At 49.4% G+C, this 48,548-nt stretch carries 45 protein-coding genes and 1 pseudogene; 19 read left to right on the forward strand and 27 right to left on the reverse strand.

Features of this window, described 5'->3' with window-relative positions; genetic code table 11:
• Nucleotides 1-37 precede the first annotated feature (37 nt).
• Both A8707_RS29820 and A8707_RS30675 read right to left on the reverse strand, forming a co-directional pair.
• On the reverse strand, nucleotides 38-202 hold the full coding sequence (locus A8707_RS29820) for a hypothetical protein (protein WP_156518686.1): 165 nt from the start codon (nucleotides 200-202) through the stop codon (nucleotides 38-40).
• On the reverse strand, nucleotides 145-342 hold the full coding sequence (locus A8707_RS30675) for a transposase family protein (protein WP_082906420.1): 198 nt from the start codon (nucleotides 340-342) through the stop codon (nucleotides 145-147). The genes A8707_RS29820 and A8707_RS30675 overlap by 58 nt, the downstream gene beginning before the upstream one ends.
• A 253-nt stretch (nucleotides 343-595) precedes the next feature.
• Here A8707_RS30675 and A8707_RS17920 point away from each other — a divergent pair, with 253 nt between their 5' ends.
• From A8707_RS17920 to A8707_RS17935, 4 genes are all read left to right on the forward strand, one after another.
• Nucleotides 596-1,225 (forward strand): TetR/AcrR family transcriptional regulator, encoded by a 630-nt coding sequence (locus tag A8707_RS17920; protein ID WP_068818574.1) that lies wholly within the window; start codon nucleotides 596-598, stop codon nucleotides 1,223-1,225.
• 21 nt (nucleotides 1,226-1,246) lie between these two features.
• On the forward strand, nucleotides 1,247-2,848 hold the full coding sequence (locus tag A8707_RS17925) for a DHA2 family efflux MFS transporter permease subunit (RefSeq protein WP_068818575.1): 1,602 nt from the start codon (nucleotides 1,247-1,249) through the stop codon (nucleotides 2,846-2,848).
• Nucleotides 2,849-3,004: 156 nt separating this feature from the next.
• The gene (locus A8707_RS17930; protein ID WP_068818576.1) at nucleotides 3,005-4,369 is read left to right on the forward strand and encodes a glycoside hydrolase 100 family protein; all 1,365 of its coding nucleotides are present in this window, start codon (nucleotides 3,005-3,007) and stop codon (nucleotides 4,367-4,369) included.
• 140 nt (nucleotides 4,370-4,509) lie between these two features.
• Complete coding sequence (locus tag A8707_RS17935) at nucleotides 4,510-4,974, forward strand: DUF4383 domain-containing protein (RefSeq protein WP_068818610.1); 465 nt, start codon at nucleotides 4,510-4,512, stop codon at nucleotides 4,972-4,974.
• Nucleotides 4,975-4,985: 11 nt separating this feature from the next.
• Here A8707_RS17935 and A8707_RS17940 read toward each other — a convergent pair whose 3' ends face one another.
• From A8707_RS17940 to A8707_RS17950, 3 genes are all read right to left on the reverse strand, one after another.
• Nucleotides 4,986-5,585 (reverse strand): hypothetical protein, encoded by a 600-nt coding sequence (locus A8707_RS17940; protein WP_068818577.1) that lies wholly within the window; start codon nucleotides 5,583-5,585, stop codon nucleotides 4,986-4,988.
• 47 nt (nucleotides 5,586-5,632) lie between these two features.
• The gene (locus A8707_RS17945; protein WP_068818578.1) at nucleotides 5,633-5,872 is read right to left on the reverse strand and encodes a DUF4351 domain-containing protein; all 240 of its coding nucleotides are present in this window, start codon (nucleotides 5,870-5,872) and stop codon (nucleotides 5,633-5,635) included.
• A 95-nt stretch (nucleotides 5,873-5,967) separates the two neighbouring features.
• Nucleotides 5,968-6,198, reverse strand: coding sequence for a hypothetical protein (locus A8707_RS17950; protein ID WP_068818579.1), 231 nt, complete (start codon nucleotides 6,196-6,198; stop codon nucleotides 5,968-5,970).
• 104 nt (nucleotides 6,199-6,302) lie between these two features.
• Between A8707_RS17950 and A8707_RS17955 the strand changes: the two genes are divergently transcribed.
• The gene (locus tag A8707_RS17955; RefSeq protein WP_068818580.1) at nucleotides 6,303-7,655 is read left to right on the forward strand and encodes a cytochrome P450; all 1,353 of its coding nucleotides are present in this window, start codon (nucleotides 6,303-6,305) and stop codon (nucleotides 7,653-7,655) included.
• Between the two features lie 53 nt (nucleotides 7,656-7,708).
• Nucleotides 7,709-8,707: a hypothetical protein gene (locus A8707_RS17960; protein ID WP_068818611.1), complete on the forward strand. Its 999-nt coding sequence runs from the start codon at nucleotides 7,709-7,711 to the stop codon at nucleotides 8,705-8,707.
• 45 nt (nucleotides 8,708-8,752) lie between these two features.
• On the opposite strand, the gene A8707_RS17965 is transcribed toward A8707_RS17960, so the two are convergent.
• From A8707_RS17965 to A8707_RS18010, 9 genes are all read right to left on the reverse strand, one after another.
• On the reverse strand, nucleotides 8,753-9,517 hold the full coding sequence (locus A8707_RS17965; RefSeq protein WP_068818581.1) for an amidohydrolase family protein: 765 nt from the start codon (nucleotides 9,515-9,517) through the stop codon (nucleotides 8,753-8,755).
• 171 nt (nucleotides 9,518-9,688) lie between these two features.
• Nucleotides 9,689-10,873: a peptidoglycan-binding domain-containing protein gene (locus tag A8707_RS17970; RefSeq protein WP_082906421.1), complete on the reverse strand. Its 1,185-nt coding sequence runs from the start codon at nucleotides 10,871-10,873 to the stop codon at nucleotides 9,689-9,691.
• A gap of 263 nt (nucleotides 10,874-11,136) precedes the next feature.
• A complete protein-coding gene (locus A8707_RS17980) occupies nucleotides 11,137-12,297 on the reverse strand; it encodes a hypothetical protein (RefSeq protein WP_068818584.1) in 1,161 nt (386 codons plus the stop codon).
• A gap of 63 nt (nucleotides 12,298-12,360) precedes the next feature.
• On the reverse strand, nucleotides 12,361-13,770 hold the full coding sequence (locus tag A8707_RS17985; RefSeq protein ID WP_068818585.1) for a hypothetical protein: 1,410 nt from the start codon (nucleotides 13,768-13,770) through the stop codon (nucleotides 12,361-12,363).
• A 118-nt stretch (nucleotides 13,771-13,888) separates the two neighbouring features.
• Nucleotides 13,889-15,286, reverse strand: coding sequence for a hypothetical protein (locus A8707_RS17990; RefSeq protein WP_156518688.1), 1,398 nt, complete (start codon nucleotides 15,284-15,286; stop codon nucleotides 13,889-13,891).
• Nucleotides 15,287-15,341: 55 nt separating this feature from the next.
• Nucleotides 15,342-16,433 carry a hypothetical protein gene (locus A8707_RS17995; RefSeq protein WP_068818587.1) on the reverse strand — a complete coding sequence of 364 codons (1,092 nt, stop codon included), beginning with the start codon at nucleotides 16,431-16,433 and terminating at the stop codon, nucleotides 15,342-15,344.
• A gap of 93 nt (nucleotides 16,434-16,526) precedes the next feature.
• Nucleotides 16,527-16,835, reverse strand: a complete 309-nt coding sequence (locus A8707_RS18000) for a hypothetical protein (RefSeq protein WP_156518690.1) — start codon at nucleotides 16,833-16,835, stop codon at nucleotides 16,527-16,529.
• Between the two features lie 295 nt (nucleotides 16,836-17,130).
• Nucleotides 17,131-17,871 (reverse strand): response regulator transcription factor, encoded by a 741-nt coding sequence (locus A8707_RS18005; protein ID WP_068818589.1) that lies wholly within the window; start codon nucleotides 17,869-17,871, stop codon nucleotides 17,131-17,133.
• A 619-nt stretch (nucleotides 17,872-18,490) separates the two neighbouring features.
• Nucleotides 18,491-20,704: a SulP family inorganic anion transporter gene (locus A8707_RS18010; protein WP_231948132.1), complete on the reverse strand. Its 2,214-nt coding sequence runs from the start codon at nucleotides 20,702-20,704 to the stop codon at nucleotides 18,491-18,493.
• A gap of 177 nt (nucleotides 20,705-20,881) precedes the next feature.
• Here A8707_RS18010 and A8707_RS18015 point away from each other — a divergent pair, with 177 nt between their 5' ends.
• The 11 genes from A8707_RS18015 (at nucleotide 20,882) to A8707_RS18065 (ending at nucleotide 37,018) form a co-directional block, all read left to right on the forward strand.
• The gene (locus tag A8707_RS18015) at nucleotides 20,882-22,336 is read left to right on the forward strand and encodes a mechanosensitive ion channel domain-containing protein (RefSeq protein WP_068818591.1); all 1,455 of its coding nucleotides are present in this window, start codon (nucleotides 20,882-20,884) and stop codon (nucleotides 22,334-22,336) included.
• 254 nt (nucleotides 22,337-22,590) lie between these two features.
• Nucleotides 22,591-23,070, forward strand: a complete 480-nt coding sequence (locus tag A8707_RS18020) for a chemotaxis protein CheW (protein ID WP_068818592.1) — start codon at nucleotides 22,591-22,593, stop codon at nucleotides 23,068-23,070.
• On the forward strand, nucleotides 23,006-24,232 hold the full coding sequence (locus tag A8707_RS18025) for a CheR family methyltransferase (RefSeq protein WP_231948133.1): 1,227 nt from the start codon (nucleotides 23,006-23,008) through the stop codon (nucleotides 24,230-24,232). The genes A8707_RS18020 and A8707_RS18025 overlap by 65 nt, the downstream gene beginning before the upstream one ends.
• A 90-nt stretch (nucleotides 24,233-24,322) precedes the next feature.
• The gene (locus A8707_RS18030; protein ID WP_068818594.1) at nucleotides 24,323-25,939 is read left to right on the forward strand and encodes a methyl-accepting chemotaxis protein; all 1,617 of its coding nucleotides are present in this window, start codon (nucleotides 24,323-24,325) and stop codon (nucleotides 25,937-25,939) included.
• Nucleotides 25,940-25,946: 7 nt separating this feature from the next.
• Nucleotides 25,947-26,636 (forward strand): chemotaxis protein CheW, encoded by a 690-nt coding sequence (locus A8707_RS18035; RefSeq protein WP_068818595.1) that lies wholly within the window; start codon nucleotides 25,947-25,949, stop codon nucleotides 26,634-26,636.
• Nucleotides 26,637-26,653: 17 nt separating this feature from the next.
• Nucleotides 26,654-29,440: a hybrid sensor histidine kinase/response regulator gene (locus A8707_RS18040; RefSeq protein WP_068818612.1), complete on the forward strand. Its 2,787-nt coding sequence runs from the start codon at nucleotides 26,654-26,656 to the stop codon at nucleotides 29,438-29,440.
• A 3-nt stretch (nucleotides 29,441-29,443) separates the two neighbouring features.
• Nucleotides 29,444-30,469: a chemotaxis response regulator protein-glutamate methylesterase gene (gene cheB / locus A8707_RS18045; RefSeq protein ID WP_068818596.1), complete on the forward strand. Its 1,026-nt coding sequence runs from the start codon at nucleotides 29,444-29,446 to the stop codon at nucleotides 30,467-30,469.
• Nucleotides 30,470-30,484: 15 nt separating this feature from the next.
• On the forward strand, nucleotides 30,485-31,975 hold the full coding sequence (locus tag A8707_RS30285; protein WP_068818597.1) for a response regulator: 1,491 nt from the start codon (nucleotides 30,485-30,487) through the stop codon (nucleotides 31,973-31,975).
• Between the two features lie 520 nt (nucleotides 31,976-32,495).
• Nucleotides 32,496-34,994, forward strand: coding sequence for a phosphoketolase family protein (locus tag A8707_RS18055; RefSeq protein WP_082906422.1), 2,499 nt, complete (start codon nucleotides 32,496-32,498; stop codon nucleotides 34,992-34,994).
• A 168-nt stretch (nucleotides 34,995-35,162) separates the two neighbouring features.
• Nucleotides 35,163-35,801 carry a histidine phosphatase family protein gene (locus A8707_RS18060; protein ID WP_068818598.1) on the forward strand — a complete coding sequence of 213 codons (639 nt, stop codon included), beginning with the start codon at nucleotides 35,163-35,165 and terminating at the stop codon, nucleotides 35,799-35,801.
• Nucleotides 35,798-37,018: an acetate kinase gene (locus A8707_RS18065; RefSeq protein ID WP_068818599.1), complete on the forward strand. Its 1,221-nt coding sequence runs from the start codon at nucleotides 35,798-35,800 to the stop codon at nucleotides 37,016-37,018. The genes A8707_RS18060 and A8707_RS18065 overlap by 4 nt, the downstream gene beginning before the upstream one ends.
• Before the next feature lie 223 nt (nucleotides 37,019-37,241).
• On the opposite strand, the gene A8707_RS30290 is transcribed toward A8707_RS18065, so the two are convergent.
• The 3 genes from A8707_RS30290 to A8707_RS18080 all read right to left on the reverse strand — a co-directional run bounded on the left by A8707_RS30290 (nucleotide 37,242) and on the right by A8707_RS18080 (nucleotide 38,256).
• On the reverse strand, nucleotides 37,242-37,514 hold the full coding sequence (locus tag A8707_RS30290; RefSeq protein WP_269452742.1) for a type II toxin-antitoxin system HicA family toxin: 273 nt from the start codon (nucleotides 37,512-37,514) through the stop codon (nucleotides 37,242-37,244).
• Nucleotides 37,469-37,678 (reverse strand): type II toxin-antitoxin system HicB family antitoxin, encoded by a 210-nt coding sequence (locus A8707_RS18075; protein ID WP_068818613.1) that lies wholly within the window; start codon nucleotides 37,676-37,678, stop codon nucleotides 37,469-37,471. The genes A8707_RS30290 and A8707_RS18075 overlap by 46 nt, the downstream gene beginning before the upstream one ends.
• A 179-nt stretch (nucleotides 37,679-37,857) precedes the next feature.
• Nucleotides 37,858-38,256 carry a hypothetical protein gene (locus A8707_RS18080; RefSeq protein ID WP_068818600.1) on the reverse strand — a complete coding sequence of 133 codons (399 nt, stop codon included), beginning with the start codon at nucleotides 38,254-38,256 and terminating at the stop codon, nucleotides 37,858-37,860.
• Nucleotides 38,257-38,735: 479 nt separating this feature from the next.
• Here A8707_RS18080 and A8707_RS18085 point away from each other — a divergent pair, with 479 nt between their 5' ends.
• Both A8707_RS18085 and A8707_RS18090 read left to right on the forward strand, forming a co-directional pair.
• On the forward strand, nucleotides 38,736-39,074 hold the full coding sequence (locus tag A8707_RS18085; RefSeq protein ID WP_068818601.1) for a hypothetical protein: 339 nt from the start codon (nucleotides 38,736-38,738) through the stop codon (nucleotides 39,072-39,074).
• Nucleotides 39,075-39,140: 66 nt separating this feature from the next.
• Nucleotides 39,141-39,923, forward strand: coding sequence for an MOSC domain-containing protein (locus A8707_RS18090; RefSeq protein WP_068818602.1), 783 nt, complete (start codon nucleotides 39,141-39,143; stop codon nucleotides 39,921-39,923).
• Between the two features lie 449 nt (nucleotides 39,924-40,372).
• Here the strand turns inward: A8707_RS18090 and A8707_RS27640 are convergent.
• The 10 genes and pseudogenes from A8707_RS27640 to A8707_RS18140 form a co-directional block, all read right to left on the reverse strand.
• Nucleotides 40,373-41,283 (reverse strand): annotated as a pseudogene (locus A8707_RS27640) (IS5 family transposase).
• Between the two features lie 228 nt (nucleotides 41,284-41,511).
• Nucleotides 41,512-41,799, reverse strand: a complete 288-nt coding sequence (locus A8707_RS18100) for an MSMEG_0570 family nitrogen starvation response protein (protein ID WP_068818603.1) — start codon at nucleotides 41,797-41,799, stop codon at nucleotides 41,512-41,514.
• 14 nt (nucleotides 41,800-41,813) lie between these two features.
• Nucleotides 41,814-42,977 carry an MSMEG_0565 family glycosyltransferase gene (locus tag A8707_RS18105; protein ID WP_068818604.1) on the reverse strand — a complete coding sequence of 388 codons (1,164 nt, stop codon included), beginning with the start codon at nucleotides 42,975-42,977 and terminating at the stop codon, nucleotides 41,814-41,816.
• Nucleotides 42,974-43,729: a hypothetical protein gene (locus A8707_RS29195; RefSeq protein ID WP_197484868.1), complete on the reverse strand. Its 756-nt coding sequence runs from the start codon at nucleotides 43,727-43,729 to the stop codon at nucleotides 42,974-42,976. The genes A8707_RS18105 and A8707_RS29195 overlap by 4 nt, the downstream gene beginning before the upstream one ends.
• Before the next feature lie 147 nt (nucleotides 43,730-43,876).
• On the reverse strand, nucleotides 43,877-44,842 hold the full coding sequence (locus A8707_RS18115) for a sll0787 family AIR synthase-like protein (protein ID WP_068818605.1): 966 nt from the start codon (nucleotides 44,840-44,842) through the stop codon (nucleotides 43,877-43,879).
• The gene (locus A8707_RS18120) at nucleotides 44,839-45,330 is read right to left on the reverse strand and encodes an MSMEG_0567/Sll0786 family nitrogen starvation N-acetyltransferase (RefSeq protein WP_068818606.1); all 492 of its coding nucleotides are present in this window, start codon (nucleotides 45,328-45,330) and stop codon (nucleotides 44,839-44,841) included. The genes A8707_RS18115 and A8707_RS18120 overlap by 4 nt, the downstream gene beginning before the upstream one ends.
• A 3-nt stretch (nucleotides 45,331-45,333) precedes the next feature.
• Entirely contained in the window at nucleotides 45,334-46,419 is a 1,086-nt protein-coding gene (locus A8707_RS18125) for an MSMEG_0568 family radical SAM protein (RefSeq protein ID WP_068818607.1), read from the reverse strand.
• Nucleotides 46,416-46,850, reverse strand: a complete 435-nt coding sequence (locus A8707_RS18130; RefSeq protein ID WP_068818608.1) for a nuclear transport factor 2 family protein — start codon at nucleotides 46,848-46,850, stop codon at nucleotides 46,416-46,418. Before A8707_RS18130 ends, A8707_RS18125 begins: the two co-directional genes overlap by 4 nt.
• A gap of 77 nt (nucleotides 46,851-46,927) precedes the next feature.
• Entirely contained in the window at nucleotides 46,928-47,932 is a 1,005-nt protein-coding gene (locus A8707_RS18135; protein ID WP_068818609.1) for a Nit6803 family nitrilase, read from the reverse strand.
• A 48-nt stretch (nucleotides 47,933-47,980) separates the two neighbouring features.
• On the reverse strand, nucleotides 47,981-48,460 hold the full coding sequence (locus A8707_RS18140; protein ID WP_068818615.1) for an MSMEG_0572/Sll0783 family nitrogen starvation response protein: 480 nt from the start codon (nucleotides 48,458-48,460) through the stop codon (nucleotides 47,981-47,983).
• Nucleotides 48,461-48,548 lie beyond the last annotated feature (88 nt).

A 48,548-nucleotide genomic window follows, 5' to 3' on the forward strand; every position in this document is an offset into this window, starting at 1 on the left:
GATTTGAGTGCCAGAAGATAGTCCTGTTCGATGGCATTCACCTCGTTTCGGGCAAGGTTGCCAGTGCCCACTGATTAAACGTCTCAATCCATCCCTGAGGCTCGACTTGCAGAAAACTGTGCCGAAAGGTCGAATAGGACGGCATCACTTGCCTATTGGGTAAGTCCAGCAGATGACCAAACTCGATTGATGCTGGCAGCAAAAGTCTGCCAAGGGGCGATACCCGCGGTAGCCGCACAGAAACCCCAGGAGGCTGAGAAATAGAATCATCCACCAGGGATGTCGGCGACCTTTGATCTTTCGAGGGTCGGGAATTTGCTTTAATTGCTCCATGAGGGTCATGGACTGAATCGATGAATCACTACTCAGTCCATCCTCATTTTCCTACGACTGAGCAGTATCTATTCAGTTCATTCTCATTTCCTTGCTCTTATATGAAACCACCCTGCTTCTCTTTGGGGAGAAGGGTTGGCGAGGGCAATCCACATCTATCTTGAGTCACCGTCACTTCTCGTAACCGACATCCTCCTAAAGAAAAGTTGACATCACTAGCTCTGCCCTTCAAAATGTAAGTATGCGCTTGCATTATATAAAAATGACTCATTCTAATCGAGGGGCAAAGACACGAGAACGATTACTCAAAGCCGCGATCGAGGTGTTTTCGATTGCCGGAGTCGTTGGTGCAACCACCCGCGAGATTGCTCGCGTTGCTGAAGTCAACGAAGTCACCTTATTTCGTCACTTTCAAAGCAAAGAGCAGCTTTTGGCAGCCGTTGCTCAACACATTGCAGCGTTAAAAGCAGAGGCGCTCGATCGCCAAGATGAATGGACGCAAGACCTCCAGTGTGATCTGCTGCATTATGCACAGATTCACAACGCGATGCTAGAAGAAAACGAAGCCTTGATTCGGATGTTTATCGGCGAAGCAAAACGCCATCCAGACGCAGCGCTTCAGGTTTTACAGCAAGCGTTTTTACCCCTGCGAGACAAGCTAATTAACTATCTCCGTCACGGTGTTGACCAAGGAAATGTCCGTCCTGATGTGGATTTATCCATCGCCGTTGATCAACTAACGGGGCTGCTGCTTGCAGGGATGTTGCGCCGTCACGTCATGCCTGTAGAACGAGGCTATTCCTCCGATCGCTATGTTAAAAGTTGCGTAGATTTGATGGTGCAAAGCCTCAGCCCAATCTCGCAGTCTTCTATCTATCCTCCTAACTCTTAATTAATTCTGATTTAACTACAAATGGCGACTACTCACGATCGTTCTAATCCACAGTCTGATAACCCTCAATCAGGCTACGTGCAAGGCTCTTTGAAATGGGCAATTGCATTTACGGCATCGCTGGGGGCAATTCTTGAAGTCATTGACACGAGCATTGTAAATGTCGCGCTCACCGATATTCAAGCGACGCTAGGAGCAACCATTAGTGAAGTTGGTTGGGTCGTGACGGGCTACGCGATCGCCAACGTGGTTCTGATTCCTCTCTCGGCTTGGTTGGGAGATGTTTTTGGCAAAAAGACTTACTTTGTGTTTTCAATGGCTGGCTTTACGCTGGCTTCGGTGCTGTGTGGGTTTGCGACTAATCTGCCGATGTTGGTGATTGCCCGCATTCTTCAGGGTTTGTTTGGCGGCGGGCTGCTTGCCAAAGCTCAGGCAATTTTGTTTGAGACGTTTCCCCCGTCTGAGCAAGGACTGGCGCAAGCCGTGTTTGGAGTTGGCGTGATTGCAGGTCCGGCGATCGGTCCCACTCTGGGCGGCTATCTCACCGATACCTTAGGCTGGCGTTGGATCTTTTTTATCAACCTGCCGATCGGCATCGCGGCAGTGGTCATGGCGCTATTATTCTTGCCGTCCGATGCCGTCAAACGCAAAACAAAGCGTCAAAAAGTAGACTGGACTGGCATCGCATTATTGATCGTAGCTGTGGGCAGCTTGCAGACCTTTCTTGAAGAAGGGGAGAAAAACGACTGGTTTAACTCCGGCTTCATTACTATCCTGGCTGTCTCTGCCGTGATCGGACTCGCACTATTCATATGGCGCGAACTCAGCATTGAAAATCCGGCAGTAGATCTGCGCGTGTTGCGGCACCGATCGCTAGCAGCAGGCAGTGTCTATTCTGGCATTTTGGGCATGGGACTCTATGGCGCACTGTTTGCCGTGCCCTTGTTTGCGCAAGGAGTGCTGAAATTTACTGCGACGCAAACGGGCTGGCTGTTGGCTCCGGGTGCATTGGCATCGGCGATCGTCATGATTCTCCTCGGCAAGATTTCCTCAAAAGTCGATGCGCGAATTTTGATCGCGATGGGCGCAGTCGGAACCACCCTAGTTATGTTTCAACTGGCGACTATCACCCCTCAAACGGGCACCAATGATCTGTTTCTGCCGCTCCTCTGGCGGGGAGCCGCAACGGTCTTGATGTTCTTACCGCTGAGTCTAGCAACGCTCGGTTCATTGCCCAAACAAGACATTTCTGCCGGGTCGGGGTTCTATAATCTGACTCGTCAACTGGGGGGCAGCATCGGCATTGCCATTTTAACGACGCTATTGGCTCAACGAGAAGCCTTCCACAGAGACATTTTGTTGTCCAATCTCACCTCTTACGATCCGCAGACCAATGAACGCCTCAATGCGTTGACCGGGGCATTTCAAAGTCGTGGCGTTGATGCAGCAACGGCTCACCAGCAAGCACTCACCTCGCTGTCTCAATTAGTAAGTCAGCAAGCCGCAGTTTTGTCTTACGCAGATATCTTTCGATTCGTCGGCATTGTCTTCCTCTGTTCGCTGCCGTTACTCTTGTTTTTAGACAAGGGCGGCGCAAAAGCCAAGGCTCCGATCGCTCACTAATGATTCGAGATTAACGCGGCAGCCATTCCTATTGCTTCATACTTTGAAGCTGACGCTGGTTATCGTGAAGTTGTTCAAAAGTGGGTAGTGGTTTATAAACGATTGCCTTAACATAGAACCTTGTGAACTGCAACTAGCAATAGAGAGGGTTAGAGATTGGGTAGTCAAGCGATCGAAGACGAAGCGTGGAGCGCTCTTGAGAAATCTATTATTTATTATCGAGGAGAACCGATCGGCACGATCGCTGCCCTCGATCCAGAGATTGCAGCACTTAACTACGATCAGTGCTTTATTCGAGATTTTGTTTCTTCAGCCTTGCTTTTTTTAATCAAAGGCAGGTCTGAGATTGTTCGCAACTTTTTAGAAGTGACTCTGGTTTTACAGCCCAAAACAGGTCAGCTAGACTGCTCAAAACCGAGTCGTGGTTTAATGCCAGCCAGCTTTAAGATTCAGTCTTTTAATGGGCATGAATATTTAAAGGCTGACTTTGGCGACCACGCGATCGGGCGAGTAGCTCCGGCTGATGCGTGTTTGTGGTGGGTGATTTTGTTGCGCGCTTATGCGATCTCCACTCAAGACACCGATTTGTTTGAGCGCAGTGATTTTCAAGAAGGCATCCGCTTAGTGTTAGAGCTTTGTCTTGTCACTCGCTTTGATATGTATCCAATGGTGCTGGTGCCCGATGCGGCAAGTATGATCGATCGGCGGATGGGGCTTTATGGGCACCCACTTGATATTCAATCGCTGTTTTATGCAGCGCTCAAAGCGAGTCTTGAGCTGTTGGTTCCCAATGAGGCAAATCAATTTATGATTCGAGCGGTGCAAAATCGCCTTGAGCCGCTAACTAAACAGATTCGAGAAAATTATTGGCTAGACCCCGATCGCTTAAATGTGATTTATCGCTTTCAGGTTGAAGAATATGGAGAAGAAGCCCTTAATCAGTTCAATATTTATTCAGACTCGATTCCGTTTTATCGATTAGCCAAGTGGTTGCCCGAAGCAGGAGGCTATCTCGCAGGTAATTTAGGTCCGTCACAGCTCGATTGTCGCTTCTTTTCGTTGGGGAACTTGATGGCGGTGATCTCTTCTTTGACTGACGAACAGCAGTCTCACAAAATTCTCAACTTGATCGAGTTGCGCTGGCACGACTTGGTAGGGCATATGCCGATGAAGTTGTGCTATCCCGCATTAGAAGACAGCGATTGGAGAACCGTGACAGGCGCAGACCCTAAAAATCGTCCGTGGTCTTATCACAACGGCGGAAGCTGGCCCGTCTTGCTGTGGATGTTAGCCGCCGCCGCTAAAAAAATGGATCGGGGAGAACTGGCACACCACGCGATCGCCGTTGCCGAACGCCGTCTAATGCAGGATCATTGGCCCGAATATTATGATGGTCCTGATGGTCGCTTGATCGGCAAAGAGGCGCGCAAATATCAAACCTGGACGATTACAGGTTATTTACTAGCAAAAGAATTGATTGCGAATCCTGCTCATCTTAAACTAATGATCTTCGATAGTTAGAACATTGACAACGCATTTGACATCACTGTAGATAAAAAATATTCCGCTGTAGTGAGGGAAGTGATGATAGCTAATGCCTAACCTGAACAATGAGACCAGAAGCTAATCAATGGCTTAAATTTTATGCAGGAAGCAACACAATGAAAACAGGACAGTATTTCGCTCTAATCACAGGTATTTTCTTTCTCTCGTTTGGAATTTTGGGATTTATTCCAGGATTGCAGCACCCGATTAACGTCATCGAAAACCACGGGGGCGTTGAGGTGCAGCTAGGCTATCTCTTCGGACTGTTTCCGATCAACGCCGCTGAGAATGGAGTCTATATTATTGTTGGAATTCTCGGACTTGTAGCCGCGATCGGGCTAGGCGGATCACGAATCTATGGTCGCGGACTTGCCCTCTTTTTTGGTCTGATCGCTGCCTTTGGATTGCTGCCAGGGTTTGACACCACGTTTGGGTTAATTCCTGTGTTTGGCAATGATGTTTGGCTACACGCGATCGTCGCGGCGATCTCATTCTATTTTGGGTTTATCGATTCACCAGGGCTGCTAGAAATCGCCAGCAAGCCGCCAGCGGGTGCATTACCCGTCGATGTTCGTTCGTAAGGAATTAAGGGTCAGGGGTTAAGCCTGACCCAAATTGCCAATCCGCCGCCTCGACCTCTAGCAGCGATTAAGTCGTCAGTGATCAAGAAGAACGCAAAGAAGGGGAGTTTGGCGATCGACTGCTCTGTGAATGGTGCTGATTTTGTTTTTCCTGATCGAAACCCTCCTGAGTAGAGGGCACGATCGAACACGCTAATCTGCATGTGCGTAAAGTCAAACGCCAGCAGATTTTTTTTGCCTAAATATCTCGCAGGACCTGTCAGCTTAAGGTTCAATCCACTCACCTGAATCTGATTGGTGATCTCTAGCGGATTAGATGCTAAATCACTGACACGAAAGCCGATCGATGCGGGAGTCAATCGAGGCAGATAAAAGCCTTTGCCTAATGCAATTCCGCCTCTTTGTTTAAGTTTGCGAGTTCCCGTTGAAAAGCAGAGCCGCCACTCTCCCAGCAGGCTCTCTAATGGGTAAGATAATCGCTGCTGTTTGGCGACTTTCTCAGCTTTCAGCAAAGCATCCACCACTGCCTGAGGCTGAGGACGATCGCCGATCGCAACTTGTTTCAACACATCCTGATAGTCGGGCACGATCGTCGTTAATTCAACCGTCATTCAGGCATCTCCTCATTTTGGTTCCACCGCATAATTGGAGCGATCGCTTATTTCTGCTCGGCTAACCACGCTTCTAAATCAGCCAAATTAGAGAAATCCAGCAAGGCTTCGCCCAGCGATTCTAGTTGAATCAGAGGTAGAGCATCGATCTGAGATCGGGCTGCCTCTGGCACTTCTCCCACTCGTCGAGCTAGCAGTCGAAGAATCAGCGATCGTTGTCCCTGTTCTATGCCTTTGGTTTCAGCCCGCTGTTGCGTTGCCTGCTCCCACTCTAAAAAGGCTTCCATAGTGCCATGAGTGCCTCCTGTCCGCTAAAGTCTTCAATTCCACCCACATCTATTCTAACTTTCCAACTCGTCAGCAATCGTAGAATTCCATTCCGTCAAGGATGGTTAGTGGGCAACGCTAACACTTCTCGAATGGTTCTTTCTTGCGTCTGATCTCGCCCCAAAATTCTCAGCCATAACGTTTCCTCGGTTTCAGGAAGTTGGTCGATCTCGACGATCACCGTCTTGAAAATGTCTGCCGTGAAATAGACTCCTGGCATCCAATCAGATTTGAGAACATCGCCTGCATTGTCTATCAGAGGCTTGGAAAAGGAGTTTTGAGCCATTGTAGAAATTTGAGACGTGCGATCGGACTATAGTCATGCGCCTTGCGGTGTCGCCAAGAATCGTTGATGATCGAGAGACAGACACACGCGGGATTTAGGCACTTATGCAATTACCCAACGGACCCAAAACTCCTCCCTGGCTGCAAACCCTACAGTGGATTTTTCGCCCCCTTGAAAGTCTAGATGCTCGCGCTCGTGATTATGGCGACACCTATCGAGCATTAGGGCGACAGATGCCACCGTTGCTCTATTTCAGCAGCCCTGACGCGCTAGAAGCGATTTTCACCGCCAAGCTTGATCAGGTTAGCTCGGCAGAAGGCAATCAGATTTTAGAGCCACTGCTCGGCGAGAATGCGCTGATTTTGCTAGATGGCAAGCGCCACCAGCGTCAGAGACAGCTTTTGATGCCTCCGTTTCATGGCGATCGGATGCGATCGTATGGGTCGTTGATTCAAGATATCACGCAGCAAGTCAGCCGTCAGTGGGTTCCCGGTCAGCCATTTGTTGTGCGTTCTGCAATGCAGGAGATCTCGCTGCGGGTGATTCTCAGCACCGTGTTTGGTTTACACGAAGGGAAACGCTATGAGCAACTGCGGCAAGTATTAGTCGAAATGCTAGAAGCATTCGGGTCGGCAACGGGTTTTATGTTGCTCTATTATCGAATTTTGCAAAAAGATTGGGGCGCTTGGAGTCCGTGGGGACGGTTTTTGCGTCAAAAGCAGCAAATCAAGCAGTTGCTAACCGAAGAGATTGACGATCGCCGCGCTCACCCCGACCCCGATCGTACGGATATTTTGGCGTTGCTCCTCGCGGCACGAGACGAAACCGGAGAGCCGATGAGCGATGCCGAACTGCGAGATGAGCTGATGACCCTGCTGTTTGCGGGTCATGAAACCACCGCGTCTGCCCTGGCTTGGGCACTTTATTGGATCGCTCAACTGCCAGACGTTCGCAGCAAACTGAGGGCAGAACTCGATCGTCTCAGCCCTGATGCTGACCCCATGACGATCGCGCGTCTCCCTTATTTGAGCGCTATTTGTCAGGAGACCCTGAGACTCTACCCGATCGCCATCAACGCCTTTCCGCGCATCGTCAAGCAACCGATGACTTTAATGGGCTACTCACTCGAACCGGGAACGATTTTGCTGCCGTCAATTTATCTGGCTCATCAGCGTCCTGATGTTTACCCAAACCCCAAGCAGTTTAGACCCGAGCGATTTTTAGAGCAGCAGTTTTCACCCTATGAATATCTGCCGTTTGGCGGCGGCGATCGACGCTGTATCGGGTCAGCCTTTGCGCTGTTTGAGATGAAGTTGGTTTTGGTCACGCTGTCACAGTTCGATTTAGCGTTAGTCAGTCGCAAGCCAATTAAACCTGTGCGTCGAGGGTTGACGATCGCGCCTCCGAGTCACCTAAAAATGGTTGTCAAGCGCTCAATTAGAGAGCAGCAAAATTAACGAGCTCTGACTCCTGAGAAAAGGCTATGATCACACAAGCATTATTTGCATCTATGAATCGAGACTCTTCACAATCGTCTTTTCGTTATTTATACGACTCGTCAAATCTACCCCAGAGCATCGACGAGAGCATTGCTCAAATTAAAGCGTTTGCGTTGCAAGAGTTCGATCGAGAAGTCGTTGAGAAGCAGCTTTATTATCACAATCGGGAGCATCTAGAGAACGTTCGGCGGCGGTCAACCCTGATTTTGCAAGCGATCGTTCCGACCTGGGAGGTATGGCTACAGCAGCAGGAACCCTCGATTGACCTGTCTCGAATCGAGTTACTGCTTGATTTATCGATCGCTGCTCACGACATGGTTCAAGTGTTCATTAGCCAATCTGATCTCCATGCAACGCGACGACGAGAACCCGGTGTCAGCGAACGGGCAAGCTTTGAGCGATTAGTGGAATACATCAACGCATTAAACCAGCAGTTGCAAAGACACGATCCTGACAGCCCAGCCCGATTAACCGATCGCGATATCGCGATTATTCGGGCAGCGATCGGGGCAACGATCTGCACCTACGCTCCAACCGAGCAGGCGATCTACCAGGCTGATTTATATGATGTGCAGAATCCTCCCTCGATCGTGGCGCGCATTCTTGCCCTAGCAGACATCGGCGCACTGGGAATCGACGGCACCGAAGTCTATAGTCAGGAAGGAAGCCTTCTGTTTTTAGAAGAAAATTTAGACGTGATTCCGCTGCTTTTGGACGAAACTATTGATCGGTTAGAATCGGATAATTTGGCACTCTATCAAAATATTCAGCAGCGTTTATTAAAGCGTTGTCGGTTTCAGGTGAACTTTGCTAAAAGTCGGGCTGCACGGCTTAAGTCTGAGTTAGTGGGGTTTCCAGAAAGTACGATCGACACGCTGACTCATGACGTATTTCGATATTTGAATCCGGCTACCATACAAGCGATCGAAGCCACCACACCCACGGCTGAAACCGCTTCGCTAAAGTCACTGCTTGAGTTTTTTGAGCTTGAACGATATCTCGATCGTTAAGGTCGGTTCAGAATTGAAGACGAGATGCGTCAAAGTCTACACTGCTCAGTGCACCAAAGATGATCTGCTTTTAGAGGCTGTCTTGACTCCTTGAATCAGCCGCAGCAAATTTTTGCCTAAGATCAAAGCTTCCTGCTGGGGTGGTAAACCCAACAACCGAACTTTGTGTAGCTCAACTCCTGGATGCAGCCAAGGACCATCCGTGCCAAACAAAACTTTGTGGGCACCCCCGCGCTTTACTGCCTGCACGAGGTAATCAAACCGACGCACCCCAGAGGTGTCAGCATAGACATTGGGGTAGCGATCGATTTGGTCGATAACTCGCAAATGAGCACGCCAGTCATCGGCAAAGCTGCCCAAGTGGGGAATGATGAAGTTGACATCGGGATATTGGGATGCCAACAGTTCAATTAAGTCGGTTTGACCTACTGGATCGTAGAGTAGCGGTATACCAAACGTCCGGGCAGCATCACATATTTCACGGGTTGCGGGTGCATCTATGCGATGCACTTTGATGCCGCAAAACTTCCAGCGGGTGACAGCCTCTCCGATGATTTGCTCAATGCGCCCTTTGTCTCGCTGGGCATGGACAAAGGCAAACCCAATCAAGCGATCGGGTTCACGGGCAACAATCTTCGCCGTGTTGGCATTCGCCTGCTGGTAGTTGCTGTGAAAGGGCGAAAAGATGACAGTCTTGTTAATTCCCGCCGCTTTTGCTCGTCGGAGATAGGTGCCCATAGGTGCATCAGTATCCCAGGGACCTGTGAGCAAGTCACCTTTCCCAGCGTGGCAATGGCAGTCGATGATCATGCTTTGTATCCTCTACGATGGAAGCATTCGGTTGGTGGCGAATGATGGCTGAACCTCACGAAAGACCCCATACTCGATCCCTTAGTGGACAGAGATCGAACTGTTGTTCAGCTTTCAGTAGATTTCTGCGTGAATACCACAATAAAGACTTTAAACTGAAGACTCTCGCCATTATCTGATCTGTGCAAAAGGTCTAGTCTTCAAAGTCCTTGTGGTTGTGACAGAAGCCCTGCTACTTATCAGGCTACAGTCAAAAACTACCTTTCCAGAGACAGGAGTGCTAGCTCCACCCAGTAAATTCACAACTGTATTTCCGGGAGGAGGAGGCAACCTAAATAGGGGTTTTGTAGTTCCGTTAAGACTTGCATACATCTCAAATGCTGGAAAACTATCAACTTTTCCGTTAAACCCTACTTCGATAGTGCCACGGCTGGGTGAACAAAGTATCTCGATATTTCCCTCGTAGTCAATATCTGCCGCCAAATTGACACAAGGATCACTCGCTGCTGCTTTGAGCGATAATTTGATTAGGAAGTCTCCAGATGGAAATGGAGGAGACGACGCAAAATTCTGAAACTTACATCTCTTCATATCTGCTAAAGCGTTACAGGTTACGGCTCCTGTACTTTTGTTGATTTCCGTTGTCCCTGATGTTTGGTGGTTGGCACGAAGAAGCTTAGGCGATACTAACTGAATTTCGGCGATCGATCTCATCCGCACACTCGCTGTAGGTCTATTGTCGAAGGTGCGCTGATCGGTCAGATAACCTAGCCGGAAGCAGTTGGGGTTGGTGGGGGTAGCCACTAAGGGACACGGGACTGCTGTTTTTCCTGCATGGGGTCCAGCCGGAACTGTAAATGTGTATCCCAAAACATCTCGTGGAATGAACGCGTTGATCCAGATCAGAAGGTTGCCGCAAGAACTTGCGGGTGGTGGAGTTGGCGGAGTTGAAGGAGCGGAGATGAATAGTTGATCGAGCCGACTCATCGTATTTCTGCCAACAATACCATCCACCTTCAAACCATACTTCTGCTGAAATTTGCGAACAGTGGCAGCCGTTTCAGCACTATAGATGCCATCGGGACTACTACGCCGTCGGGTCGAAACTGGCATCGGAAAGCCTAAATCAATGAAGGCTTGCTGAAGTTTTTGTACCGCAAGCCCTTGCTCTCCTTGCCGCATGGGTGGACGATCGTTGGCGGCGGCTTGAAGGCGTGAATCATTCCGAAATCGCGGCGATCGCAGCACAACAGTCAATGCCTCTAGGTCAGGCATTGACTCAAAGCTTCTGTCGGCGCTAGATGCAGCATCTGAGGCGAAAGGAATTTCAAATAACCACTGGGTTTGCCTGTTCATTACTGGTTCCTCAGGTTAAAGGACTGACTGCTTTGTGTTTGAACCTCAATCAAGAGGCTCTGAACTCGACGAATGGAGTTCTGAACTCGACGAATGGAGTTCTGAGCCTGAACGACGAAGCTTTGAGCTTGAAACTTGGAGTTCAGACCCTAGACGATGGAGTGTGGAAGTCCATTCATGAGCTTCAGAACTCGGATGAGGTAGCTCTGAACTCAAACATTGGGCTTCTGAGCTTGAAGCGTGACATTCAGAACTCGATCGCCCTATCCCACGACTCTTTGTGACGGCATTATCCCGTTCGATCGCCCAAACACTGGATCGCGTCCCGCACCACTGGGAGGAGGACCCTGCATATAAACCTGGCGCGGCGGTGGGGTGGGACGATTCATCTGCATCCCTTCGGTGCTAGAGAGCCACTCTTCCGAGTATTCGGCAATGCGATAGAGCAAGGTTTCAAAGTCGGTGCGGTTCTTTTGCAAGACGAAGGGTTCTGCCAGCCAGCGGATGATCTCGCGTCCGCTAACTGCCATACGATTCAGGGTGCTGGCGTGAACGGGTTCGTGGAAGTATTGCCACAGCACCAGTTCAATCATTTCCCAGGCGTTGTCTGCCCCAAACTGAGCCTTTAAGTCTTGAGATTCCAGCACTTTGAAGGCTTCTGCTAGTGCTTGACTGGTTTCTACTCGCAGCACGTTGATGTAGCCGTAGGAGGCATTTTTCATGTTGTTGCGGAGGTCAAGTCCGGCACGACGGACGATCGCCATCGACCCAAACGTTGGATCGTTTGCCCGTTCTCGAATCACATCGCTGATTCGCTTATCTCGCCAATATTTGGCAACTTCGCCAATAAAGTGGCTAAACAACCCGTGAAACTGGGGATTGGGACGGGCACCTGCACCCGGATTGACCGTAGTGTAGCCGAAGACGCGGCGATATGCCTGCATTCTGTCGCGCTGGTGATAGCGCAGAATGTTGTGCTTATCAAAGCGGTAGAGTCCATAGGCTCCTTCGCCACTAGAGATCCGTAGGGTGCCAGCGCGGAACAGCTCTTGCAGCTTGTTGATGACGCGAAAGACACCGAGGCGCTCGTGGATGTAGAGGTAGTAGAGGTCGGCAGTCGCCAGAATACGATCGCTGGTGACCGTATCGTCATAATCCACTACGCCGCTCGATACCTGAGTATCGCCCAACTCTTTTGGCGAATCCTTACCCAACCCAATCAGGTCTGAGAGTCCGCCATCAGCGGGCATTCCCTTGCCGTTTTGGGATGCGTCGAACTTGCGGAGCTGGTCATCCACCATGCGGTTGAGCACCTCTGCCATTTGCGGATTGGCAGCCAGTTCGGGTCCCAGTTGCTCGATGGTGTTTTGCAGGAGGGAGGCAACGCGATCGTTACGCTGGTCATAGTCACGAGTCTTAGGCATGGGTTACTTCCTACTGTTTGAAGTTCGGGTTTGTAATGTTTCGACGCAAAGAGCAGATGGTGTTTAGATAAATCGGCTAGAGTCTGGAACACTCAGATCTGCTAAAGCATTGAGTTGAAAGACCAGTTCGCTGAGGCTTTGCTCGACGCGATCGAACGCCAAAATTCTGCTGAGATAACGCCCCTTAACCTGGTTTGCTGGATTCTTGAGATAGTCGAGCACGATCGCAATCACCCAGAACAGGGTATCTGCTTGATCGGTGACAAAATCTAAGCCAAACCGCCCGGATGCTGCCAGAATTGACGGAGCTTCAAGGCTGGTAAACCGCTCAACCCATTCACTAAAATCATTGACGGTGATGTCTGGAAGAGTAACTGCAATTTGTGTGGGATTGATTTGAAATTCACTCAGCACTGAATCTGGAATACGGAGGCGAGGGGAGTTAGTTCCCAAAGTTGAGAATAGAGCGGCATCAGAACGCCGTTCACTTTCGGTAAAGCCAACAGAGTCCATTGCTGCCATTAGGCTTGCATTGCTGTCAGAAATGACCGGAAGCATCACGCCCACGCGAGACAGGCGTTCGCTGTAGCCTGTTGAAATTATTTCTGCCTCACTGACGAGAGTGAAACTCAGCCAAATGTCTTTTAAGGTCTTGACATAGTTTTTGACTAATTCATAAGCCGCAACTTGAGCTTCGTCTTCAATTGTGACCAGGTTATTAAACGATCTTCGCTCATTCTGGTCGCCAAGCTGAGCAGCATCGCCAAGCTGGTTCAAGCTCCGCTCTAACGTGCTGAAGTAGATGTTGACGCGAGCCGATCGCGGTTCATCCAGTCGCCCAAATTCTTCGACTAAACTGTTGAGTTGCGCCTGTACTAAGGAGCGCAGTGCTTCAACAGCATCGACATCAGCCACGGGATCGAAGGACTCAAACCCTTCTAAAACTCGCAGGGCATCGGCGACTAAAATGCTGGCTTGGCGGTAAAGATTTGCTTGCTCGACAGAAAGCTGCCCGGTGAGTGTGCCGTTCGTCGATGAGGGACTATCAGAGCTGCCGTTTGAAACAATGCTGCGACTCGGAGTGATAGCAATCTTGCCGCTTGTCACCACTGGAAAGGCTGAATTTAATGCCTTGACGAAGCTATCAGACCCGCGTCCGGGCGATCGCCCCAACACTTGAGTTAAAGCTCGCTCTACTTGTCGGGTCAAAGTGCTCTGAACGCTGGTTGCACTCGTATTACTTGAACCATTTTCGTAGGCAGTTGGCTCGTTGCTGGCTGTACGGCTCAAGGTTTGAGCAATTTTGTCGAGTTGACGAGCAGTGATGGTATTCGGATCGTTACCATCCCCGATCGGTGATTCGTTGAACAATACATCAATCAACGCTTTACGCAAAGCTCGGAGCGTTGTGGGTTGAGTACTCCACCGGATATCAGATTCTTTGGGGAGCGTTGTGGGAAGCGGAAAAGCCATAGTTGCTAACCTCTAATTGACCGATCGGTTGATAGGGTTGAAAAATGAGTGTTGGTAGCAAGTCCAGCAAATGGGTCAGCTACTTGTAGTCAGTACCTTTAACAAACCTGCCTGTCCGTTACCGTCGTCCGAGCGTTCGATAAAAATTGTCGGTAATGGTTTGGGGTTTGGCGAGGCGAGAATCGAGAGCATGGCGGGCAGCGCTGATCATTAGCCGAACTGGGATAGTACCCGGATCTTCACCTTTGGCGAGGCGTTGTCCGGCTTGCTGAATTAAATCCAACTGGGTAGGACCAAAATCCACGACTTGCGCCATTGATTTATTGCCAAACTGGGGATGAGGCTGGAAGACCATCGTATCTACTGCTAGTTCAGCCGATCGATAGAAGGTTTTCATAAACTGGGGAGGAATGTCGGTTGCGCTGATGTTGGGGTAGAGGCGTTGCCAAACCCGCGTTAGATTAGATGCCATCTGGTCAAAACCAAGCCGTTTTAGCAGGATCAGGTTGATCAGCGTTCGCAGATAGGGTGTCGGATGGGCAGACAGAGGACTGAACAGCACCGTACTGGCAGGCGATCGCCCCACAACATCCATTAACGATTCGATCGCCGCCGGACCTCCCAGCACCAAGGCAAACATATCCGCCATCATTTCCTTGTGCCACTGTGCCCAAACTCGTGCCACTTCAGGAGGAATATGCCCGTCAGTGGTGAGCCGCTGATAGATCAGGGCGGGCATCACTTCCCACAAACCCAAGTCTGCCTGAAGATTGTGGGACACCTCGTGGAGCACACTTGACAGCGCCCACACGTTATCGAGCCGATGCTGAGGGATGACAATCAGCGGAAACAAGTTGGGGTTGTGCTGCAGTTTTTGCATCGGAACGCCCCGACGAATGGTATAGGGGCTGAAGCCGCTACTGGCATAGCTAAACGGTAACAGGCTCGGAGTGGGCTGTGCCGTGCCTAAACCCACATAGACCTTTTCATAGCAACCGATCGCGATGCGGTCGATCGCCCGCAATCGTTCGCCAAACGCCGACAATCGCTGCACAAACATATCAAAGTAGAAGTCCCAAATGCCCTCTAGGTAGAGCACTTGATCACCCACTTTTTGCTTACGCTCCAACAGCAGACGGAGACGATCGCTGTTGGGTTCTCGGCGGGCTGCCTGCGCGGCTGCATCCACCCAACGGGCTTTCTCAATCAACTGAGTCCGAAACTTATCAATCAGTCGATTTACCGCTTCAATATGCCCTTCACTAGGAGCCATCGGTGCCCTGCCAAACTCATCTTTGGCGAAAGGACGCAGCGACTTGGTATGACGACATAAGTTGATTGCTTGAATATTCAGCCAGTTGTCTAACAGTTGCTGTTCGTGACGGGTTACTGCCCCTTGCAGATTGCTAGATGCACGGGTGACAGTGGGTTGATTAGTGACAGGCTGGGATGCGGGACTGGCTGCCGCTTTTTGCCCGTTTTGATTGGCGATCGGTGACGCTAAACTTGTCATCATTCTGCTTCCTTTGCTTTCTCAGCCCCTACAGCTAACTCCACACTCCTTGCACCTCCTAACGTCTTGCTGCACACTTCGGGCAGGGTGCTGTAGCGGCGTTAGCTCCGGCGCGGCGAGGATAGGGTGGGGCAGTGCGCTGGCGCAGCACAGCATTGCGGACGACCGCTCTCTGAACCGTTTGGGGATTGCTGAGAACTTTGTTTGTTGCGGCTGCCAAAGCTTTTATAGCGGTGGCGCTGTTAATCGGCTGACCCGATCGAGCGACCGCTTTGAGGGTGGCAACCGCTTGGCGCTGAATCGTGGGCACGGTCCGCAACAGTTGTTTCCCGGCAGGTCCTTGCTGACGCAGCATTTTGGTCAACTGCCCGGTGGCTTGAGTGAGCGCAGGCATGACCGGACGCAGTGCCCGTTTGCCGCCCATAATCGTGATGGTAATGGGTAAAGTTGCTGCGATCGCCGCTTCCGCTTCCCCTTCCATCGTCGATTCTGCTGCCTGCGCCGCCAAAAATTCTGTTAATGCTGCTTCGTGGGCAACCTCACTGTTCGACACTTCGGCTTCCATTTCGTTGTTGCCAAAAAACTCCATTTCCATCTGCTCGGCTTCCATTTCGCCTTCCTTCAGCAGTTGACCCATTAGCTGTCCGGCGAGGGGACCGACTATGGGTCCAACGCCGGGAATGAAGGTCAAAAGTTTGCTGCCTAACATGGGTGCGAGTCGCTTTGCTAAAGGACCCAGCACTTTTGCTGCTGATTTGATGCCCCGTCCAATACTGCGAAACGCCTTTTTAAAGAAAAACTCTCCTTCCTGGGCTGACTCTGGATTGCTGTAATGATTCGTCTCCCACTCGTTTTCAAGCTCTGGGTTGCCGTAGTGATTCGTCTCCCACTCATTTTCAAGCTCTAGATTGCTGGAGTGACTAGGAGCTTCCCACTCGTTCTGTAATTCTGGATTGCTGTATTGGTTCGTCTCCCACTCGTTCTGTAATTCTGGGTTGCTGTAGTGATTAGAGCTTTCCCACTCATTTTCAAGCTCTGGATTGCTGTAGTGATTAGGGCTTTCCCACTCGTTTTCAAGCTCTGGGTTGCTATAGTGAGAGGCTTCATGGGAAGCAGGGGCTTCAAACAGTGCTTCGTATTGCAGTGCCATATTAAGTGATCTCCTGGGTTGTTGAACTAAGAGTGTTGCTGAAAAAACTTGTCACCTGTCTCAATGGGCAAGGGCGACCGAGCAAGTCGTCCGTTATGGAGACAGCGAATAAATGTGTCGAATCGATTCAATTAAAGACTGAGATGAAGTGACTTGCGTTTGATGACAGTGCAATGCTCGCCAGTAAGCGATCGCCTCATTGCCCGTGGTTGTCAGCAGCAAAATTTTTAGATTGGGATAGCTGCTGAGGAATCGAAAGCAGTCTTCTGGTGGAGAATAGACATCATCAACCCCTAAGACTAAAACATCTGTTTCGGCGATCGCGGCATCAATCTCTTCCCATTCTTTAATGTCGCCGAGCAGTTTGACATCAGGCTGCTGTTGAAGGGTTTGTTGTACCATTTCTGCAACCATCCCTGTAAGATTGGCGATTAGTACATGAATGACAGATGTTGTTCCATACCTGCTCCTATAAGAGTCCATACTGCACTCCTTTCGGTGACAAACGTTGACTTTTTGCAGTAGTCAATATTGGCTTAAGTTAAGCCTCCAAGCGTTGTTGGCTTTCATTCAAAATGCTGATTTGAATACTCGTTATTCTGTCATAAGCAAAAGCTGATAGGCTATGGATCGAAGGACGAAGTTTTATTTCCTGTAATGATCCATTAGTTTGATCGATCTTAGATCGATCCTGCAATCAAGAAGTCAGATTTAGCCAACCGTTGTTGAATGCCAGTTGAGCCGCGTCCCTGCGATATTTAACATTGAGCTTTCGCAAAATATTATGGACATGATGTTTCACAGTACGGACTTCGATAACTAACTCAGTTGCAATGTCGCGATCGCTCCGATCCTTTGCAACATAGTGCAACACTTCTAACTCACGGTGAGTCAGCGCAGGCTTTTCTTTCAATTGCTGTATCGCTTTTGATTGTGTGAGCCGATCGAACAGTTTAGCCGTGATTTCTGGTGAACAGTGAGCCACTCCGCGATACACCTGCTCAATCACCTGTATCACTTCTGCACTCGAAGCACTCTGCAACGTATAACCGTGAGTTCCTGCCTCAATGCAGTCTAAAATCAAATCAGGGTCGTTTTGCAACTCAATCACCACGATGTAAGGAGAGGGCTGACGCGATCGCCACTCCTGAATCTGCGCGATTACCGCGCTGTGCCCCATCCCACTATCCAGCAGAACCAGATGGTTTGAGGAAGTTGTGACAGTGGAAACAAGATCGACATCAACAGCACTGCTCTTGACTCCATCCATCGATCGATGTTGCAGCATCAGAGTAAGGGCTTCACGCAGCAAATGACTATTACTGACGATACTAATATAGCTATCAGGTTGACTGAATAAATTTTGGGAAAATCGATGATCTGTGGAAATGGGTGCGGAGTTTTCGGCATACAAAAGGGGCAAGCTGACATTTTCCATGACTTTTCCTTCAAGAATGTAGCGAGGTTCAGGGAATTAAGCAGTCTTTCTGTAGCAACAATCGTTCTCAGGCAAGGAACTGTTCATCACCTCAAGCGTCAAGAGTAGACTTCACACCCAGAACTAGTGTCATTCATGGCACCCAGCAATACTTTAGACGTGAACTGTGGACACAACTTGCTCGATCGCAAGCATTACGATCGCCTCCTAACCACACCCATGAGGGTGATCTAGTCGGGAGTGCCACCACTATAGCAATCCTGTTCACGTCCCTATTCGTGAGCAAGATGCTCACATTACTTCTTATGGCTGTAGCCAACTAGATTAGGACATTGCTGCACGTAAAATACCCGCCATTTGAACAAGGAGCTTAAGCTGAGATCTCGCCCCTAATTAAAACGCCCTCGTCTCTGATGTTCACCACAAAAGTAGCCCTCCTTGAATCTGGGCAGCCCTCCTCACAAAGTGGGGCAAGTCCTCGCCAACCCTTCTCCCCAAGGAGAAGGGAGCTAGAACCTCTTGTTCCCTCTCCTTGGGGAGAGGGCTAGGGTGAGGGCGAAGGATTCGTGCAGGAGTTCTAGTGAAATAGAGTTGCCATAGTCGCCGCTGGTCTGGGTCGTTAAGACGACTGCAACAGATTCTTCAATTCTTGTTCACGATGTTGAAGACGCTCTGCTAATAGGTTCACCACAAATCGATGAATGTTTGAGGCTAACAGCGGGTCAGACGCTTCGATCTGCTCAAACGACTCAGTCGGCAGAAAATAAACCATGCTGGGCTTATCAGCAACCACCGATGCCATACGCAACGTCTTGCGATAGAGACCCATTTCCCCGATCGTGTTCCCCACTGTGTAGGTACGAATGCGTTTTGTTTGCCCTTCACTCAAATCGAGCACCACACTTACCTGCCCAGAACCCACAAAATATAGACCATCAAACGGGTCTCCCTGATGAAACAAATAGTCTCCTTCAGCAAAGAGACGCGACTCAAGCCGACTCATCAAACGATCGACCTGAACCGGATCTGAGAACCCTGACTTGAGATGCTCAGGGAGCGATCGGGCTTCTAGCTCACTCACATTGCTCTCCATGAGAATCTGCTGTTCACACCATTCAAGCCCCCGATCTAAATCGGCGAAGACGTGACAATAGGGGTCATCCGCTTCGAGACAGTCTCCTTGCTTGAGTCGCTGCATCGCGTCGTCAGACAGATTGGTAAACAGTAGATGCACCCCTTTTGAGGAAGCGACTTGCTTGAGTTTGGCAAAACTGAGCACAGCGGAGGCATCTAAACCGCTCACGAGCCGAAAGTCTAAAATCACAAACCGAACTTCGGTCGCGTTGGGATGATCGAGGCGATCGCGGATCTCAGTCAGCAGTTTGTTGGCGGTGCCAAAAAAGATCAGTCCCTGCAGTTCTAGAACATAAATCTGTTCGCCTTGGGTGTCTAAGATGTCGAGTTCTTCAGAGTTTCGCAACACATTGCTGTGCTGAAATGCGCCTGACCCAACTCGCTTTGTCACCGACAATCGACTGTAGTTGACCACAAACAGCACGATCGCGGCAAGCAACCCTACACTAATACCCTGCAGATAGCCGATGCTGCCCGTCACTACCACAATCAGCACGATGATCGCATAGTCCGATCTCGAAAATTTGAACCACGCTTGATAGAGCCATTCATAAAAGAATTCCAGTCCGAGCAGCAGTGGAATGCCCACTAGAACAAATTTGGGAACGAGCGAAAGCAGGGATGCGCCTCCGAGCAACGTGGCTAAACAAATTCCGGTAATCGTCCAGCCCACAATGCGTCGAGTGCCTCCTAGATGATGAGCCAGCGTGTTTTCTCCCGAACTGGCGAACCCGCCAATGCCACCCCCCAAACCAGATGCGATCGAGGCAGCCCCTGCCACTTTTAGCTCATAGTTGAGATCGAGATCGCGAGAGGCAGCAAGCTCGATGCCGTTTGCGTTGAGCAGCAGCGCCATCGATTCTATGAGCCAGAGTGCAGCTAAACTCGGCACCTGCTGCAAAACAACGCCCCAATTTGCCTGAGTCAACGCTGGAATCGTCGTAAAACGATAAAGACTGCCAGGGGGAAGGGTGCCTAACAGCAAACCGTTCTCGGTAGCTTGCTCGATCGAGGTGCCCGTCATCGCTAAGGCAATATAAAACAGCACAAACGCGATCGCGATAATACTAGGGATGACTAAAAAGTGGTCGATCATCTGAGGAATCGCAAACATCGCGACTGCAAAGATCAGCGCTGGCACCCACTGAAGCAACACGTTAGGCTGCACGAACGCTGACAGGGTTAAGTGGTGAAAGTCAAGCCCTTCGATCGAGTGCATTGCCCCTTGAACTAATAGCACGCCTGTTCCTGCAAGAAAGCCGCCCACGATTGGGTAGGGAATATAGCGAACAAAGCCGCCTAGCTTGAACCGACCTAGCAGGGTAAAAATAATGCCACCCACCACGGCGTACACCACAATTGTCGCCGTGAGCGTTAATAATTTATCTTCAACCGAGGCATTGGGCATCTGGTCAAGAATTTGTCGGGCAACCAAACTTAAGACTGGGATGCTCGGCTCTGAAACGGTTCCCACAATGGCAGGATAAGCGCTGAACGCCGTCACGATCGCGCTGACGACGGTTGAGCTAAACAGCAGTAGCCCTGTGCCAAACGGGACTGCATTTGAGAAGGCTCCAGAGAAGATGACAGAGGCAAATGAGACGCTTGTAATCACGGTCAAAAGCCCCATCGTGCCGCCTGTCGTGAGATTCAAGAGAAGAGGATTAACAGTGGGTTTAGAATGCGCTTTGGTAGCCACTTTTTACAACTATAAAATTACAAATTGTGATAGCATTTTTGCATGACTTACTAATATTACAATCACTCGCAAGTAGACATTTCTAACTAAATTTTGCATCCATCTCAGGACATAAGAATTAGACTATCTTTAAATGGTTAACGGGTTGACAAAAGCGATCGATAGGAGCGCTTAATCATGGAGTTGCAGTCTGCCTTCACATGGACGATTCTGCAAATTAAACGGTTTCTTCAAGACTTGTTAAGTGCTTTTAACAGCAGTTTGTTTACGTTTGCAGGAGAAAAATTTTCACTCGGCTTAGTCGTTGAGCTGATTGTTCAAGTGATCATTGTCGTGATCTTGGCAAATGCGGTTAAGCAATTGCTAAGACAACGGATCTTACCGCGCTTTAAGCTAGAAATTGGCACACGAGAGTCATTATCAGCGATTACTGGTTACATTGTTACAGTGATTGGCTTTTTTATAGTGCTAGAGACGGCTGGCATCAATCTAAGTTCGCTTGCAGTGTTTGCGGGTGCGATTGGCATCGGGGTTGGCATTGGGCTGCAAAACTTGTCGAGCCAGTTTATCAGCGGCTTAACGCTTCTGTTTGAGCAACCCATCAAAGTGGGCGACTATATTGAGGTCGATAATCTTGCCGGAACAGTCGAAGGAATTGCGATTCGTGCAACCACTATTCGCACGATTAACGGCGTGTTTGTGATTGTGCCCAACAGTCGGTTTCTCGACACCAAAGTCGTCAACTGGAGCTATCGCGACCCCAACTGTCGAATTGAGATTCCGGTGCGGGTGGCTGAAGAAAATGACTCGCTGACGGTGCTAGAGGCGTTGCTGTCAGCCGCTCGTCAAGAGCCGAGAGTTTTACCGTCTCCATCACCAGAGGTTTACTTTAAAGGAATTGAAGACGGTGCGTTGAAGTTTGATCTCACGGTGTGGATTGGCAACCCGATCGAGATGGATTCGATTAAAAGTGCCCTGCGATTTTTGATTGAGGCAGAATTTCGCGATCGTGCCATTAATCCAAAAATGGTAACGGGTCTGACGATCGAGAATCTGCCCTCACTGGCAGCCCTACTGCAAACTCCTCACCAAGTCAATGGATTGGCAAAACAGGTCGAAGTAGAAGCCCCAATCGCAGGACGGATGCTGCGCGATTTGCTGCAAAAAGTCAGCTATTTTCAGCAATGTGGCGAGGTTGAGCTGCGGCAGGTGATCGAGAAAGGCTATCGTAAAAAACTGACGATCGGAGAAACCATTTGTCGAGAATCTGATCCCGGTGACTCGTTTTATATCATCTTGTCAGGCTCGGTTGAGGTGTTTGTCGAATCGATTTCAAAACAGGTCGCCGTTCGTCGATCGGGTGAGTTTATCGGTGAGATGTCATTGCTGATGGGCACCCCGCGCACTGCTACGCTACGAACTTTAGAAGAAACGATTTTGTTTGTGGTTGACCACAATAACCTGCAAAGTTTGTTAAAAAATCATCAAGGGTTAGCCGATAAAATTGCAGAAGAGCTATCTCATCGCCAAGAAGCTTTAGAAAGTTTAGGAATCACGATCGAAGCCGCTCCAAAAGAAGATACCTCATTTCACCAAATTCGCAAACGAATCCAATCCATCTTTGGAATCTAAACTTCGGCGTTGCTAATAAATTTTGCCCTCATCCCCAACCCTTCTCCTTGGGGAGAAGGGAGCTAGAACTCTTGTCCCCTCTCCTTTGGGGAGAGGGCTAGGGTGAGGGTAAAATTGGGGTCTCATCAATAGATTCAGCACTGCCTAAATTTCCAGCTTTGGGGCGATGTCAAGCAAGATTTACTAGGGGATGATTGTAGAGTCCTTGTTGATGACACTCAAAACGAGATGCGCTGTTCTCGATCGCCTAACTCATGCTAATGCTCCTGTTCCAAGCTGGCGATAACTTCTATGCCATCGATAGCGCTCAAGTGGTCGAGGTGATTCCGATCGTAACGCTCAGACCTCTCAATCACGTTCCCGAATATATTGCGGGCGTGTTCAATTATCGAGGCAACTTAGTTCCGGTTGTTGATTTGTGTCGGTTGCTTCATCACACCGATTGCCGTTCCCGTTTTAGTACCCGCATTATGATGGTTTACTATCCCACCAGTGACGGCACTCGGCAGTGGTTAGGACTCATGGCAGAACGCGTCACCGAAACCCTCAACCGACCCGACCTAGATGCAAAAAACACGGCTCAAGTGAGCGATGTGCCCTACTTAGGCAACCTATTTATGGACGAGAAAGGCATGATCCAGCAGATTCACTGGCAGCATTTAGTGTCAGATGACCGCTCTGCATCTCTGTTTATTCAAGAAAGCGTTGAGGCAAATGGTGCAAGACGCGATTGAGGCTCTGCTAAAGCAGAAAATCGGGCTAGATGCCGAGAGCATTGGGTCGAGAACGATCGCTCACGCAGTCGAACAGCGGCGGTTAACGTGTGGGTTGCCCGATCGAGCCGCTTATCTCTTACACTTACAAACCTCACCCCAAGAGTTGGAAAACCTGATCGAAACGGTCGTTGTGCCCGAAACCTGGTTTTTTCGCGATCGAGAGCCGTTTGTCTATCTCAGTCAATTTGTCACTCAATGGCGATCTGCCCATCCCGCCAGCGTATTTCGGGTTCTCAGTGCACCTTGCTCAACCGGAGAGGAGCCTTACTCGATCGCCATCACGCTGCTCAAGGCTGGGTTGACTCCGGCTCAGTTTCACATCGACGCGGTGGATGTCAGCAAACGGGCGCTTCTCAAGGCAACGCAGGGCATTTATCGGCAAATATCGTTTCGAGGAGGCGGGTTGCCTGAGCAGTCACGCTACTTTCAGTCGGTCGCCAATGGGCAAGAGATTCGCCCCTTCGTGCGGGATACTGTGAGCTTTCGATCGGAGAATCTCCTCAATCCCGGTTTTTTGTCTCAAGAGGCTTATCACACAATTTTCTGTCGCAATCTTCTGATTTACCTCGATCGTGACTCCCGAATTCAGCTAGTTCAGAGGTTGGATTACGCTCTAGCTCCATCGGGTTTACTGTTTGTGGGATCGCCCGAAATGCCGCAGGTCAACGCCGATCACTTCACGCCGATTCGCCACCCCTTTGCATTTGGCTACCACAAACAAAATCGCGTCGTCGATCGTCCGCTGCCCCCGATCGCTCATCCTCCGCAAACGATTTCGGTTCCGGTTCCTGCGTCTGCTCCTATCTCTGAGCCTACCGAGTTGGCAACCGCCCAGCAGCTTGCCAACCGAGGACACCTTATAGAAGCGATCGCCGTGTGCCAATCCCATTTGAGAGCGCATCCGACAGACGCTCAAGCCCATGTGCTGTTAGGCGAAATTCATCAAGGTCTCAATCAATCTGAGCAAGCCGAACAAGCGTTTCAGAAAGCGATTTACCTCAACCCCAGTGCCTATGAAGCGATGACTCATTTGGCGTTGTTAAAAGAACAAAAGGGCGATCGAGCGGGGGCAACTCTTTTAAAGCAGCGCATTCAGCGATTGCTCAACACTCAACGTTAGAAAGTTCGAGTATCGTGGATATCGAGCGAAGGGGAGGCAGTGACCACAGCTACGCTACTCTAGAAATGGGTATTGGTAGGCTGGTCTTAGATGTTAAATCGCTGGAAAATTAGCACTCAAATCGCTGCGGGGTTTGCCCTGGGCTTAACCGTCTTCTCGATCATTGGCATTGTCTCTTATCGGGGCACACAGCAACTCGTTTCAGCCGCTCGTCAAGAAAAGTACACCTATCAAGTGTTGGGTGAGTTAGAAGAGATTCTTTCGCTGATCAAAGATGTCGAAACGGGGCAACGGGGCTATTTGCTGACCAATGGCACTCGCTATCTCGCTCCCTACAATCAAGCACGAACTGCGATTCAATCGAGAATTGGAGAGTTGAGACAGACCGTTAGAGACAATCCAACTCAGCAAAATTATGTTCAGACTTTAGAACCGCTCGTCAATCAAAAGCTCGCCGAACTCGATTCGACCATTCGCCTCAAGCAAAATGGACAATCGGCGGCTGCACTCAAAGTCGTGAAAACAGACGAGGGCAAGCGGTTGATGGATCAGATTCGAGACGTGATAGCTCGGATGGAATCCGGAGAGCGCGATCTATTGCAGACCCGATCGCAGATTGCTGACAGGTCTGCCCAACGCACTCTTAACAGCATTCTCTATGGGATGCCGTTTGCGATTTTGCTGCTGGCTCTGATCGGCGTGATTCTCAATCGTCAGATTGCCCGTCCGCTCAATCTAGCTTCAAAAGTGGCTCAACAGGTTGCAGATGGCGATTTGACTCAAGCGATCGCTGCTACCAGAGACACCACCGAAGTGGGGCAATTGATGACCGCGTTTCAACGAATGACCAAGAGTTTGAATGCTTTGATTGCACAGGCACAAAAATCTGGCATTCAAATCAGCACGTCTACGACTCAGATCGCAGCGGCAGGCAGACAGCTTGAAGCAACGGTGAATGAGCAAGTTGCATCCATGCACGAAGTCAATGCCACCTCTCGACAAATTGCGTCAACCGCAGGCGAGTTAGCAAAATCGATGGATGGAGTGGCTGAGACAGCGCGCACCACGACTGAAGCAGCTACTAGCAGCCAAATGAATCTAGAAAGAATGCAGCTTGCAATGCAAAATTTAGTGCTGGCGACTAGCTCGATTTCGTCAAAGTTAACTGTGATGGATGAGAAAGCGAATAATATTAATACGGTCGTGACTACGATTACTAAAGTCGCCGATCAAACCAATTTACTATCGCTGAATGCCGCGATCGAAGCCGAAAAAGCCGGAGAGTATGGAGCCGGATTTGCGGTTGTGGCACGAGAAATTCGTCGTCTTGCCGATCAGTCGGCGGTCGCCACCCTTGAGATTGAGCAAATGGTGAAAGGAATGCAATCGTCGGTGTCTCAGGGCGTGATGGAGGTCGATAAATTTAGCAGAGAAGTCAGGCAATATGTTGATGATGTCGGAGATATCAGCGGACAAATTGCCGGATTCATCCAAAATGTGCAGGGGTTAACGCCGCAGTTTGGGGCAGTCAGTCAACGCATGGATGAACAATATCGCGGGGCAGAACAGATTAGTTTAGCGATCGGGCAACTCAGCGATGCGTCTTATCAAACGGTGCAATCGCTGCAGGAAACCAACAATGCGCTGACTCAGTTAAATGACGCGGCTCAAGGCTTGCAGCGAGAAATTTCTCAATTCAAGGTGTAGTCACGGTATGGATTCTATTGATGATTGCTGGAATCAGATTGGCGTTTGGGGCGATCGCTCTTGCCCTCAGCTAGAGACGGTGATTCACTGTCGCAACTGCCCGGTGTATGCGACAGCGGGGCGCAATTTGCTAGAGCGAGACGTTCCGATCGAGTATCTTGACGAGTGGACAGCCACGATCGCCACTCCTTTAGACGAAGCGGTAAAAACGCTGAATTTCGCAGAGGGCGATCGCGATTCTGCAACCGGAAGCAACACCCTATCTGTGATTCTATTTCGGCTCGGAGATGAGCAGTTTGCCTTATCGGTTGGAGTGCTCCACGAAGTTACGCATCCGGGTGCGGTTCACAGGCTGCCTCATCGCACTAACGACTCGTTTTTGGGACTGATTAACATTCGAGGCGAGATTTTGATGACCCTATCGTTGAGTCATTTTCTCGGTCTAAAGACGGTGGAGAATTCTTCGTCTCTCAGTCGGCTTTTGGTGGTGGGACACCACGATCGCAAGTGGGTGTTTCCGGTGGATGAAGTGCATCGAATCCATCGTGTTGAGGCAAGTGAGCTAAAAGCGGTGCCTGTCGTCGTCTCTCAATCGAGTGAATCTTACACCCAAGGGATTATTGACTGGCAGAGCAAAAAGGTGAATTATTTGGACGCTGACCTGTTGTTTTACACGCTTGAGCGCAGGATTTTGTGATGAGCAATGGAGACTCTATGCGCGATTACTCCATGCTGGGTCTGTTTTGTCAAGAAGTGGAGACTCAGGTCAAATCTCTGAAGCAAAGTCTGTCAATTTTAAAGCAGCAGCCTTCTCAGGAGGGCGAATTAGATACGGCGATGCGATCGCTCCACGCGATCGCCGGGTCTGCTCAACTCATCGAAATCGATGTCGCCGCCACGCTGTCTGAGCAGATGAGAGTTTGCTTAATCGCCGTGCAGAGTGGCTCAACGCCCTTGGCTGATGCGCTGGTCGATCGCCTCCTCCACGCTGGGGATCTGCTGATTGAAATCAGTGCCGCGACTAGCGATGGAACGTTAGAGAATTGGTTGTCACAACACTCGGAGGATTTGGCACAGACGCAGACAGCGATCGCGGAGGGTGACAAAGCGGCTATTCCCCCCGCCCTCCCACAAAGGGCGACGGAGCCAGAACATTCGATTTCATCTGATCACCCAAAACCAAATCCGCCTTCGCTGCTTTTAGATAGCTCGATGATGGAGTTATTTCGGCTCGAAGTCGAAGCACAGGCGACGCTCTTAAACAATGGGCTGCTGGCGCTAGAATCTCAGTCTCACTCTGCTCAAGAATTAGAGGCATTGATGCGGGCGGCTCACTCGGTCAAAGGTGCCGCTCGCATTGTGGGATTGGATGCCGCCGTTCAGCTTGCCCATGTAATGGAAGACTGCTTTGTTGCGGCTCAAGCTCACACCATCACGTTGAACAGCGATCGCGCCGATGTGCTGCTGCGGGGCGTTGATTTGCTTCAGAGTCTCAGTCAGGTGAGCGACGCTGATTTACCCAACTGGTTGACAAACCATGACTCAGAGTTTCAAACAGTGCGATCGACGATCGAGGCAATTCGCAATGCAGAAGGAACGGCGGCGATTCAAACTTTAAAGGCTGATTTCGTTCCAGCGCTCGCTCCTGCTGAATCGACTCCCACTGCTCACGAGCCTGAAAATCCGCTGAGTCCGGCTTCTGGAGAGATAAGCCCTGCTGACGCGGCGGCGGCTCAGGAGCGCGTTGTGCGAGTCAGTGCAGACAATCTCAATCGCATGATGGGACTGGCTGGAGAATCTTTAATCGAAGCTAATTGGCTGCCACCGTTTGCAGATTCTCTGATGGTGCTCAAATCGCGACAGCTAGAACTGTCTAAAAACCTAGAGCGATTGCAGCAAAACGCGATGCTCAACCCAGATCTCGATCAAGATTCTAAATCATTGATCGATGCGACTCGTCAACGCGACCAAGAATGCCGCGACCTGCTCAACGATCGCTTGACCGAACTCGAAGAATTTATTCGACGATCGGCAAATCTCTCCGATCGCCTCTATCGAGAAGTGATCACCTCCCATATGCGTCCGTTTATGGATGGGGTGCAGGGGTTTCCGCGCATGGTCAGAGATCTGGCTCGCACCGTCAACAAGCAAGTCAAATTGGAGATTGTCGGCAAATCAACGTCGGTCGATCGAGACATTCTCAAAAAGCTCGAAGCGCCTCTCACCCACATTTTGCGAAATGCCGTTGACCACGGAATCGAACTGCCAGAAGAGCGCATCGCGGCGGGAAAGCCTGCCGAAGGAACCGTTCGAGTCGAGGCAATGCACCGGGGCGGAATGTTGGCGATTACCATTTCTGATGACGGCAAGGGCATCACTCCGATCGCGTTACGTCAACAGATTATCAACAAACAGTTAGCCGCGCCCAAAGTCGTCGCCAAGTTGACCGACGCTGAACTGATGGAGTTTCTGTTCTTACCCGGATTTTCGATGAGCAAACAGGTGACAGAACTCTCTGGTCGAGGCGTAGGCTTAGACATTGCCCAAAGCATGGCGCAAGAAGTGGGAGGCACCGTGAGAGCGGCTTCCCAAGTGGGGAAAGGCAGCAGTTTTTATTTTCAATTGCCCCTGACGCTCTCCGTTGTGCGGACGTTGCTCGTCGAGATTTCTGGAGAAGCCTATGCGTTTCCTCTGGCGCGCATCGATCAGATCATCACCGTTCAGCCCTCAGAGATTTCCATCGTCGAAAATCGGCAATATTTCACGCTGGATGGGATAAATATCGGTCTAATTCCGGTGCATCAAGTGCTCGATTTGCCTCCGCCCGCCTCGTCGCCCTCCCCGCTTTGGGTGGTGGTGATTAGCGATCAATCTAACACCTATGGATTGGTGATCGATCGCTGTCTCGGAGAACGCGAACTGGTCGTGCGTCCGCTCGATGCTCGCCTGGGCAAAGTGCCCGATATTAGTGCAGCCGCCCTGATGGGAGACGGGTCACTCGTGCTGATTGTGGATGTGTCTGACCTGGTACGATCGACCAACGCACTGCTCAACAGTGGATCGATCGCCAGAGTCGCTGAATCGTCTAACAAGACTCCTGAAGGAATCATTCTTAATGACTCTGCGCCCCAAGAGAAGCGAATATTAGTCGTAGACGACTCGATCACGGTGCGAGAAATGGAGCGCAAACTGCTGCAAAATCGCGGCTATGTCGTCGAAGTTGCCGTTGATGGAATGGAAGGCTGGAACGCGATACGATCGTCTCCCTACGATTTAGTGATTAGCGATATTGATATGCCCCGAATGAACGGAATTGAACTGATTAAAGAAATTAAACGGCATCCGCGACTGGGTTCAACTCCCGTGATTGTGGTGTCTTATCGCGATCGGGAAGACGATCGCATTCAAGGCTTAGAAGCCGGGGCAAACTACTATCTCACCAAAAGTAGTTTTCATGACGACACGCTGATTCGAGCCGTCGTGGATTTAATTGGTGAATGACCTATGAAAATCGCCATTGTCAACGATATGTTTATCGCCATCGAAGCGCTGCGACGAGTGCTGATGACGATCGCCGAGCATGAGATTGTGTGGATTGCCAAAGACGGGGCTGAAGCCGTTGCTAAATGCGCCAAAAACACCCCTGATCTGATCTTAATGGATCTGATCATGCCCGTCATGGATGGCGTTGAGGCAACTCGACAAATCATGAAGCGATCGCCCTGTGCCATTTTGATCGTCACCGCCAGCATTGAACAAAATTCTGCAAAAGTCTTTGAAGCGATGGGATATGGCGCACTTGATGCGGTTAACACTCCCGTTTTGGGCAATCAAGGCACCCCCGGAGCCGCCCTAGCTCTACTCGGAAAAATTGCCTCGATCGCCAAGCTGAACGGCAAATCTCCTCCGCCCCTTTCCTTTCCCTCTCCCCCCTCTTCGGTGTCCTTTTCTTCTTCTACGCTGCCTTCTCTAATCGCGATTGGCTCCTCTACAGGTGGACCGAAAGCCCTCTCCGCGATTCTCTCTCGTCTGCCCGCCAACTTGGGAGCCGCGATCGTCATCGTTCAGCACGTCGATGCTCAATTTGCGGAAGGCATGGTTGACTGGCTCAATCAACTCACGCCCCTGACGGTTAAAAAAGCTTCAGTGGGCGATCGTCCCCAAAAGGGCATCGTCCTGGTTGCCTGCACCAATGATCATCTCTGTCTTCAGGTAAACCAGACGCTAAACTACGTCAGAGAGCCGATCGAGTATCCTTACCGCCCGTCGATCGACGTGTTTTTTAAGAGTGTTGCTCACTATTGGACATCGAGAGGAATAGCGGTGTTGCTAACTGGGATGGGGCGAGACGGGGCTGAAGGGCTGCGGCTGCTGCGAAGTGTGGGTTGGCACACGATCGCGCAAGATAAAGTAAGCTGTGCGGTTTATGGAATGCCAAAAGCGGCGGCTGAATTAAATGCGGCGGTTGAGGTGTTAAACCCGGACGCGATCGCAACCACACTTCTACAGCGCACCCGTCTAAACCGTTAAGACTTTATTCTCGATATGGATGAATCCATCACAGTGCTTTTAATTGACGACCAATCGATCATTGGCGAAGCCGTGCGGCGAATGTTAGAGGCTGAACCGGATATCACGTTTCACTACTGTGATGACCCGACTCAAGCGCTCAAGATGGTTAGAGAGTGCCAGCCCACGGTGATCTTGCAAGATTTGGTCATGCCCCAAATGGATGGGCTGCTGCTGGTGCGGTTTTTACGATCGCACGATGCCCCAACTTACCAGATTCCGCTGATCGTGCTGTCGAGTAAAGAAGAGCCGCTGATCAAAGCTCAAGCGTTTGAACTGGGCGCAAATGATTATCTAGTAAAGCTGCCCGATCGCGTCGAACTGCTCGCCCGAATTCGCTATCACTCTAGAGCCTACACAAACCTACTCAAGCGCCAAGAAGCCGAGGCACTGCTGCGCGACGAAAACCTGCGGCAATCCCTCTACATTCAGCAAGTAGACAAATTGACTCAGGCGGCTGCAACGGTTGAGCAAGATACCTTTGCGGCGGAGAGTTTGAGCGATGTCGTCGATCGCAATGATGAGTTAGGACAACTTGCACGAGTCTTTACTCAAATGGTGAGAACGGTCAAAAATCGTGAACAGGAATTGAAACGGTTAAATGATTCCTTTGCTCGATTTTTTCCGGGCGAATATCTCAAATTTCTTCGCAAAGACAGCGTAACCGACGTGCAGCTTGGCGATTATGTCAGCAAAATGATGGCAGTGATGTTTAGCGACATCCGATCGTTTACCACCATGTCAGAAACGATGACCCCCCGCGAAAACTTTGACTTCGTAAATGCTTACTTAAAGCGCGTCAGTCCAGAAATTCGCAATCACTATGGCATCATCGTCAAGTTTTTGGGAGACGGCATGATGGCGGTGTTTCCTGATGGGGCAGATGATGCCGTGGCGGCAGGTGTCGCCAAACAGCAGCGAGTGCAGGAGTACAATCAGCAGCGCAAGACGAGGGGCGATTTACCCATTCAGGTGGGCATCGGCATTCACGTTGGGCAGATGATGTTAGGCATGGTCGGCGAAGCCAATCGCATTCAGGGCGACGCGTTTTCAGATAACGTTAACCTGACATCGCGACTAGAGGGGTTGACTAAATTTTATGGCGTGGCGATGTTGATTTCAGGTCAGACGTTAGAACATTTGAGCAACCCCGATCGCTATCAAATTCGCTTTTTAGATCGGGCGATCGTCAAGGGTCGAAATGAAGCGATTTCAGTCTATGAAGTGTTAGACGCTGAGGTTGAAGAAGTGCGATCGCTAAAGCTGCAAACCCAACCCGACTTCGATCGCGGAGTCAAGTGCTATGGCGATCGAGCCATCCAGGATGCAAAAGTTTGTTTTGAGCAAGTGTTAGCAATTCATCCGGCTGATAAGACGGCAAAACTTTATTTAGAACGAGTGGAATGGCTGATCGAGAATGGCATCCCCGATAACTGGAGTGAAGCATGGGTGTTTAGTGAAAAATGATTCACACAACGTCATGCTAGATGTATTGCGAGGGCAGTGTGAAGATACTGGCTTTCGGGACAAGCTACACGAAACCCACAGAAAGTACGTCTCTGTTGACTAAACTGACTGTGCATCCAGCGAGTTAAGTTGTGTTGTCATTTTCAATCTAGGGTTAACAACGTTAGTCGTTTTGTATATCTCTGAGTTTGGTTTAGCGTTTATTGATCCTAAACAAGCAGGCTCAATTAAAGTCAATTTGCGCAGGTGGGCTTCGGCTCCGCTCAACCTGTTAGAACTTCTGGCTTTGAGGGTTGAGGGGAGCCGAAACGCATCTTACCATTAATTCTATCTACCTACTTACACTGAGTCAGCAAAATAAACTTTAGAGGCTCGATCGAACCTATTCGACCAGTTATTAGGTTAAGAGATTCCACAGATTTGTTAACCGATTGTTTCTATTTACTACAACTTGTGACAGATTCAGAATTCGTGTTGATGAGCCAAACTTAGACCCAACAAGTCATCGGCGATATTCACTATGACAGTTGCAAACTCAATTCCAGCCAAAGCTGCTCTCTCTCCAGAAGACCTGCAAAAGATAGATGCTTACTGGCGAGCCGCTAACTATCTGTCAGTTGGGCAAATTTATCTACGAGACAATCCTTTACTCAAAGAGCCGCTCAAGTTAGAACACGTCAAACCGCGGTTGCTCGGTCATTGGGGCACAACGCCGGGGCTAAATTTCATTTATGCTCACATGAATCGCTTGATCAAACGCTACGATTTGAATGCGATTTATGTTGCAGGTCCGGGTCATGGCGGACCGGGAATAGTGGCAAACACTTATTTAGAGGGCACCTACAGCGAGTTTTACTCCGACATCACGCCAGACGAAGAGGGGATGCAAAAACTGTTCTTGCAGTTCTCCTATCCGGGCGGAATTCCGAGTCATGCGGCTCCTGAAACACCTGGCTCGATCCACGAAGGCGGTGAGTTGGGCTATGCCCTGGTTCACTCTTATGGTGCGGTGTTTGACAATCCTGATTTGTTTGTTTGCTGTGTCGTTGGCGATGGCGAAGCTGAGACAGGTCCATTAGCGGCAAGCTGGCATTCTAATAAATTTATCAATCCCGCTAGAGATGGGGTAGTGTTGCCAATTTTACATTTGAATGGTTATAAGATCGCGAATCCAACCATTTTAGCAAGGTTGAGCGATCGAGAACTCGAACACCTGTTCATCGGCTATGGCTACAAACCCTATTTTGTCGAAGGGAACGATCCCGCCCTAATGCACCCCCTGATGGCGGAAACGCTGGATACGATCGTCACCGAAATTCAGGGCATTCAGCGAGAAGCCCGAACACATGGCTTCAGCGATCGTCCTCAATATCCGATGATTGTGATGCGGACTCCGAAGGGGTGGACGGGTCCTAAAGTCGTCGATGGGATTCAAATTGAGAACACGTTTCGAGCGCATCAGGTGCCACTCGCGGAACTGGCAAGCAAACCAGAACACCTGCGAATGCTGGAATCGTGGATGAAAGGCTATAAGCCCGAAGAACTCTTTGATCAGATGGGCAAACTGATTCCCGAACTGGCAGAATTGGCTCCGGTGGGCGATCGCCGCATGGGGGCAAATCCTCACGCCAATGGTGGGTTATTGCTCAAAGATCTGAGACTGCCGGACTTTAGAGAGTATGCGATCGATACCAAAGATCCCGGCACTGTCGAAGCGGAATCGACTCGCGTGTTGGGACTATTTCTACGCGACGTGATGAACTTGAACGCAGAGCAGCGCAACTTCCGAGTGCTGAGTCCTGACGAGAACAACTCAAATAGATTGACTGCTATTTTGGATGCTACTGATCGGGTGTGGGCTGCCGAGATGTTACCGGGTGATGATCATCTGTCTCGCGATGGTCGCGTCATGGAAGTGTTGAGTGAGCATCTCTGTCAAGGATGGCTCGAAGGCTATCTGCTCACAGGTCGCCACGGCTTTTTCTCGTGCTATGAGGCGTTTATTCACATCGTTGACTCGATGTTTAATCAACACGCCAAGTGGCTCGAAGCCTGTCGTCATATCCCCTGGAGGAAGCCGATCGCCTCGCTCAATTATTTACTCACGTCTCACGTTTGGCGACAAGATCACAACGGATTTACGCACCAAGATCCGGGCTTTTTAGATGTTGTGATGAATAAAAAAGCCACGATCGTGCGGATTTATCTGCCACCCGATGCCAACACACTGCTCTCGGTTGCCGATCACTGTCTCCGCAGTCGTCACTATGTGAATGTGATTGTCGCTGGCAAACAACCCGAACTGCAGTGGCTGGATATGGATGCAGCGGTCAAACACTGCACTGCTGGGCTGGGCATCTGGTCATGGGCAAGCAACGATCAAGACTGCGAACCCGATGTGGTGATGGCGTGTGCTGGAGATGTTCCAACATTAGAGACGCTGGCAGCCGTTGACTTTTTGCGGCTGCATTTCCCAGATCTCAAGATTCGCGTAGTCAACGTTGTGGACTTAATGACGCTGCAACCGCAAACCGAACATCCTCACGGCATCTCCGATCGAGAGTTCGACTCAATTTTCACCACCGATAAGCCCGTCATCTTCGCGTTTCACGCCTATCCTTATCTGATTCATCGCTTGACTTATCGCCGCACCAATCACGAGAATATACATGTACGCGGCTATAAAGAAGAGGGAACCACAACGACCCCCTTTGATATGGTGGTGTTGAATGACCTCGATCGCTTCCATTTAGCGCAAGATGTCATCGATCGAGTGCCCAAGTTAGGCACCCGTGCCGCTTATGTAAAACAAGCGATTCGGGACAAGCTGATCGATCATAAGCATTACATCATCAAACACGGTGAAGATATGCCAGAGGTGACTGATTGGAAATGGAAGTACTACAGTGGCTCAAACGCTGATAAAACCCAGTCGAAAACGCAGGTAAAACAAATCAGTCAAAAAGACGCGATCGCCGCGGGTGAAATGGATGACTCGTCCGCCTCGAATCACTCATAGCGTAAGGTTAACTTATGTTAGCCCTCACCCCCAACCCCTCTCCCCAAGGAGAGGGGAGCTAGAAATCTTGTTCCCTCTCCTTGGGGAGAGGGCTAGGGTGAGGGCTAATTCGTCGCACTATACCCGGATTCAGCAACCTCTCTTAATTCACTCCACCCTAAATACCCAATGAGCCTCAGAATCTATTTTCTACGTCACGGACAAACCCCATTTAGTCGCGAAAATAGCTATTGTGGTGCCCTCGATCCTGAGTTGACAGACGAGGGCATTCAAATGGCAGAAGCGTTTGCCATCGCCTATCAAGCGACTCCCTGGACAGCCGTTTTTGTCAGCCCGATGAAACGGACGATCGCAACCGCAAAACCTCTCTGTGATGCCATTGCAATCGATATGCAACTGCGAGACGGATTGAAAGAAATTAAATATGGTAAATGGGAAGGCGAAACCGTTGAAGCCGTTCAGATTAACTATTCAGAAGACTATGTTAAATGGCTGGCAGAACCCGCTTGGAACGCTCCGACAGGCGGAGAAACGGCGGTTGAAATTGCCAACCGATCGTCGTCAGTGATTACTGAAATTCTACAGCACTATACCGATGGCAATGTCTTGGTCGTGTCGCACAAAGCCACCATTCGGATTATTTTATGTAGCTTATTGGGCGTTGATTTAGGGCGGTTTCGCACTCGCATTGCGGCTCCGGTTGCGTCGGTGAGTGTGGTGAAGTTCGATCGCCACGGTCCATTATTAGAGCGACTGGGCGATCGCAATCACTTGAGTGAAGCGTTGCGAAACCTGCAAGGAACATGAAGATATTAGTGCTGAATGCTGGCTCAAGTAGTCAAAAAAGCTGTCTTTATGAGTTGGGTGACGAGTTGCCCGATCAGCCGCTACAGCCGATTTGGGAAGCTAAAGTCGATTGGACTCATCACCAAGGCGTTGCAGAAATCGAGGTCAAAACCCAGCACGGAGCGACTCTAAAAGGAGAGAGTCCGGGCGATCGCTCTACGGTGATTGCCCATATGCTTAACTTGCTTTGGAGTGGCGACACCCAGGTCATTGAGCAACCTTCAGATATTGATGTGGTCGGTCATCGAGTCGTTCATGGTGGGCAAGATTATCGAGAAAGTGTCCGAGTCACCGCAGAGGTAAAGGCAGCGATCGCTCGTCTCGCTATTTTCGCCCCGGTTCACAATCCAGCCAATCTAGAGGGCATTAACGCGATCGAGAAAGCCCTCGGCTCGGTGCCGCAGATTGCCGTTTTTGACACGGCGTTTCACTCTGATTTGCCTTTGGCGACTCAAGTTTATCCAATTCCCTACAAGTGGTTTGAGCGAGGCATTCAGCGCTACGGATTTCACGGCATCAGTCATCGCTATTGCGCCGATCGTGCCGCCCAACTTTTGCACCGTGACCTGTCAGATTTGCGTTTGATCACCTGTCATTTAGGAAATGGCTGCTCGTTAGCCGCGATTCGTGACGGTCACAGCGTCGATACCACGATGGGCTTTACCCCGCTAGAAGGCTTGATGATGGGTGCTCGATCGGGTTCAGTCGATCCTGGAATCTTAATCTATTTATTGCGGCAGGAAGGATTTAATGCAGACACCCTCGACCAGATGCTCAACCAAGAATCTGGCTTAAAAGGAGTCTCTGGAGTGTCTGCCGATATGCGACAAATTAGAGCGGCGATCGAGCAAAACAAGCCTCGTGCAAAGCTGGCATTTGATGTTTACATTCATCGGCTGCGTGCTCAAATTGGATCAATGCTGCCCAGTTTAAGCCGATTGGATGCGCTAGTCTTCACGGCTGGCGTGGGGGAGAACAGTCCAGAGGTTCGGGCATCTACCTGTGAAGCGTTTGAGTTTTTAGGATTGAAACTGGATGACTCAAAAAATAGTCACAATCCCAAAGATCAAGATATTGCAACGCTGGACTCAACAATTCGAGTATTGGTGATTAAAACTCAAGAAGATTGGGCGATCGCACAAGAATGTTGGAGAATGCTCAATCATTCAGTGAACTAAATCACTCGCACTTTTGGATTAGGAAGATGACGATAGTGAGCCAACTTTGCTTCGATTTCTTGCAGTTGCGCCAACGGTAAAAGTTCTCATCTACATCCTAAATCTAGCGACTCGATCCTAACCAAAAATTGGAATTATCGAGAGGTTTCAGTGTGAACTACTCGCATTTTAGCCTCCTTGACAAGGCTGTTTGATCGTTTGACTTGAGGGCACATCTCAGTCTTTAACGCATCTTCAGCATCTCCTCAATTGCTAGCTCAATATCGCTTGCGATTTGCCGCAGCAGCTTAGGAGAAATATCGCGCCCTTTGTGAAACGGAACCGTCGTTGCTCGACCATCTTCGTGCCGAAACTGCTTGTGTGAACCTTTCTGACGCACTTCCACAAATTTAAGATTCTCTAAATCCGAACAACTTCTTGTGGCTTCAAAACAGGAATATTGCTCACCGCCTACCCAACCACAATTTGCTGAGTCCCGATAAACTCCGTGCTGAATACAACTTGTTCGTCTTCCAGCAGCATCTCAATTACTTCTCGCAGGTTCTCGTGTAACTCATCCAAAGTTTCACCTTGAGAATGCGCTCCGGGGAAGCCGGGGACGTAGCCAACATATAGGCTTGTATCGGAATCTCGCTCAACGATCGCGGTAAAAGTTCTCATCCCACTTCCTAACTCTAGCGCCTCGATTCTAACCAAGAATGGGAATTGCTGAAAGGGTTTAGAACGAAGTAGATTTACGACCTGCACATCACAAGCTCAGTTCCCTGCATTTTAACTTGAGCAATCACTCGTCCGCTTCAGAGACTACTCTGCTCTGTGAAACACACTTTTCCTAAAGCTTATTCAATGAACTCAATATTTTGGAAGGTCTTTACTTTATCAGCAAGCACCGTCTCTTTCAAAACCCTCTCGTAGAAAGGGTGAAAAGATTCCATCCTAATAAAAAAGAAGATCTCATCATATGAACTCAACTTGATATTAAAATCTTGAACGATAATCCCTTTTTTTTGCGGCGTAACAGTATCAGGATGCTTTTCGTACCAGACATGACGCTCGTTTGATAGATAGACTCCGTAGAGATCGGATAGAACACCCCAAATCACATTTTGCTCTTGACACCTCTTCATAAATTGCTGAATGCCAGCGCTCGTGTACAACTTATCAGGTGTAACTGTAATGTCAGTTCCTTTAAGATTAGGCTCCTTTTCTTTAGAGCAGTGGGTTAAGTACACGCGCATGGCTCTAGATCATCCTCAACTTTCACTAAAAGACTTAATAAAATCGCCTTACTAACATCCTTAAGATTAATTCATTAAACGGTTATTGGCTAGGCTTTCTCACCTTCTGTGTAACTTTTATGCAACCTTGCTGAAGCAGTAATTAATGGATCACGTTGGAGCGATCAACCACTCTACTTTCTTAGATCGCTCCAACTCTCCAAGAAACCGACCCGCGATCGCCACACTCCCAAAACTGCATAAACCTCAAATCGTCTCCCTACTGATGACGTGTAAGGGGCATTATGTCTTTTAAAGATATCTGGATCGTGCAGCTTCCGGCGGATAGTGTGTATGTGTTGACCCTACAAGCGCCGATTTCGCTGACCATTCAGCCAAAGTGACCCGTGTCAGATTCAGTCCCGATGGTCAAACTCTTGAATAATTTGTGAATAAGGTCTACCTTAATCAGAGCTATTAGAAGGGAGTAGATTTAAGTGATGTCTAAACTATCCACTAAGCTGTCTATTTTGCTATCCGTCGTCACCGGATTGGTCATCGTCGGTTTGCAGTTTTTCTGGGCAAAACCTGCTCTGTCTACGATTCCAGATTCAGCCGCTTTTAACCTACCCTCGATCGTGGCGACTGCTGCTGCTCCTCCTTCCCTCGTACCAGCCGTCTTAGGAGGCAAACCTGTTTATGTACTTTATATGACTCGTAGCTCAGACCGGGTGCTAGTGCGCTGTTATCCGGGCTATCAGCCGTCCATCAAGATTCAATCGATGGGTGGGGCAAACGCGGCTAAAGAAGGGGTTATGACCTGCAACTCGCCTGCCTAGAAGAATGCAGTGGGCGATCACTGAGTCATCATGCAAAAATCATAAGCGTCCTTTATCGATCGTGCTATGCCGCGCCTGAGCCATATTTTTGTGTTTCCGATCAAATCGTTGGATGGCGTTTCAGTGACTCACACCACGATTTTACAAGGTGGATCTCTGACGCACGATCGGGAATTTGTGATCGTCGATCGCGACCACAAATGGGTCAATGGCAAACGCACCGCAAAAATCCATCAGATTCGGTCGCAGTTTAATCTCAACGCTAGAATCGTGACGCTTTCGATTCGGGGCAACCATCCGGTTAGCTTTCATCTCGATTATGCACGTCCGGCAATCGCTGCCTGGTTCAGTGACTTTTTCGGCTTTCCGGTCAGCCTTCAGCAAGACACCATTACTGGGTTTCCAGACGATCCCAGTTCACCCGGACCGACGATCATCAGCACTGCCACGATCGAGCAGGTTGCTTCCTGGTTTCCCGACCTTTCAGTTGAGGACATCCGAAGCCGCTTTCGCACCAATTTAGAACTAACCGACGTTCCTGCATTTTGGGAAGACCGTCTATATTCTGAGAATGACCCGATCGAGTTTCGTTTAGGCGAGGTGCAACTTCAAGGCATCAACCCCTGCCAGCGATGTGTAGTGCCGACTCGCAGCGCAATCTCTGGGGTAAAAACGCCTCAGTTTCAAAAAACATTTGGACTGAAGCGCAAAGAAGAATTTCCAACCTGGGCAGCCGCTTCGCGCTTTAACCATTTCTATCGGTTAGCTGTCAACACCCGCATCGCTGCCTCTGAAACTGGGAAACGCTTGCAGGTCGGCGACCCGATCGAGACCGTGCTCACTGGCTAGGACATGTTTTAAACCTCTTGTTCTTGTTTTACAAGTTCTCAAAACTAAATCGTACTGAGGTAGGAACAATGCTAGGACTACGTTTAGAAGAAACAAGAGTTTACCAAGAAGCAAAAGCGGAAGGAGAGCAAATTGGAGAACAGAACGCCAAACTAAGCTAATTCGGGTAATGCTACAGATCTATTGTTGTCATCTAAACGGATAGACCCAACTCAACTCAAACGGGGGCTGTCTAAATAAACAGGGGTAAGTGAATAACTCGAATAAGGGAGCCGACCCAAAGAGGTGATTGCCGACTCCCTAATGCCCAACTTTCTAGAGTTGAATGGTGATTTTGTTGTGCAATTCCTCCACTTGAATCAGTGAACCATTACCCAGAACGATGTTGAACTTCGGCTTTGTTGAATGAATCTAAAAAAGGGCAGACTTGAGTTTGAGAAAGCCATCAACTAAGCTGAAACCCGATAGTTATTGGGTTTCGCGATCTGGATCATGCGATTGAGCGCGGCACACTTGATGAACAACTCCACGGCTTGATTGCCAAAATCACGCGAACTCAGACCACCCCCAAAGATCGTCTTGAAGCGGAACATTGTTGTTTCTGCCAAAGAACGGCGATGATAGTCGCTCTCCTGTTTCCAAACTTTCCGCCCGACTTTACGAATCCGACGGAGGTTATCATCTCGGTTGTGACGCTCTCCTTGAGCGTTGCCATGCTTCCAGATTTTGGCTCCGCGACGGGGTGGAATGGTTGCCCTCGCTTTGCCTTCTCGAATGGCATCGTAGCATTGCCGTTGGTCATAGGCTCCGTCCCCTGACACTTGCTCAATGTCGCCCTCGATTTGACCCAACGATTCGGGCGGCACTTGCCCATCACTAGATGTCATTCGTCGTGACAAAAGCGGCTAAAATCTCCTCGGTTTGTGCATCGATTCCGAGATGAAGTTTACGCCAAGTTCGCCGCTTACTGATGCCGCGTTTTCCACTCGTCTTCTCCATACACTTTCATCCCGGTTGAGTCTACCACCACATGCCTCGCTTCTGTTTTCGGCAGCACGGGGAGGTCAATCGACAGGTTATCTAGTCGCCGTGACAGCGTACTTTGGTCAGACACGAACAGGTCAATGCCCATCAACTCAAAAATCGATTCTACAAATCCCTGTCATTGCCGCCCTGCCAATCCATAAATCGATTTCAGCGTCACCATCGTGATGATTGCTAAATCGCCGTACAGCAACGAAGCACCCGGTTTACCGCTTAGGTTTGGCACAATCCATACCTCTAGAACCGACTCATCGACCCAGAACGTCAGGCTGCCTCTCTGTTTCAATCCAGCGTTATACTCAGCCCAGTTGCGGATGCGGTAGCTCTTTGCTGTAAGGGTTTGTGAGGTGGTACTTCAAACCTATCACGTCGCCCTTCTGCAACCCCTATTCATGCAACAACGCCGATTGAAACTAGATCACTCAAAAAACATCCACAATCTTAAAGATCAAGATATTGTAAAGTCAGATTCAACAATTTGAGTATTGGTGATTCAAACTCAAAAAGATTGGGAGATTGCACAAGAACATTAGAGAATGCTCAATCATTCAATGAACTGAATCACTCGCACTTTTGGATCAGAGAGGTGACGATATTGAGCAGATTTCACCTCGATTTCTTGCAGTTGTCCCAACGCTAAACCACATGGTCTGCCATATTTTAATTGAACTCGATCGCTGGCGATTTGCAGTGCTTCTCTCGATCTCTGAACAAAATCATCCAAATCATACTCAGTATCAGGAATAAAATAATCCTTAATCACTAGAGAAGGAGAATAACAGGTTTCTTGAGAACCATCAGACCATTGAATTTGAAACCGTATTTCTGGCATAAGTTTAATAGAAATTAGTACAAGTCAGTCTTGATATTTGTAATTTGATTTTGATAGTAATGCAAATGCATTTTAGCGGAGTTTTCCCAGGTATAGCGAGACAAAATAGATTGGCTCTGCTGCATTAATAAACGGGAGACATTGGGCTGGATAACTGATCGCATAGCCTGGGCGATCGCGTCAGTCGAGTCTGGAGACACTAACAGCGCTTGAGTCTCTGAGAGGAACTCAGTAAACGGCGGCTGATTTGAGGTGATCACAGGCAGACCCGACGCGATCGCTTCCAGCACGACTAACCCCCACCCTTCTTTTGTCGATGGAAACACAAACGCATCCGCCGTTCTGTATAAAATGGGCAGTTCGGCATCAGAAACCACTCCAGGTAAGATGAGCGATCGTCCGATTTGAATGTCTAACCGATCGGCGAGGGCAAAGAAATCATCTCGATACGTCTGATAGTCAAACAGCATCGCTCCTCCCGCAATCACCAACTGAGCCGTCGGATAGTCTTCTAACACTTGCCCAAACGCTTGCAGGAGCCGAATCGAGTTCTTTCGATGCTCGATACCCCCAACGGTTAAATAAATTGGGGAACCACTTAAGCCTAATTGTTCTTTGAGTGATGATTCTAACCCGCTGGCGATCGGCGAAAATCTCTCTAAATTGACCCCGTTAATCACTCGCGGAGCATGAATGCGATATTGTCGCTGAATCTCTTTTTGCCAGCAATCGCTCACACAAAGACAGAGATTGGCATTCCGAATCGATCGGTCTTGACATTGCTGAAGATAATGGCTGCTGTAATCCTCAATATGATGAATCGTTCGCACAAACGAGGAAATCTGTTGCTGCTGAACGAGCTTTGCTAACGCATTGGCACTAATGCAATCTTGAGCGTGATAAACATCATAAACGGATTGGAGTTGACTCAAATAAGACACAAATTCTTGAATGCGCTGTTGAATTAGTTGGTCGATGTCGATCGGTGCAGCTTGAGCAGGCACCAAATCATAATCACAAGACGACGTATAGTCGAATCCCTTCCCGTCTTTATCTAACGCATAGACACAAACATAATGACCCAATTTATGCAGCGCCTCTGCTAACTCTAGAGTATGAATGACGCTTCCTCTAGGCTTTGTCGAGTAAGTCAATAAAGCGATTCGGTATAGAGTCATTGATCCTGTCCAATTTTGGTTCTATATTCTGGTGAAACCCGAATACACTGGGGATCAAGAAAATCTATTAAGTCAATCAGCCTATTCTGAATTAGAACGAGTCTTTTTTCCCGAACCTTTGACTTGTTACCTATCAGCTCAATATTATCTCTTAATTGCGCGAACCAACGTGCAAACTCTGGATCGCTCATCTTTGTCACAAAGGTAGCGTAACCCATACATTCATAGCCGCGTGAGTTGTCTACAGATCGCGGCACTAGCACAACTTCCCCGATTGCACGTTGTTCACCGTTATAAAGTCGGAAGATGTTTCCATATCCGCCCGATCCAAATGCCTTATTAATATTAAACAGCAATTCACTCAAGCGGCGGTTGGTCTCAAGATCACCTAAATCTAGAAACTGAACCTCTCTTCGCAGAATCTCGACCCATCCTAGGTACTCTGCGATAACGTATAGTGTGTTTTGAATTGCGTAGTCTTTATGAGCAGGAGAGCGCTGATAGGCATACTGTAGGAATTCCTGCTGATGAATGTTGAATAGTCTACTCTGAAGATCAATGGCTGATCGTAACAGTGGATCTCGATACTTTGACATTAAGGCAGTCGTCTGCGCCTCACGCGATTCAGTCTCACGTCGTTTAGCAAGCCGATCGACAAGTTGTGCGGCGCGAGTTTGACCGTAAATACTAATACTGGCACTAATAACCGCAACGATCGCAGCGATAATCGCAGTAATAATTTCGGGTTTCATCAAACTTGCTTCACCTGATACGCTTTTGCTTTTCCTTGCTTGGGCTGGAGGTTTAGAATTTCTCTAACCCCTTCCTTGGAGACAATATGATGACTCGCTTAGATGCATTCCTCAAAATCAAGGTTGACTAGCACGTTATTAGCTTATCTACCCCTGAGAAAAACCTGTTAGTCTCTGGCGAGATAAGTCCCAGAACATAGCAGACTCTTCAGCCAATCGTAGCACCAGTTCTCGACCAACCTGCATCTCTCCAACGACTTCACAGACTAAGCTTTGCTGATGAAAACAGGATTGAATTGCTGACACCTGATCGGGACGAACGCTCAACAAAAAACCATAACTGGGAAAGCTAATTAGCCACTGTTCAAGCGATAGCGCTTTGGGGTAGGGCATTAAATCTAAATCTAAGATGGCTCCACAGCCAGACGTTTCGAGCAACATTAAAAGCGTTCCGATGATTCCGCCTGCGCTGATGTCTTTGCCAGCGTCACAGAGTCCGGTTTCTGCTAGGTGTGGCAGGAGTGCTAGATTTTCACGAAGTTGGACAGGATCGGCAGTGGTTGCAGCATTCCAGAAGGGATAGGTGGGGTGAGGGGTGCCGCGAAAGTCAGCAACCATGAGGAGTTGATCGCCCGATCGCGCGTTAAAGCTCGAAATCAATCGCGTCGCCCGTCCTAAAATTGCTACTGACAAAGCATTGTAGGGGCTGTGACAATTGGTGTGACCTCCCACGATCGGAACTCGATACGCCGCAGCCGCAGCCTTCATTCCATCCCAAATTGCGGTAGTCAGATGAGTTGATTGGCTCCACAATGCGTCAACAATGGCGATCGGATGTCCGCCCATTGCAGTGATGTCACTCACATTCACCATCACCGCACACCACCCCGCAAACCAGGGATCGGTTTCGACCAGTGAGGGCAACATTCCTTCAGCAGCTAACAGCAGATAGCCGCCTCGATCGGGGATAGCAGCGCAATCATCACCCAACAGCACCTCAGAAGATGTCCATTCTGTACCGACAGACAGCGCTTGTGATGCGGTTTGAATGTCCTGCTTTTGCACAAGACTGAGCGAGTGTCGCAGTCGATCTACAAGCGCCGATAATGTCACGATGCCTCCCGTAGAGACAGGACTGGACGAGTTTCTGAGCTTGGAGGGTAGAAATTGAGGTCAGCTTCCATGAGGTGATGAGGACGATCGCAGATTGAGAGTTCCTCCAACGATTGCCAGTGAAACCGCTCAAAAAATCGTACATTCTGCAACTGCACAGTCGCTAAAAATCGGTGACATCCCCAACTGTTTGCAGTCGTGACGGCCTTATAGATCAGTCCTTTGCCGATTTGCCAGCCTTTGCGATAGTCCGAGTGCGTCCCTAACCTGCCGCCATACCAGATGCCAGGTGAGACTTCATAGATTCGCACTACGCCGATCACTTGTTGAGTATCGGGAGCGATCGCCACGATCGGGTAAGCAATTTGATCAATATGGTCTCGATCGTCGCCCTCAAAAATCTGCTGTTCTTCAGCAAAAATCGAGCGACGCAGTGTAAAATAATCGTCAATTTCTTGAGAATCGGCTGCTAGTTTGAATTGGTACATGAATCAAGATTCAAAGTTAGAAATCGCTGAACAGGCACCACACTTTGCACAGCCTGCTTTCATGTCTGCGGATGACATTCCGGCTTGTTTGAGTCGGGCACCGATGCGTTCGTAGAGGGTGAACATTAACTCACTTTCTGGAGCAGGATGATTAGCAAGCGGCGTTCCTGTAATGGGAACAAACGGTACGACAAACGGATACACCCCAGTTTGAATCAAGCGATCGCTCATCTCTAGTAAAGTGTCCAAACTGTCCCCCAATCCAGCTAGTAGATAAGTGCTGACTTGTCCCCAGCCAAACACGTTGACAGCAGCAGCAAACGCCTCGAAGTAATACTCGACGGGCACGGTTGCTTTACCTGGCATAATCTTCGCCCGAACTTGCGGATCTGCCGCTTCTAAGTGCATTCCTAAACTGTCAATGCCTGCTGCCTTCATCCGATCGAACCAGACAAAATCATCCGGTGGCTCACACTGCGCCTGAATGGGAAGATTGACCTTGGCTTTGATGGCGGCAGCGCACTCGCTCAGATAGGCGGCTCCGCGATCGCTTGTGTTGGGCGTTCCGCTTGTCATCACTAAATGCTTGACTCCATCGAGCCGAACGGCTGCTTCCGCGACTTCAGCGAGTTGAGCCGGAGTCTTACGAGCAATGGTTCTGCCAGACTCTAGAGATTGCCCGATCGCGCAAAATTGGCATGAAGTTGCAGTATCCCCATAGCGAATGCAGGTTTGCAGAACAGTAGTCGCTAACACGTCGCGGCTATGCAATAGAGCAATCTTCCAGTAGGGAATGCCGTCGGTTGTTGTGAGGTCATAAAACTGAGGTTTGCGCGGAAAGCTAATCGACGAAACCGCTTCTCCGTGCCGTTCTAGCGTCAATTCTGCTGATGAATTGTTGCGGATGGTGTAGGGCGATCGAGCTGCCAAACTGTTGTAGATCGGCACCATTACTGTTGTGCCATCTACTGTCACCGCTTTGTGATCAGAAGGACCTGCCCCGCCTCTGCGTCCCGATGCACCTTGCTCGTCGTCAACCAACTTCAGCCCGTGTGACTGAAGTTCAGTAATCAATGTTTGTTTGTTCATAGACTGGGTTTACGCTCCCATCGAAACAGCCGTTCAGACTCTTGAATCGAGACATCGTTAATGCTGGCTTCTCGCCGTCGCATCAAGCCGTTCTCAGCAAACTCCCACTGTTCATTTCCGTAAGAGCGATACCAGTTGTTTGCGTCGTCGTGCCACTCATATTCAAAGCGGACAGAGATGCGATCGGCGCTGAAACTCCAAAGTTCTTTTTTCAAACGGTAGTCTAATTCTTTTGCCCACTTGCGCTTGAGAAACTCGCGGATTGCATATCGCCCGCTTAAAAATTCAGACCGATTGCGCCACTGAGAATCTTCGGTATATGCCAGAGCCACTTTATCGGGATTTCGGGTATTCCAAGCATCTTCTGCGGCTTGCACCTTGGCTGTTGCCGTCTCAAGTGTGAACGGTGGTAGCGGCGGTTTTGTTTCCATAATTAATGTAGTGGACAATCTATTTGCCAATACCGTAGAGACGTTTCGGTGGAACGTCTCCCCAAATGTTTGCAATATCAGATAGCAGAAGTCAGATTTTGATAAACAACGCTATCACCTTCAGATTTATGAACACCGTTTGAATGATTTTGCAATGGTGTCATCACTGACCACAAGTTAGAATTGTGCTGTAGTTGCAGTAAATCGGGTCGAGAATAATGCCCGATCGAGTCCATCATGCGTTTGCGTTTGGTGATTAGTGAAAAATCGAGATCCGCGATCGCCATTCCTTCCCCATCCACGATCGGCGGACAAAGGTGGGTGCCTTCAGGTCCAATAATGGCGGTAAAACAACCTCCTTTCAGCGCTTTTTGCAGCGACTCATCTGGCGTGATTTGTGCCACTTGCTCAGGCGACAGCCAACCTGTAGAATTCACTACAAAGCAGCCTGACTCTAAAGCATGATGGCGAATCGTCACCTCGATCTGATCGGCGAAGATCTGACCGACCAGCGAACCCGGAAACTGAGCACAGTGAATCTGTTCAGACTGTGCCATCAGCGCAAATCGAGCTAGCGGATTGTAATGCTCCCAGCAGGCGAGGGCACCAAGTTTTCCGATCGCGCTATCCACGACCTTCAGCCCAGCACCGTCGCCTTGCCCCCACACCATGCGCTCGTGATAAGTGGGTGTAATTTTGCGCCGTTTAAGCAGCAGACTGCCATCGGCATCAAATACAAGCTGAGTGTTATAGAGAGAGCCACCGTCGCGCTCGTTGATGCCCAGCACCACGACGATCGAGTGCGATCGCGCCGCCTGACTTACCGCGTCCGTCGCCGGACTGGGTACCTCTACCGCCTCCTCGTACAGTCGCATGTGTTCTTTGCCCATCAAGACGGGCGGTTGCACAAACGAAAAATAGGGATAATAGGGGACGAACGTTTCGGGAAACACGACGAGTTGGGCACCTTCTTTAGCAGCATTCTCGATCGCGTGCAGCACCTTCTCGATCGTGCCCTCTCGACTAAATAAAACCGGACTGATTTGAACGGCTGCTGCCCGAACAATACGCGAATAATCCACAGTGTCCTCCTGAGAAAAGCGTTGAAAAGTCCCCTAACTCAGAAATGCCTAGAGCGTCCAAGTGTCGAGAATAAACGCGCCATCTTTGCGGTGCATTAAAATGATATCTAATACGTCGAGAGGACTAATCGGGCGAATGCCAGGAATCAACGAAGGTTCACCGTGACCATACAACGCTTGCAATGCGAAACGACACGCATAAACCTTGCCACCCTCAGACATAAATTTACTGATTTGGTTATTAAAATTCTGCTGCCCTGGGAATGGTTCGTCACCAATTTTAGGAAAGCCGCGCTGAATCCCCAAGGTTACGCCGGGACCATACAGTAAAATCGAGGTTTCAAACCCTTTACGAAGTAGACGAGTAGCTTGTAATAAATTGACCAGCCCGATCGAGCCTTCAAACGCAACCGTGTGGAATGTGACTAACGCTTTCTCACCCGGATCGGCTTTGACATCTGGGAAGACTTTTTCTTCATAATCAACAAAGAAATCGCCAACTTGATGAGCGGGAGCAGTTATAGCCACTGCCACATTGGTTAGGACGCAGCTTGTTTAAGAACAAATTCTACCGCATCGCGTAGGTTGTCCGAGTCGCGCAACTGCTTGCGAATAC

The sequence above is a fragment of the Phormidesmis priestleyi BC1401 genome, assembly GCF_001650195.1.
Taxonomy (GTDB): Bacteria; Cyanobacteriota; Cyanobacteriia; order Leptolyngbyales; family Leptolyngbyaceae; genus Phormidesmis_A; species Phormidesmis_A priestleyi_B.

Bases quoted from the DNA above. Each gene is read 5' to 3' on its own strand.
- A8707_RS17925 (WP_068818575.1), top strand. From the start codon at position 1,247: ATGGCGACTACTCACGATCGTTCTAATCCACAGTCTGATAACCCTCAA.
- A8707_RS18030 (WP_068818594.1), top strand. From the start codon at position 24,323: ATGTTAAATCGCTGGAAAATTAGCACTCAAATCGCTGCGGGGTTTGCC.
- A8707_RS17940 (WP_068818577.1), bottom strand. From the start codon at position 5,585: ATGACGGTTGAATTAACGACGATCGTGCCCGACTATCAGGATGTGTTG.
- A8707_RS18025 (WP_231948133.1), top strand. From the start codon at position 23,006: ATGACCGCTCTGCATCTCTGTTTATTCAAGAAAGCGTTGAGGCAAATG.
- A8707_RS18000 (WP_156518690.1), bottom strand. From the start codon at position 16,835: ATGGTACAACAAACCCTTCAACAGCAGCCTGATGTCAAACTGCTCGGC.
- A8707_RS17935 (WP_068818610.1), top strand. From the start codon at position 4,510: ATGAAAACAGGACAGTATTTCGCTCTAATCACAGGTATTTTCTTTCTC.
- A8707_RS18055 (WP_082906422.1), top strand. From the start codon at position 32,496: ATGACAGTTGCAAACTCAATTCCAGCCAAAGCTGCTCTCTCTCCAGAA.
- A8707_RS17955 (WP_068818580.1), top strand. From the start codon at position 6,303: ATGCAATTACCCAACGGACCCAAAACTCCTCCCTGGCTGCAAACCCTA.
- A8707_RS17990 (WP_156518688.1), bottom strand. From the start codon at position 15,286: ATGATGACAAGTTTAGCGTCACCGATCGCCAATCAAAACGGGCAAAAA.
- A8707_RS17995 (WP_068818587.1), bottom strand. From the start codon at position 16,433: ATGGCACTGCAATACGAAGCACTGTTTGAAGCCCCTGCTTCCCATGAA.
- A8707_RS18105 (WP_068818604.1), bottom strand. From the start codon at position 42,977: ATGACTCTATACCGAATCGCTTTATTGACTTACTCGACAAAGCCTAGA.
- A8707_RS17980 (WP_068818584.1), bottom strand. From the start codon at position 12,297: ATGCCTAAGACTCGTGACTATGACCAGCGTAACGATCGCGTTGCCTCC.
- A8707_RS18075 (WP_068818613.1), bottom strand. From the start codon at position 37,678: ATGAGAACTTTTACCGCGATCGTTGAGCGAGATTCCGATACAAGCCTA.
- A8707_RS17945 (WP_068818578.1), bottom strand. From the start codon at position 5,872: ATGGAAGCCTTTTTAGAGTGGGAGCAGGCAACGCAACAGCGGGCTGAA.
- A8707_RS17920 (WP_068818574.1), top strand. From the start codon at position 596: ATGACTCATTCTAATCGAGGGGCAAAGACACGAGAACGATTACTCAAA.
- A8707_RS17970 (WP_082906421.1), bottom strand. From the start codon at position 10,873: ATGAACAGGCAAACCCAGTGGTTATTTGAAATTCCTTTCGCCTCAGAT.
- A8707_RS18130 (WP_068818608.1), bottom strand. From the start codon at position 46,850: ATGGAAACAAAACCGCCGCTACCACCGTTCACACTTGAGACGGCAACA.
- A8707_RS18100 (WP_068818603.1), bottom strand. From the start codon at position 41,799: ATGCCAGAAATACGGTTTCAAATTCAATGGTCTGATGGTTCTCAAGAA.
- A8707_RS17950 (WP_068818579.1), bottom strand. From the start codon at position 6,198: ATGGCTCAAAACTCCTTTTCCAAGCCTCTGATAGACAATGCAGGCGAT.
- A8707_RS18080 (WP_068818600.1), bottom strand. From the start codon at position 38,256: ATGCGCGTGTACTTAACCCACTGCTCTAAAGAAAAGGAGCCTAATCTT.
- A8707_RS30285 (WP_068818597.1), top strand. From the start codon at position 30,485: ATGGATGAATCCATCACAGTGCTTTTAATTGACGACCAATCGATCATT.
- cheB (WP_068818596.1), top strand. From the start codon at position 29,444: ATGAAAATCGCCATTGTCAACGATATGTTTATCGCCATCGAAGCGCTG.
- A8707_RS29195 (WP_197484868.1), bottom strand. From the start codon at position 43,729: ATGAAACCCGAAATTATTACTGCGATTATCGCTGCGATCGTTGCGGTT.
- A8707_RS18125 (WP_068818607.1), bottom strand. From the start codon at position 46,419: ATGAACAAACAAACATTGATTACTGAACTTCAGTCACACGGGCTGAAG.
- A8707_RS18065 (WP_068818599.1), top strand. From the start codon at position 35,798: ATGAAGATATTAGTGCTGAATGCTGGCTCAAGTAGTCAAAAAAGCTGT.
- A8707_RS18020 (WP_068818592.1), top strand. From the start codon at position 22,591: ATGCTAATGCTCCTGTTCCAAGCTGGCGATAACTTCTATGCCATCGAT.
- A8707_RS18005 (WP_068818589.1), bottom strand. From the start codon at position 17,871: ATGGAAAATGTCAGCTTGCCCCTTTTGTATGCCGAAAACTCCGCACCC.
- A8707_RS18060 (WP_068818598.1), top strand. From the start codon at position 35,163: ATGAGCCTCAGAATCTATTTTCTACGTCACGGACAAACCCCATTTAGT.
- A8707_RS18120 (WP_068818606.1), bottom strand. From the start codon at position 45,330: ATGTACCAATTCAAACTAGCAGCCGATTCTCAAGAAATTGACGATTAT.
- A8707_RS17960 (WP_068818611.1), top strand. From the start codon at position 7,709: ATGAATCGAGACTCTTCACAATCGTCTTTTCGTTATTTATACGACTCG.
- A8707_RS17985 (WP_068818585.1), bottom strand. From the start codon at position 13,770: ATGGCTTTTCCGCTTCCCACAACGCTCCCCAAAGAATCTGATATCCGG.
- A8707_RS18085 (WP_068818601.1), top strand. From the start codon at position 38,736: ATGTCTAAACTATCCACTAAGCTGTCTATTTTGCTATCCGTCGTCACC.
- A8707_RS30675 (WP_082906420.1), bottom strand. From the start codon at position 342: ATGACCCTCATGGAGCAATTAAAGCAAATTCCCGACCCTCGAAAGATC.
- A8707_RS18090 (WP_068818602.1), top strand. From the start codon at position 39,141: ATGCCGCGCCTGAGCCATATTTTTGTGTTTCCGATCAAATCGTTGGAT.
- A8707_RS18035 (WP_068818595.1), top strand. From the start codon at position 25,947: ATGGATTCTATTGATGATTGCTGGAATCAGATTGGCGTTTGGGGCGAT.
- A8707_RS18015 (WP_068818591.1), top strand. From the start codon at position 20,882: ATGGAGTTGCAGTCTGCCTTCACATGGACGATTCTGCAAATTAAACGG.
- A8707_RS18040 (WP_068818612.1), top strand. From the start codon at position 26,654: ATGCGCGATTACTCCATGCTGGGTCTGTTTTGTCAAGAAGTGGAGACT.
- A8707_RS17965 (WP_068818581.1), bottom strand. From the start codon at position 9,517: ATGATCATCGACTGCCATTGCCACGCTGGGAAAGGTGACTTGCTCACA.